Here is a 54,808-nt window from a genome sequence, read left to right as displayed (position 1 = left end):
ATCAACGCGGTCGAAGAACCCGCCGTGTCCGGGAATGAGACTGCCCGAATCCTTTACGCCTGCCCGCCGCTTGAGCCAGCTTTCGAAGAAGTCCCCGCCCTGCGCGCAGATCGCGAAGAGAATGCCGGTCATCAGGCACGTGGCAAAAAGCGGAACCACGCGGGCGCCGAGATACCAGCACGGCTGCATGCCGAAGCAGGATACTTCCTCGACCGCCCGGCCCGCCTGGGTCAGCGAGATCGCGCCAGAACGCCAGAGCATCGCCGCGCCGAACAGCACCAGCGTTGCAGCGGCAATCGCGCCGAACAGCCCGGCCCAGGTCTTCGAGGGGCTGATCGCCGGGGCGATCTTGGGCCCGCCGAACGTCCGCCCGGCGAAATAGGCGCCGACGTCCACTGCGATCACTCCGCAGACCACGGTCAGCAATGGCGCGAGCGTGAAGGCCGGATTGCGCAGGAACAGCAGCATGGCCGCGCAGGTGCCGACATAGAACATGCCTGCGAAATTCCAGAAGCCACGCTCAGCCGGGTTCTGCGTGCCCGCGCGGGTCAGCTTGACCCACTCCCACAGCACGCCGACGGCGATTGCGCAGACGAAAGCGGTCCAGACCGCACCGCCCAGAATGATCGCCAGACCTGTAACGGCGATCATCACGGCTGCGGAAATCGTCCGCACCTGCAGATCGGATTTCTTTGGAGCATCGCTCACGTCAGCTTCCCCTGCCCTGCAACGTCATGCAGGAACCTTTATTGTGTATCGTGCCGACGACCCCGGCTTGCCGCAGGCCAATCCGCTCAGCGGCCGCCATAGCGACGCTCACGGGTGGTGAAAGCCTCGAGGGCGTCGCGCAAGTGCTCGGCCGTGAAGTCCGGCCACAGCACGTCGGTGAACATCATTTCGGCATAGGCCGCCTGCCAGAGCAGGAAGTTCGAGAGCCGCACTTCCCCGGAGGTCCGGATCAGCAGGTCAAGCGGAGGCAGGTCTGCCGTGTCCAGTTCGGCAGCGATGGTCTCGGGCGTGATCGGTCCCTTGGCTGCGGCCTTGGTCGCGGCCCGGGCGATCTCGTCCTGCGAACCGTAGTTGAGCGCAACTGCCAGCGTCGTACCGGAATTGCCGGCGGTACGGGCGATCGCCTTCTCCACCAGTTCGACAACATCTGGCTTGAAGGCCTTGTAATCGCCGATGATTTTCAGCCGCACGCCTGCTTCGGCGAATTCGTCGAGATCGGAAAGGATGAAGCGCTTCATCAGGCTCATCAGATCCGAGACCTCTTCCTCGGGCCGGCGCCAGTTCTCGGTCGAAAAGGCATAGAGCGTGAGCGCTTCAAGCCCCATCTCGCGCGCGCCGCGCACGACCTTGCGGACCGCCTCCACGCCGCGCTGGTGCCCGAGAGCGCGCGGCATCAGGCGCTTCTTCGCCCAGCGCCCGTTGCCGTCCATGATGATGGCAACATGGCGCGCCCTTGCTGGCTCGGCCTTGCTCATCCCATACGCCCCGATCCGGACCGAACGCGCATCCTCACTTGTTGAGGATTTCCTTCTCCTTGTGCGCCAGAACGTCGTCGACGGCCTTGATCTGCTCGTCGGTCAGCTTCTGGACATCAGCCTCGGCGCGCTTCTTCTCGTCCTCGGAGATTTCCTTCTTGTTCTCGTCGGCCTTGAGCGATTCCATGCCATCGCGGCGCACGTTGCGGATCGCGACGCGGGCCTTCTCCGCGTACTGTCCGGCAAGCTTGGCAAGCTCCTTGCGGCGCTCCTCGGTCAGATCCGGGATCGGCAGCCGCAGCGTGTTGCCATCGTTGATCGGATTGAGGCCCAGACCGGCCGAACGGATCGCCTTCTCTACCGGGCCGATGTTTGACTTGTCCCAGACCTGCACCGAAAGCAGGCGCGGTTCGGGGGCCGAGATCGTCGCAACCTGGACGATCGGCATCATGGCTCCGTAAACCTCGACGGTGATCGGCTCCAGCAGCGCGGTATTGGCACGGCCGGTGCGCAGACCGGAGAGGTCGTGCTTGAACGATTCCACGGCGCCGTGCATGCGGCGTTCGAGATCGGCCTTGTCGTACTTGGCCATGGCTATCAGGCTCCTTTCTGGACGATCGTCTGCGTGCCCTCACCCGCGAGAACCCGGGCAAGGTTGCCCTTCTCTCGGATCGAGAACACGACGATCGGAATCGAATTGTCGCGACACAGGGCAACGGCACTGGCGTCCATCACCTTGAGATTATCGGCGAGGACAGTGTCGTAATCCACTGCCTGGTAACGCTTTGCGTCAGGATTGGTCTTGGGATCGCTGTCATAGACACCATCGACACTGGTGCCCTTGAGCAGCGCGTCGCAGCCCATCTCCGCGGCACGCAGGGCGGCGCCGGAATCGGTTGTGAAGTACGGCGCGCCAACACCGGCGGCGAAGATCACCACCCGGCCCTTTTCAAGATGGCGTTCGGCACGGCGGCGGATCACCGGTTCGCAGACCTGGTCCATCTGCACTGCGGACTGCACCCGCGTCTCGACGCCAAGCTGCTCGAGCGCGTTCTGCATCGCCAGCGCGTTCATGACAGTCGCCAGCATGCCCATGTAGTCGGCCTGGGCACGGTCCATGCCCTTGGCCGCGCCGGCCATGCCGCGGAAAATGTTGCCCCCGCCGATCACCAGGCAGATTTCCAGCCCGGTTTCCTTGGCCGCCTTCACTTCCTTGGCCAGTTCGGCCACGAATTCCGAGTCGATGCCGAACTGCTGCTCCCCCATAAGTACTTCGCCCGACAGCTTCAGCAGGACGCGTTTATAGGAGGGATTGCTCATTGGCCGAATTTCTCACGCAGGGGGATGAACGGCCATCGCATTAGGGGGCGGCGCGCGGATTGCCAAGGGGCGAGCTTGCGCAAATGCACCTCGCAGCGACGCGCGTCTCCGTCGTTTCGGCTGATCGCCTCGATCCCGACGCAAGACGGGGCGCAGCACCCAGGCGCCACGCCCCACTCTTCCTTGCCGGATCAGGCCGCCACGCTCTCCAGCGGACCGCCCACCGAGCACGCGGTATCGACACCCAGCACGTGGGCCACACGACCGAGCGCCATCCACGCCGCCGTGCTGTATGTGAGATCGACAATCTCTTCATCACTGAGCGCGCCCTTGAGCTTGGCCCAGAATTCCTCATCGCCGGAAAGACCGCGTGGATCGGTGCCCATACGCTGCGAGTACTGCACGGCAAGCCGCTCACGCTCGCTGAGCGACGACAGATCGCCATTGAGGACGGCCTGGTACATCGCCTCGTCGGGTGCATCGTCCTGGTCGATCACGCCATGTTCGACGCCAAGCAGGCCCAAGTCGCGCTGCGAGCGCCAGTTCATGCACACGATGCAACCGTTGATCACGGCCGTCGCGATACGGCAGGCTTCGAACATGCGCAGCGGCAACTTCGAATGGCGGTAAGGCGCCATCGAGAATGCGCCGCCGGCCTTGGTGATTTCGGGACAATACTGCGCTGAAAGATCCGGGATCGCATTGCCCGGCTGGGGTGCCAGTTCGACTCGCATAGGACGCTCTCTCCTCTCGGCCGACCCTCGCCCGGGTCGGTTCTCCGACCGAAAGCCCTGATGGCTCCGGCTCGGCGACAAGGCTACGCGGTCAGAACAAAAAGTCAAACATGCCTGTTTTAGGGGGCTGCACGGTCAACGCGGCAAAAGAGAACGGGCCGGGAAGTCTGCACTTCCCGGCCCGTCCTGATAATTCCCGAAGGAAGCTGGCTGAAATCAGCCGGCAACCGCCGCGGCGACTTCGGCTGCGAAGTCCGACACTTCCTTCTCGATGCCTTCGCCGAGCTGGAAGCGCACGAAGTCCTTGAGGACGATCTTCGTGCCGGCTTCCTTGCCAGCCTGGTCGACGACCTGCTGAACCGGGGTCTTGTTGTCCATGACGAAGACCTGGCTGAGCAGCGCGTTTTCCTTGGCGTACTTGGCGATCGCGCCTTCGACCATCTTTTCCTGGACGTTCTCGGGCTTGCCCGATTCGGCGGCCTTTTCCTTGGCGATCTTGCGCTCGCGCTCGATCAGATCGGCATCGAGATCGTCGGCATTGAGAGCCAGCGGGAAGGCCGCGGCGATGTGCATCGCGATCTGCTTGCCCAGACCTTCGAGGACGTCGGCCGAAGCGTCCGACTCGAGAGCGACGAGAACGCCGATCTTGCCGAGGTTCGGAGCGGCAGCGTTGTGCATGTAGGGAACGATGAGGCCCTGCGAGACTTCGACCGTCTTCATGCGGCGAACCTGCTGGTTTTCACCGATGGTGGCAACGTTGTTGGTCAGCGCTTCGCCGACGGTACCACCGGTCGGGTAAGCAGCGGCCTTGAGCGCTTCGATGTCGTCGCCGGCAACGCCCAGCGCGACTTCGGTGGTCTTGCGCACGAAGTCCTGGAACTGGTCGTTCTTGGCAACGAAGTCGGTTTCCGAGTTGACCTCTACGGCAACGCCCTTGGTGCCGGTAACGGCAACGCCGACCAGACCTTCAGCCGCGGTGCGGCTCGACTTCTTGGCAGCGGCAGCGAGACCCTTGGCGCGCAGCGCGTCGACAGCGGCTTCGATGTCGCCGTTCGTTTCGTCGAGAGCCTTCTTGCAGTCCATCATGCCGGCGCCGGTGCGCTCGCGCAGATTCTTCACGTCAGCGGCGGTGTAGGCCATCGCTTTTATCCTTCTTCAGTAATTGACAGGCGCGCCGGGCCCGATGGACCCGGCGCGCGACATTTCAATGACGAAAATGCCGAATTGCGTCGGGCCGATCAGGCCCCTGCGGTTTCCGCAGCAGCTTCGGCGACCGGCTCATCCATGGCGCCGATGTCGGCACCCGAGTCGACAACCGCGTTCTGACCACCCTTGGTGGCAGCCTGGGCGATCGCATCGCAGTAGAGGCGAACGGCGCGGCTGGCGTCGTCGTTACCCGGGATCGGGAACGCAATGCCTTCGGGGCTGACGTTGGTGTCGAGCACGGCGACGACCGGAATACCAAGGGTATTGGCTTCCTTGATGGCCAGGTCTTCCTTGTTGGCGTCGATCACGAACATCACGTCCGGGATGCCGCCCATGTCGCGAATACCGCCGAGCGAAAGCTCGAGCTTGTCGCGCTCGCGGGTGAGCTGGAGCACTTCCTTCTTGGTGAGACCGGTGGTGTCGCCCGAAAGCTGCTCTTCAAGAGCCTTGAAGCGCTTGATCGAACCCGAGATGGTCTTCCAGTTGGTGAGCATGCCGCCCAGCCAGCGGTGGTTGACGAAGTGCTGACCGCAGGCGCGCGCGGCCTGAGCGATCGGCTCCTGTGCCTGGCGCTTGGTGCCGACGAAGAGCACCTTGCCGCCGGCCTGAACGGTAGCCGAAACGAAGTCGAGAGCGCGAGCCATGAGCGGCACGGTCTGCGACAGGTCGATGATGTGGATTCCGTTGCGGGCGCCGAAGATGTACGGCTTCATCCGCGGATTCCAGCGGTGGGTCTGATGGCCGAAGTGAGCGCCGGCCTCGATAAGCTGCTGCATGGTGACGACAGGAGCCGCCATAGATAATTCCTTTCCGGTTGCACCTCTGGAAGGCTGGAACCGTGCGGCCGGGCAAGAAACCCCTCGATCCGCTGCGGCACCGGTATGTGCGCCTTCCATGTGGATTTGCCCTCCGCGATCTGCCGGGAATCGACAGGCACCGCTCAGGCGGGGCCGCCCATAGCCCTGTCCCCGGCAGAAATCCAGCGCCAAATTGCGCCGTGCCCGCCCTGTCCTCGACCGATCGCCTCGGAAACGGAGCCGATCCCCGGGGACGATCCCCAGTCGCTACCCTAGGACACATCCTTAAGGGAGTCCCGAAATGCGCAGCCATTCCAACGCCCTGACATGCCGATCGCAAAATCCGCTTGACTTGATGAGAACAAAATCAGAACAAAGACCGCAAGGAACATTGGTAGAACAGATTCGTTATTTCCACAAGCTGTCCACAGCCCAGTCCTCCGCCGGACCGGGCCCTGGCTCGAAAGGAAAATGGTAATGACTGCATTTGCCGCTTCGCTTTTCGCCCTTGGCGCGATGGTGTCGCTCTGGGTCATCTTCGCGAGCTGGATGCGCCACGGCCGCAAGGCATTCTCCCTGCGCGCAGAGCTTCAGGCTTGCCCTGCCACGCTCACGGTCACGTGGAAGATGATCGAGCGGGTGCCGGTACCGACCCTTGCCGCACTCAGGACGGATCGGAAGGTGCGCTCGCCCCGTCGCCAGTCGCAGCGGCCGGCGCTGGTATGGCCTGGTCTCGAGCACGCAGCCTGACCTTTGCATAGGAAGCGATTCCCAGCGGGATCAGGGCAATGTAGCCCAGCGTGATGACCGCCAGCGTGTACCAGGGCTCGGTCAGCAGCGCGGCCACCGTAAGCCCGACGACCGCAATCAAGCCGATGCGCAAGTCACGCGGAGGCTGCAGCTTCGACCAACTCAGGGTCGGCACGCTAGAGATCATCAGGAAAGCGATCAGGACCATCCAGATGCTGACGGCAACGTCGTTGGCAAATTCAGGGATGCCGGTCGCGATCCACAGGTACATCGGCAGGAACGCAAGCCCTGCTCCCAGCGGGGCAGGAACGCCGGTCAGGAAACCGGCCTGCTTGTGCGGCTGATCGAGCATGTCGAGGCGGGCATTGAAGCGCGCCAGACGCAGCACGCAGCAGATCGCAAACGCCAGCGAGGCAATCCATCCCAGGCTGGGCAACTGGTGCAACGTCCACAGGTAAACGATCAACGCAGGCGCCACGCCGAAGGAAATCGAATCGGCGAGACTGTCGAGCTCGGCCCCGAAGCGGGTCTGCGCACGCAGCAGCCTGGCTGCGCGGCCATCGATACCATCGAGCAATCCGGCCAGAATCACTGCCTGCACCGATTTCTCGAAATCTCCCGCAATCGCAAAGCGAATCCCGGTCAGGCCGGAACACAGCGCCGCTGCGGTGATGGCATTGGGCACGATCGCCCGCATCGAGAGCCCACGCGCAAGCCGACGACGCGGCGAAAGCCGATCGTCGACAAGCGGATCGGACTCGTCGATCACTGGGCGACGCCCTCGATGACGCGGGCTTCGGATACTTCGGCAAGGACCGTTTCACCGGCAACGATGCGCTGGCCCATGAGAACCTTCGGTTCGGTGCCGGCCGGAAGGTAGACGTCGACGCGGCTACCGAAGCGAATCAGGCCAACGCGCTGGCCGGCGGCAAGAATGTCGCCCGGCTTGACGAACGGAACGATTCGACGCGCAACCAGCCCTGCAATCTGCGTGAAGCAGATGCGCAGGCCATCGCCGCGCTCGATCAGGATGTGCTGACGTTCGTTTTCCTCGCTCGCCTTGTCGAGATCGGCGTTCACGAATTTTCCGGGGATATAGATCACCCGGCGAACGGTGCCGCCGATCGGTGCGCGATTGATGTGGACGTCGAACACGCTCATGAAAATGGAAATGCGCGTAACCGGCTCAGGATCCATCGGCCTGGCGCCGCTGCCGTCCTCCATGGTCAGTTCACGCGGAGGCGCGACCTTCTGGATCAACGTGACAAGGCCATCGGCCGGCGCAACGATCGCGCGCTCGTCCTGCGGCGTCACGCGAACAGGATCGCGGAAGAAGGCCAGTACGCACAAGGTGAGCACAGCAAGCGGCCAACCGACCCACGGGCCCAGCAGCAACCAGCCTGCAACCGCGATCACACCGGCGATGCCGCCGAACTTGCGACCTTCGGGATGGATGGAGGGCCAGCGCCACGAAGCTTCGCCGCGACCTTGGTTATCGAGAATATCTCCGGGCATGGCTCTCTTCTAGAAGTGCTCGTCGGATACCGCAATGCCAAGGAATACCGTAGCTTCCCCGGAGGGGTGTCTCCGATGTCGGTGATGGGGAAGCTGGTGGTGGACAGGGCTGGATTCGAACCAACGTACGCTTGCGCGGGCAGATTTACAGTCTGCTGCCTTTAACCACTCGGCCACCTGTCCACACCAGTTCTGGCTTGCGGGAAAACCCGCTTTGGTGAGGCTCCAGGAAGGAGCCCGTTGCCGAGGAGCCGCGCCTTTGCCGAAGCGAGCCTTGCCTGTCAATGGGGTGACTGGCAGGAGCGAAAATAGTTTTTTGTTGAAAGGACATTTCATGAATAAGCGCGGCGAACATCAGGGGGGTGGAAAACCCGCCCGGGCCCTACGCGGAAGGGCCGGCCGCATGAAGAACGGGCGCGGTAGCGGTCGCGCCTCCTCGGGCATGGTTCGCCTGTGGGGAAGACATGCCGTGGAAGCCGCCCTCAAGAATCCGGACCGCAGTCACCGCAAATTGTGGGCGACTCGCGAAGGCGTTGATTCGCTCGACGGGGAACTCCCGAGCGATTTTTCGGTCGAATGGGCACAACCGGCCGATCTTGCCCGACTCGTTGCCCGCGACGCGCCGCACCAGGGCCTCGTGCTCGAATGCGAACCGCTCGATGACGTATTCCTTGCCGATGTGCTCGACGGCGACCCGGCACGCCCGGTGCTCGTGCTCGACCAGGTCACCGATCCCCACAACGTCGGCGCGATCATGCGTTCGGCCCTCGCCTTCAATGCCTGTGCGATCGTCACGCAGGACCGTCACGCGCCGCCCGAATCGGGTACGCTGGCGAAATCGGCTTCCGGCGCGCTCGAAGTGCTGCCGTGGGTGCGCGTCGTGAACCTCGCCCGCGCGCTCGAAGAGATCGCCGAGGCGGGATACTGGCGAATCGGCCTGGACGGCGAAGCGGAAGCGACGCTGGCCGAAGCCCTGCCCGCCGGTCCAGTCGCGCTCGTTCTCGGGGCCGAAGGCGACGGCATGCGCCACAACATCGTCCAGCATTGCGATGCGATCGCCAAACTGCCGATCAGCAGCGAGATGGAAAGCCTCAATGTCAGCAATGCCGCGGCCATCGCGCTTTACGCCATCGCGACGCGCTGACTTCGGAAATCCGCCACAGCTCTGAAACCAGGGGGAACAGAGATGCGACACTTCACAATGCCCGGAATGCCCGGCCGCAGGGCGTTGACCGTCCTGTCGGCCACGGCCCTCACCCTGCTGCTGGCCGCGTGTATCTTCGCGCCCGGCAAGTTCACCTCGCAACTGGACCTGCGCAAGGACCGCAGCTTTGCGTTTCGCTACACCGGTGAAATCCTGATGGTGCCGCTGATGGAAGCGTCCAAGAAGCAGGCCTTCGAACCGGAAACCTGCTACGCCGAAGACAGCTTCGAAGAGCGCAAGTGCACCAATGAGGAGATCGCGCAGCAGAAGCAGGAATGGGAAAAGTCGCGCGAGGAAAGCAAGCAGAAGGACGCGCAAGCCGCGCAGATGCTGCTTGGCGGGATCGACCCGAGCAATCCTGAATCGGGCAAGGCAATTGCCGAGAAGCTGCGGCGCCAGGCCGGTTGGAACAAGGTCGAGTATATCGGCAAGGGCAAGTTCGATGTCGACTTCGCCATTGAAGCCCGTCTCGACCACGATTTCACCTTCCCGACCTTCGAAGGCATGCCGATGACCAACGCCTTCGTGCAGCTCTCGCTGCGCCAGGACGGCACGGTCCGGATCGATGCGCCCGGCTTCGGCCCAGCCAACAGCCCGGGCGCCATGGCAGGTATGATGTCGGGCATGGCCAAAGGCGCATCGGGCGGGGATGACGACGCGGCCACGCAGGCAGATGGCACCTTCGCCATCCGGACCGACGCGCAGATCCTTGCCAACAACACCGATGAAGGCCCCAAGGTGGCCGCGGGCGGTACCCAGACGCTGACCTGGCAGGTCAACCCGCGCACGCCCGCAGCGCCCACGGCCCTGCTCAAGCTGGCGCCCTGAACGCGACAGGGCCCGGGAGCGTCATGCGCTCCCGGGCCCTGCTATCGACGCTCGGCTATCGCTGAGCCCAAGCCCCAATAAGAAACGCCGCGCCGACCCTGAGGTCGACGCGGCGTGATCTTTTCAACCTGTGAGGCGAACAGGCTGGCCGTCCAGATTAGTTGACGGCGTCCTTGAGGCCCTTGCCAGCCTTGAACTTCGGCTGAGCCGAAGCCTTGATTTCCATCGGCTCGCCGGTGCGCGGGTTGCGGCCGGTCGAAGCCTTGCGCTTGGCAACCGAGAAAGTGCCGAAACCAACCAGGCGAACCTCGTCACCCTTCTTCAGCGCGCCGGTGATTGCGTCGAAGACGCCTTCAACGGCCTTGGTCGCATCGCTGCGGGTCAGACCGCTGGTGTCGGCAACTGCGCTGATGAGATCATTCTTGTTCATTATGGGTACCCCCTAACCTTTCAGTGGAACCGGATGTGATGGGATAGTTGAATCGCCTCTTGAATGGCCCGGGAATTGAGCGGGTTTTCTCTGCCGTGTCAAAGGCAAAACAGGCCAAAAACCCGCACTTAATCGCGTTTTTCCGCCATTCTTGTGACGAATTGCGATTGTGCAGCGCAATATCGAATGGCCAGCGCCAATTCGACTCGCTGCGCCAGCGCGATCCCGGCAGGGCAAATTCCGACGACGCGCAACCGCGTCATTCGGCGTAACCCCGATTCGGGTGTTAAATTCCTGTAATCTTTAGGGCTCGGCAGCCGCCATGCGATTGCAGGAGAGCGCAAAAAAGGCGGTCCGAACCGAACCGCCTCTCAAGCTGCCCGCCCGAAGGCAGGCAATGTGCCGATGCTTACGCGTCGGAACCGGTGCGAACATCGCGGCGCTCGGCGATGCGGGCGCGCTTACCGGTACGACCGCGCAGGTAGTACAGCTTGGCACGACGCACGACGCCGCGGCGAACCACGGTGATCGAATCGATGTTCGGCGAGTACAGCGGGAAAACGCGTTCCACGCCTTCACCGAAGCTGATCTTGCGGACGGTGAAGTTCGAACCCATGCCACGGTTCGAACGCGCGATGCACACGCCTTCGAAGTTCTGGACGCGGGTACGGGTACCTTCGACGACCTTCACGCCGACGCGGACGGTGTCGCCCGGACGGAACTCAGGGATATCCTTGCCGGCCTTGGCAATTTCCTCGGCCTCGATCTGCTGAATCAGGTTCATGAACCCAAATCCTCATCTTTGTGCCGCGCGCCAGAGGCAGACTGGTCCCGAGCGCCCCTATGACGCTCCCAAAGGTCCGGTCTGCGTAACCGTGTGTCATCTTCCGCCTTTTGTTTCCGCCAGGCAGCGATCTTCGCATGATCCCCCGATCGCAGCACTTCAGGGATCGTGCGCCCTTCCCAATCGGTGGGTCGGGTATAGTGCGGATACTCGAGAAGACCGTCCTCGAACGATTCCTCGGTACCGCTGGAAGCCGCGCCCATTACGCCGGGAAGCAAGCGAATGCAAGCGTCCAGCAGCATCAGGGCCGCAGGTTCTCCGCCGGACAGGACGATATCGCCGACCGACACCTGCTCTACGTTGCGCCCCTCGAAGATCCGCTCGTCGAAGCCCTCGAACCGGCCGCATAGAATGGTCACGCCCGGACCGGCTGCGAGTTCACGCACCCGGGCCTGCGAAACCGGACGGCCGCGCGGCGTCATCGCGATCACCGGGGCTTCGGGACTGAGGCTGCGGGCATGGTCGATGGCCGCGGCCAGAACGTCGGCCTTGAGCACCATGCCCGCGCCGCCGCCTGCCGGCGTGTCATCCACCGTGCGGTGCTTGTCCCTGGCAAAGTCGCGGATCTGCACGGTCTCGATCGACCACTTGCCCTCGGCAAGGCCACGCCCGGCGAGCGAAATGCCGAGCGGTCCGGGAAACATGTCGGGATAGAGCGTGAGAACGGTGGCCGCGAAAGTCATCCCGGCGGCAAAGCCCAAATCGGTGGCGCGGGCAAGAGCCCCTCACGCGAAAATGTCAAAGTGGCGTGAAGACTTCGGCCGGCATGACGTCGCGATAGCCTTCGAGTTCCTCCAGCAGCCATTCGCGCAAACGCTCTATCTTGCGCACACCCACGCGATGGGCAGGATGGACCAGCCAATGCGCAGTGCCCGGCATATATAGAGTATCGAAGGGCTGGATAAGGCGACCGCTTTCCAGTTCCGTGCGCCAGAACAGCGGCGACATCAGAGCCACGCCATAGCTCTCCTGGACGATGCTCGCTTCCTGCGACTGGTTGTCCATGACGATACCCCGGCGCGGCGCGAGCTTGGCCTCGACCCCGGCAGCGGAGAACCAGCCGGACCAAACGGCATCGTTCGGGGCAAGCCGCTCGACGCGCAGGAGATCCTCGGGCTTGCTGATCGCATTCGCCTCAAGGAATTCGCGCGTACAGATCGGCGAGAAATGCTGGCGGAACAGAAAGGTGCTGCGCAGCCCCTCCCAGACGCCGGAACCGGCGCGTATCGCCACGTCGAACGAAGAATTGGCAAGGTCGATCGCCTCGTTCGCAAGCGACAGGCGCACGGCCAGATCGGGAAAGCGCATCTGGAAACGGCCGATGCGCCCGCTCAACCAGACGCTTCCCAGCGAGATAGCGGCATTGATCGCCAGGACTTCGTGATCTTCCTCACGCAGCGCCGCAAAGGCGTCGGCCATGCCGGCGAAGGCTGCCGTTACGGCGGGGAGCAGCCGATGCCCCGCCTCGGACAGGCGCACCCTGCCCTTCTCGCGCACGAAGAGAGAGCGCCCGAGCCGGTCCTCCAACTGGCGCACCTGATAGCTGACCGCCGCCTGCGTCATTCCGAGCTCTTCCGCCGCGCGCGAGAAATTCTCGAGGCGTCCGGCCGCTTCGAAGGCGCGCACTGCGGTGAGCGGAGGGAGCGGGTCCATCCTGCAATCATAAGTCAGCCTTATACCCTCCGCCAGTGCTTTTGTTGGCCTAGCGGCACCTGCAGGCGCATCAGGATGGGGACAGGACAGTCCTCCAAAGAAGGAGCAGGACCATGCAGGACGAACACTTCATCAGGGATTGGAACGCCGGCCATGCCAGATTTACCGGCGATCTGGAGCGGGTATTGTCGCGACTGGCGCGGCGCCTTCGTCCCCGGTCGGGAAACGAAGATGCAATAGGCAAGGCTTATGAGCCCTGCGAAGAGACGGCACTTTCCCGCAAGGCCCGCTTGACCGGCATCGCGGTTATCGGGGGCATGTCGGCCGGAACCAGCCTCGCCGTGCTGCTGCTTGGTCTGGCCGCGATCACCTACCCGGTGCCCGGCCATGCCGTCAGCGCAACGCAGGCGATTTGCGCGAGCGCCATCGCCTGAAACGTCGAACAGATAGACGCCACGGCGCGCCCAAGCGTTCATCAGGTCGGGAAACGAAGAAGGCCGCGCACGAGGCGCGGCCTTCTCCTGTTCATTCTTCCGCGAATGCGGCGGCGATCACCAGCTTCTCGTGATCCCATCGGGGCACGGCAGCCTCGATCATCGGGACCATGAAGCGGCGGCGCTTGCCGTCTTCGCCCGGTGGTCGCTCGATCTCGACGACGTCGCCGGCTCCGAAGTTCTCCACCGCGACACAAGTACCGAGCGCTTCGCCGTTATCGGAGAAGGCAGCAAGGCCGATAAGGTCCGCGAAGTAGTACTCGCCATCCTCCAGCGCGGGCATGGCCGAGCGAGGCACGGTGAGCGCGGTGCCGCGCAGCTTCTCGGCGGCGTTGCGGTCAGCCACTTCCTCGAAGCGGGCGATCGCGCCACCCTTCCCGTCGTCGCGCAGCTTCTTGAGCGTGAGCGCCGAATCGTTGAAGGCGCGGTAGCGCTTGAGCGCCACCACGCCTTCACCGAACAGCTTGAGGCGGACTTCGCCCGTCACGCCATGGGCGCCGGAGACGGCAGCCAGCGTGACCGGGCGGTCGTTATCAGCCACAGGTCGGTCCTATGCGGACTCAGCCTTCGGTCTGTTCCTCGGTCGCTTCGGCAGCGGGAGCTTCCTCCGCAGCCGGTGCTTCCTCGGCCGGAGCTTCTGCAGCAGCCTTGGCAGCCTCTTCGGCCTCACGCAGCTTCTCAGCCTTCTCTTCGGCGCGTTCCTTGGCCTTGTCGCCCGGCTCACCCTTCTTGGGGTTGTTGGTTGCGGCGCGTTCCATGATGCCGGCCTTGTCGAGCATACGGGCAACGCGATCGGTCGGCTGGGCGCCAACGCCGAGCCAGTAGCGCACGCGGTCTTCGTTCAGGCGAACGCGGTTCTCGTCGTCCTTGGCGAGCAGCGGGTTGTAGGTGCCAACCTGCTCGAGGTACTTGCCGTCGCGCGGAGCGCGCGAGTTGGACACGACGACCTTGTAGTACGGGCGCTTCTTGGCACCACCGCGCGAAAGACGGATAGCTACGGACATTGTTCTACCTTTCTGTCAAATTCTGTAAAAATTACTTCTTCAAAAACTTGCTGAGATCGGGCTGACCGGCTCCGCCGAGCCCGGGCAACCCGCCCGCGCCGGGACCGAGGCCCTTGCCGCCAAGACCCGGCATGGCGCCGTCGAGGCCGCCCTTGCCGAACATCGCGGCAAGCCCCTTGAGGCCGCCCATCTTCTTGATCTGCTTCATGGCCTTGGACATCTCCATGTGCATTTTCAGCAGCTTGTTGACGTCCTGGACCTGGGTACCCGAACCGTTGGCGACGCGGATCTTGCGCTTGGCGTTGAGCAGCGCGGGGTTCGCTCGCTCCTTGGGCGTCATCGAACCGATGATCGCGTCCATGCGCAGCAGGACCTTGTCGTCCATGCCCGACTGCTGCATCGCCGCCTTGGCCTTCTTCATGCCGGGCATCATCCCCGCAAGCATGCCAAGACCGCCCATGTTCTGCATCTGGCGCAGCTGGGTGCGCAGGTCGTTCATGTCGAACTTGCCCTGCTCCATGCGCTTGGCCAGCGCCTCGGCTTCCTCGACCTTGACCGATTCGGCTGCCTTCTCGACGAGGCTGACGACGTCGCCCATGCCAAGGATGCGGTTGGCGACGCGGCTCGGGTGGAACACCTCGATCGCATCGGCCTTTTCACCGGTACCGGCGAACTTGATCGGCTTGCCGGTGACCGCGCGCATCGACAGCGCCGCACCGCCGCGGGCATCGCCGTCCATGCGGGTCAGCACGACGCCGGTCAGGTCGACTTCGCCCGCGAAGCTCTGCGCCACGTTGACCGCGTCCTGGCCCGTCAATGAGTCGACAACGAGCAGGGTCTCACGCGGATTCGAGATGGCGGCAACGGCCTTCATCTCGTCCATCAACTGCTGGTCGACGTGGAGACGGCCGGCCGTGTCGAGCAGGAGGACGTCGATCGCCTGCAACTTTGCCGACTGCATCGCGCGGGTGGCGATTTCGGTGGGCTGCTGCCCGGCGATGATCGGCAGGGTGGCAACGCCGACCTGCTCGCCCAGAACCTTGAGCTGTTCCTGCGCCGCCGGACGGTTGACGTCGAGCGAGGCCATCATCGCCTTCTTGCCGTGCTTCTCCTTGAGCAGCTTGGCGATCTTGGCGGTGCTGGTGGTCTTACCCGAGCCTTGCAGACCGACCATCATGATGACGACCGGCGGAGTGGCGTTGAGATCGAGCTCCGGCGTCGTATCGCCGCCGAGCATCTCGACCAGGGCATCGTTGACGATCTTGACGACCTGCTGGCCCGGTGTGACCGAGCGCAGGACCGACTGGCCTACGGCCTTTTCGGTGACCTGATCGACGAAACGGCGAACGACCGGGAGGGCCACGTCGGCCTCGAGGAGCGCGATGCGCACTTCGCGCATGGCATCGCGGACGTCCTGCTCCTTGAGCGCGCCGCGACCACGCAGCTTGTCGAACACGCCGCCGAGACGATCGGAAAGGCTGTCGAACATGGCCAAACTCCACTTTTGGCAAGCCATCGGCCCGCCAGAACGCCGAAAACGCCGGTAGGCGAAACCTCGCTGACCGGCGTGCCGTGACATTTACGCGAAAAACGCCGGCGGACGAAACCTCGTCGGCCAGCGTATCGCTATCACGCGAAACTCATATGGTGAAATGGTGGAGCCGAGGGGGATCGAACCCCTGACCTCTACAATGCCATTGTAGCGCTCTCCCAGCTGAGCTACGGCCCCGTCCATTTCAGCAGATCGAGCCTGGGAGGTTCGATCCGTTTCCCTTGCGTCGGCGTCGCCTCCGCTTGGGAGGCCGCCCTCTAGTGGGGGGCTTCCCGGTTGGCAAGAGAGAAATTTGCGAGCGTGGAATTTTTTCGCCACGCCCGCGAATTTCTTCAAGCCGCGCGCTTAGTCGTCGCGATCGTCGTCGTCGCCGCCTGCGCCGATGCCGAGATCGTCGTCGCCGCCCAGGTCGACGTCGTTGTCGGGCGAATCGCCGTCGTCATCGATGTCCAGATCGTCATCGGCCAGATCCGAGTCTTCCTGCTCGGGTCCTTCCTTCTTCTGAACTTCCTCATAGGGAATCGGCTGCTTCGACTTCAGCACCGGTTCCGGATGCCACTCGTTGCCGCACTCAATGCAGGTAACCGGGTCATCCTTGCCCAGGTCATAAAAGCGCGTGCCGCATTTCGGGCAGCCGTGCTTGGCGCCCCACTCAGGCTTTGCCATGAAACGTCCTCATCTTTCCGGCCCGAAGGAGCCGGGCGTAAATTCCGTGTCTTGATGGTGGGACAGGCGCGCAAAATCAAGCATGCCGGCCGCATCAGGGCGCGCGCCTTGCCATAGGCGGCCCGCGCTGTCAAAAGCCGCGCGTTTTTGCAGCCCCTGTTAGCCCGAAAGAAGTTCCATCGTGAGCCACGCCGACGCCGCCGCCATGCGCCCCCGCCGCTTCATGCCTAACGGCCCGCTGAAGGGCCGGATTCGCGTCCCCGGGGACAAGTCGATCAGCCACCGCTCGATCATGCTGGGCGCGTTGGCCGTGGGCGAAACGCGCGTGACCGGGCTGCTGGAAGGCGAGGACGTGCTGGCGACGGCTGCGGCGATGCGGGCAATGGGCGCTTCGGTCGAACGCGTGGGCGACAGTGCCTCCGGCGGAGAATGGGTGGTCAACGGCGTGGGCGTAGGCGCCCTGCTCCAGCCCCGGGAGCCGCTCGACATGGGCAACTCGGGCACTTCGACCCGCCTGTTGATGGGCCTGATCGCCAGCCACCCCATCACCGCAACCTTCATCGGCGACGCCAGCCTGTCGAAGCGCCCGATGGGCCGCGTCATCACCCCCCTCTCGCAAATGGGCGCCAGCTTCGAAGCGAGCGAGGGCGGACGCCTGCCGCTGATCCTCAAGGGCACATCGCCCGCGGTGCCGATCACCTACCGCCTGCCCGTCGCCTCCGCGCAAGTGAAGAGCGCAGTTCTGCTCGCGGGGCTGAACACGCCGGGCAAGACCACGGTCATCGAGCCCGTACCCACGCGCGACCACTCGGAACGCATGCTGCGGGGATTCGGCACCCAGCTCGATGTCGAAGTTGAGCCCGACGGCACGCGCATCATTACCGTGACCGGCGAAGCGGAACTGCGCCCGCAGGTCATCGACGTTCCGGGAGATCCTTCGTCTGCCGCCTTCTTCATCGTGGCCGCCCTCCTCGTTCCGGGCAGCGAAGTGCTGATCGAGAACGTCGGCCTCAATCCCACGCGCGCGGGCCTCGTCTCCGTCCTGCGCCAGATGGGCGGCGACATCACCGAGGTAAACCCGCGCGAAGTGGGCGGCGAGCCGGTTGCCGACCTGCTGGTCAGGCACTCGGTCCTCAAGGGGATCGAGGTCGATCCGCAGGTCGCACCCTCGATGATCGACGAGTTCCCCGTCCTGTTCGTCGCGGCCTCATTGGCCGAGGGCACGACGACGACGAGCGGCCTAGACGAGCTGCGCGTCAAGGAATCGGACCGCCTCGCGGTCATGGCTACCGCCCTCAAGGCAGCGGGCGCGCGGATCGAGGAGCGCGAGGACGGCCTCGTGATCGAAGGCACCGGCGGCGAAGCGCTTGCCGGCACGGACGCGGCCATCGCCACGCACCTCGACCACCGCATCGCGATGTCCATGGCGGTGGCGGGGCTCGTGAGCCGCAGCGGTGTGGAAGTCGACGACACCCGTCCGATCGCCACCAGCTTCCCGGTCTTCGAATCGATGCTGGCCGGGCTGGTCGCGTGATCCTGCCGATCTCCTCGCAACTGGCCAACACCCTCGGCTTCGCGGGGATGGCCTGCATCATCTTCGCCTACGCCTACATCACCGGCCGGGAACGGCCGAATCCCTTCGTCCAGCACGGCGTGAACCTGCTGGGGGCGTGCCTGCTGACGGTTTCCCTGCTGGTAAACCTCAATCCGGCATCGCTCGTGCTCGAGGGATTCTGGGCAGCGATTGCGATTTGGGGTCTCATCAAGGCCGTGCGCAATCGCGGCCCCGGAAGCGGTGCGAGGCAGAACTAAGCAATTCGGTAACCCACCTCGCGTAGGGTCCCTGGCGAAACAGGGGACTTGCGATGCGACTGGCGCGACCCGGCGACGGGGACATTGTCACAATGGCCGCCCAAGCGGTCTGGCGCATGCGGCGCGCGATAGCGCAGGCTCCGCTGCTTGTGCTGGTCCCGGCAACGCTCCTGATCGCCGCATTCACCGCGCCGCTCGGCGTACTCCTCCCGCTGCTCGTCTGGCTTGTCCGGCACTCGTGGAACTACGAAGCCGAACTCGCCGAACTCTACGGACGCGACAGCCCGGAACTGGACGATTTCGATCGCTGACCTTGCCTAGCCTTTCGCGAAAGGCCAAAGGCAGCGTCATGATTATCGCCGTCGACGGACCAACCGCCTCGGGCAAGGGCACTATCGCCAGGGCCCTCGCCGCTCACTTCGGACTGCCGCATCTCGACACCGGGCTGCTCTACCGCGCCGTGGGCCGCCAGGTCATGTTGAACGGCGGCAACCCCGACGATCCGCAAGCCGCCCTTGCCGCCTGCGCCTTTCCAGACAGCCTGCTCGACGATCCCGAACTGCGCTCCGAAGCGACCGGGGGCCTGGCAAGCCGCGTATCCATCCACCCCCCGGTGCGCAGCGCCCTCTACGAACGCCAGCGTGCCTTCGCCCTCCAGCAAGGCGGCGCCGTGCTCGACGGACGCGACATCGGCACCGTCATCGCACCTGAGGCGAACGCGAAGCTCTTCATCGACGCCTCGGTCGAAGCCCGGGCCCAGCGCCGCTTCCACGAAATGCTGGAACAGGGGCGCGAGGTCTCGCTGGAGGCCATTACTGCGGACCTTGCCGCACGCGACGAACGCGATCGCAATCGCGCGGATTCGCCGCTCGTCGCCGCGCACGATGCCGTGCTGATCGACACCTCCAGCCTGCGCCGCGAAGAGGCCATCGCCGCAGCGATCGCAGCCGTCGATGCAGCCATGGATCGCGCCGACGCCTGACGGCCGTGCAAGGCCCCATTTCCCTTGCATTTTGCCCCCCCGGGGCGTAGTGGCCGCCGGTCCGACAGGTCCTTGCGGCCTTGAGGACGCCGTGACCGGCATTCGGCCGCCGCGGCAGTTCGGCCCTTTGGCCCGGTCATCGCATGGGGCGGTGAGCGGAGAAAAGACCGGCGGATTCAACCGCCTGGCCGGAAAAATCGTTGAACAGGAAAGACCTGATAATGGCTACTTCTGCCAATCCGACTCGCGACGATTTCGCGAAAATGCTTGACGATCAGCTCGGCGGCGTCGCCGATGACGGCTTCGAAGGCCGTGTCGTCAAGGGCACCATCACCGCCATCGAAAACGACAAGGCCGTCATCGACGTCGGTCTCAAGAGCGAAGGCCGCGTGCCGCTGCGCGAATTCGCGCGCGGTGAAGCCGAGCACGGCCTGAAGGTCGGCGACGAAGTCGAAGTCTACGTCGACCGCGTCGAGAACGCCGACGGCGAAGCGATGCTGTCGCGCGACCGCGCCCGCCGCGAAGCCGCATGGGACAAGCTCGAAAACGAATTCGGCGAAGGCAAGCGCGTCGAAGGCGTGATCTTCGGCCGCGTCAAGGGCGGCTTCACCGTCGACCTCGACGGCGCCGTTGCGTTCCTTCCCGGCTCGCAGGTCGACATCCGCCCCGTGCGCGACGTCACCCCGCTGATGGACGTGCCGCAGCCCTTCCAGATCCTCAAGATGGACCGTCGCCGTGGCAACATCGTCGTGTCGCGCCGCGCCGTCCTCGAAGAGACCCGCGCCGAACAGCGCAGCGAACTCATCGACAAGCTGAGCGAAGGCCAGGTCATCGACGGCGTCGTCAAGAACATCACCGACTACGGTGCGTTCGTTGACCTCGGCGGCATCGACGGCCTGCTCCATGTCACCGACATGAGCTACAAGCGCGTCAACCACCCGAGCGAAGTGATCAACATCGGCGACACCGTCACTGTCCAGATCATCCGCATCAACACCGACACGCAGCGCATCTCGCTGGGCATGAAGCAGCTCGAGAGCGATCCGTGGGAAGGCGCCGCCGCCAAGTACCCGGTCGGCGTGAAGCTGAGCGGCACCGTCACCAACATCACCGAATACGGCGCCTTCGTGGAACTGGAGCCGGGCATCGAGGGCCTCGTCCACGTGTCCGAAATGTCCTGGACCAAGAAGAACGTCCACCCGGGCAAGATCGTTTCGACCTCGCAGGAAGTCGAAGTCATGGTGCTCGAGGTCGACTCCGACAAGCGCCGCATCTCGCTCGGCCTCAAGCAGGCTCAGCAGAACCCCTGGGAAGCCTTCGCCGAGAAGCACCCGGTCGGCTCGCAGGTCGAGGGCGAAGTCAAGAACGCTACCGAATTCGGCCTGTTCATCGGCCTGGACGGCGACGTCGACGGCATGGTCCACATGTCGGACATCGCGTGGGGCATCTCGGGCGAGGACGCCCTGGCCCTGCACCGCAAGGGCGAGCAGGTTTCGGCCGTGGTTCTCGACGTCGACGTCGAGAAGGAACGCATCAGCCTCGGCATGAAGCAGCTTGAGCGTGGCGCTCCGGCCGCTGGCATCGCCGCTGCTGGCAGCACCCTGCGCCGCGGTGAAACCGTCACCGTCACCGTTCTCGAAGTCCGCGACGGCGGCCTGGAAGTCCAGGCCGGCGAAGATGGCGCCACCGGCTTCATCAAGCGTTCGGACCTCGGCCGCGACCGCGACGAACAGCGTCCGGACCGTTTCCAGGTCGGCCAGAAGGTCGATGCCATGGTCACCGGTTTCGACCGCTCGAAGAAGCCGAACTTCTCGATCAAGGCCCGTCAGCTGGCCGAAGAGAAGGAAGCGGTCGAGCAGTACGGTTCGTCGGACTCGGGTGCGTCGCTCGGCGACATCCTCGGCGAAGCGCTCAAGAATCGTTGATTCTCGGGCGTCCCGTCAGGGACACCGTAACCACATCACCAAGAGCCCGTCCGGAGCGATCCGGGCGGGCTTTTGCTTTGCCGAACACTTCCGATTACGGACATCATCGCTACATTGATCGACAGGAGAGATCGCGATGCTCGAAGTTCACCAGTTCCCCTGTCTGTCCGACAACTATGGCTTCCTTCTGCACGACCACGACAGCGCGGAAACCGTCTGCATCGACACCCCGGATGCAGACGAATACCTGCGGCAGGCAGGCAAGAAGGGCTGGCAGATTACGCAGATCTGGAACACCCACTGGCACCCTGACCATGCCGGCGGCAATGAGACGATCAAGCGCATCACCAACTGCAGGATCACAGCGCCCGCTGGCGAGACTGGCAAGATCGCCGGGGTGGACCGTACGGTAGGCCAGGGCGACGTCGTCACGATCGGCGACCGCAAGGCCTGTGTCATCGATGTCGGCGGACACACCCTGGGCCATGTCGCCTACCACCTTCCCGGCGCACGCATCGCCTTCGTCGGCGATACCGTCTTTGCCTTGGGTTGCGGCCGCATGTTCGAAGGCACGCCGGCCCAATTCTGGGCGAGCCTGAAGCGGGTGAAGGCCCTTCCCCCCGAAACAATCCTCTATTGCGCGCATGAGTATACTGCGGCCAATGCCAAGTTCGCGGTCCACGCCGATCCCGACAATGCCGAACTGGCCAGCTATGTCGAAGAGATCATGAAGCACCGCGCGCACAATCAGCCGACGGTGCCAATGAAGCTGGAACGCGAATTGGCGACCAATCCCTTCCTGCGCGCAGACGATCCCAAACTGCAGGCGCGTTGGGGCGGCGGCGATGCCGTAGCAACGTTTGCAGCGCTCAGGAACGCCAAGGACAACTTCAGGGGCTGAGAAACCCTGGCGTGGTCCCGTCGCGCGGACTGCGGTACGCAGACGACATTAACGCTTGGCGCGGCGCAAATACCAATTTGAGACTACGCCATCTTGTCGCTTTCCTTGATCCCGCTTGTTTGATCCAATCCACAAGCAGGAAACAGGGAGGCGTAAATGGCACGATCTTTACGCGTTTTGACCGATGGAGGAGAACGGCTTCCAAAGCCGGCAACGTCACTCGACATAGCCGCCGAACTGGGCAAGCTGCTGGTAATGCTTCGCGAAGTCTGTCCGCCCAATGCCGATGTCAGCTTCGACTTTGACGGGCAGCTCCACGTGCGAATCGATGTACGACAGGTCGAGGAAGTCCGACTGATCCAGTCGCTGCTACCCAGCGTGGGCGCGGGCCTGTTCGACAACATCAGCCATGGCCGCACGCCGCACCGGCCATTCTATCACCGCATCAGTGCGGTGGTGATCCACTAGCACGGCTACAACGAGTCCAGCCGGCATCCCGGACCTACGCCAAGGGTCCACTTTTTAGCGAAGCAAAGAGAGACATGAGCCATTCCGGATCATGTCCGAGATGCCGTAAGTTACCCAGTCTTGACGCGCTGATACGCCCCGGATCCCAACGACAAAAAAGCCCCTGCAAAGCAGGGGCCCATTTGTTTGAAGGACGGCTCAAATTTTGAAGCGCAAAATCTAGTTGACGGTAAAGTCGAAGATACGTGCCGTCATGGCTCCCCCAGCCCCGCCACCTGAAAGCGAATAAATGAAGCCATACTCGCCAGGTTCAAGCGCCTTCGAGACCTCCATCACATAAACCCCGGGACGTACCATCTTATGGGTGAACTCGAGGCGGTCCTTGTCCATCACCCCGGTCTTGGCTCCACCAATATTCATACTACCCACTCGAGCTTCCCGGCGTCCCTTCTTCTTCATGAGTTGGACGAGCGTCAATTCTGCTGGCGAGTTTACGACCGTGTTTGCTCCGCTCGCCCATGCCGAACTGTCATTTCCATTCGACTCGGCGGAAAAAAAGTAGAACTTAGGGGTCTGGTTCACAGGAACTTTCGACGTTTCATTCTGGATCGCTGCTTTGACACTCATCGATGCCAAGCCGCCTGTTAGCGCATAACCGAAGATACCACCGGTTTTCGCTTGGTTGGTGACAGTCGGCTCCATCTTCTTCATGCGCGCATTTTCGCCGCCTTCGTAGAAGGCATACAACCCTGCAGGATGCGGCACCGTTGGGTCGGGCGAGACAAGCGACGGCGCTACCGTCTTGACGTAGCGATTGCCGATGATTGCAGCGATGATTTCCGAGGATACGCCCTGGTCCTTGAGCGCAATCATCTCATCGGTCGAAAGATCAAAATCAACTTTGTCGGCTTCAATTTTCGCGACGATGGCCGCATCACCTATACCGACACGACTTAACTGCAGCACCGATTGCTTCGACAACGGCTCAGCACTTCCAGAAATCGGGCATACCAAAAGGCCGAGTCCAGCCAGCCAAGCAGTCAGATTTTTCATTTTACCCCCTACATTCGACCATCGAACCCCGATCAATGGCTAATAAGTATGGCTATATTGCAGGGCATGAAAAACTGAAGCGCTTGTGACGGTTAAATTTTTCTCACAACAAAAAAGCCCCCGCAAACGCAGGGGCTTTCTCTGTTTGTGCTACCGGCAACCGGGCTCAGATAGAGCCGATGGCCCGATCCACGAAAGCCTTGTCGGCTTCGGCCGAATGATTGGCCTTGATCAGAACCCGGGCCGAAGCAGCAGCGGCAGCCGCGGCTCGGTTCTGCAGATCGGTGACGGCCGCACGTTCGGCAGCGCCGATCTTGTCCTGCGCCATCTTCTCGCGGCGCACGATCACATCGGCGGTGTCCTTCTCCGCCTTGGCGACAATCGCCTCGGCTTCGTGACGGGCATGCTCGATCATCGCCGCCGCATCCTTTTCGGCGTTGGCGATCTTGTCGGCGTATTCCTTGCGCAGGGCTTCTGCCTCGGCGCGAAGGACCTTGGCCTCCTCGAGCTGTGCCTTGATATCGGCGATCTTGGAGTCGAGCCCACCGGCGATCATCTTCGGCAGGCCCTTCCACAGGGCGATCAGGAGCAGCACGAGCATAGACGCACTGACAACCGCGACCGGCGGGGCAATGCCCAGCAGCAGAGGTTCGGCGTGATGCTCCACGGTGGCGTGGGCATCCACAGCGCCGGTCACTTCAGCGGCTTCGTGGGCGAGGCCCTGTTCGACCGAAGGTGAGACGTTCTCAGCCATGGACCAGGTTCTCCTTCACGGTCGAACGGACCGCTGCATCGTCGAGAGACAGGCCAGCGATGCGGCTGACGATGTCGCGGGTCGCATCGGCGGCCACGTCCTCGATCTCGGCGGCCGCCGAATTGCGGGCCTCCGCGATACGGTCTTCGGCTTCGGCCAGCTTCGTGTCGATCACGGACTGGGCGGCGGCAAGACGCTGCTCGGTAGCGGCAGCAGCCTTGGTGCGGGCCTCGGCGATCAGGGCCTGAGCCTCGGCGCGATTGGTGTTTTCACGCACGCGCCATGCTTCCTCTTCCTCATTGGCCTGCTTGCGCGCACGCTCTGCAGCGATGAGGTCGTCGGAAATCTGTTTGTCGCGCTGCGCAACCGTATCCATCACCTTCGGCACCATGCCCCGTCCAACGACGAAGAAGGTGAAACCGAAGAAGACCAGGAGCCAGAAGATCTGGCTGGAATAGGTCGCGGCTAGCTGTTCGATCTGAGGCATTGGTCAGCCCTGTCTCGAGGTGGCCGGTAAAAAACTTGCCCCCGCTGGCCGGCCGCTTCACCAAAGGGCGTTGGCGGCCGGTGCGGGGTTTGCGCGCGATCAGGCGAAGATCAGCAGCGCGGCAACAACGAACGAAAGCAGACCGAGAAGCTCGGCACCGGCGAAGCCGATGAAGAGACGGCCCTGCTGCGCGTCGGCAGCACCGGGGTTGCGCAGCGCGCCTTCGAGGAACTTAGCGAAAACGCTACCCACGCCGATCGAGGCGAGACCGCAACCGATAGCGGCGAGACCAGCACCAAGCAGCTTTGCAGCTTCTGCGTCCATTTCAAAAACTCCCTTTGGTAAACTTGAAGGATAAAATCAGTGAAGGTTCTCTGCGTCGTTCAGATAGACGCAGGTGAGAAGAGCGAAGACGTAAGCCTGAATCCCGGCCACGAGCAGTTCCAGCGCGCAGATGCCGACCATCAGCACGAAGCTGGGCAGACCGGCGATGGCGAACAGGGCGATGTTTGCGTTGCCCGAGCTGATCACGAAGCTGGAGAGCACTTCGAGCAGGACGTGGCCGGCCATCATCGCAACGAAGAGTCGCAGACCGAGGCTGAACGGACGCACCAGGAACGAGATGAGTTCGACGAAGAAGATCGGAACAACCATCACCGCGGGCGTACCGTGCGGCACGAAGAGCGAGAAGAAGTGCAGCTTGTGCTTCACGAAGCCGACGATGAGCACGATCGAGAACGACAGGATCGAGAGCACGCCGGTGGCCGAGAAGTGGCTCGTGAACGTGAAGGGATGCAGGCCGATCACGCCGAGCGGCAGCAGGCCCAGGAAGTTCGCGAAGAGAATGAACATGAACAGCGAGAAGATGTACGGAACGTACTTCTTGCCGTTGGGGCCGACGTTGGCGGCCAGCATGCCATCGACGAAACCGGTGAAGGTTTCGACCGCCATCTGCCAGCGACCCGGCACGAGCTGGCGCTTGGCACCACCCGCAACGAATATCAGCAGGGCGACGGTGGCAATGGCCATCCACAACGCACTGTTCGTAAAGGCGATGTTGTAACCCGCGATATTCCAGCCATCCGAGCCGAACAACGGCTGGATGCTGAACTGATGCATCGGATCGACCTTCGCTTCGGCTGCCACGCGAATTTCCCTGTCGCCAATGAACGACAGCGCCCTGTTCACCCCCCGTTGGGTCAATTCGGGCGCTGGTTCGAATTCCGTATAATATTTCTGAAGGCGACGAAGATTCCGAAGAACAACATCACCAACAGTCCCCAGGGCGAGGTCCCGGCAAAGTGATCAATCACCCAGCCAAGGAACAAGCCACCGGCGACACCTCCCAGCAAGTCGGCCAGGACGCGGTTTCCGGCGCGATAGCTCGCATCCGATTCCACGCCTCCGACCGGCTTGTGACGCTGCTCTTCCCGCTCGCGAAGGGCTTTCAGCCTTTCGTCCAGCGAATCGATGCGGGCGTCTTCACCGACAGGGTCCCGTGCGTTCGGCTCGTCGCTCATGCCTTCCCCTTCGTGTTTGCACTCAGTCGTGCTCTCACCCGGTTTGATCGACACAATCAACGGCTGCCCGCCGAGGGCGCCGCCCCCTTAGGGTGGGGGATTTGCCGAGTCAACCGTACCGCGCGTGGCACTCTGCAGTTGCAGACACAGTATCGACGCACATCTGCGGAATGCGCGCAAGAAGCCTAGTACCAATTGCCGATGTCGTAGCAATAGGGCTGCGGCAATCCACAGGGCATCGCGCAATTGAAAAGGGGCTGCAGGGCGCGTTTGCCTTGCAACCCCTTTTCCAATTCGAATCACAAATTCGCGGTCGGCTCGATCGCCCGGGAAAGAATTACGGGCAGCGCGGATCGCGAGCCGGCGCTCCGCCATCGCGGGTCTTCCAAGAGCCATCGGGCGCCTGATACTTTTCACCGGGCTTGGTTTCGAGAATCAGGCGGCAAGCGGTCGCGAAGGCATATTCCTCGATCGTGCTCTTGCCCGCGGCCTTCTCGGTATAGACGGCACGCCGCTTGTTGTTGAGGTCCTTGACCATGGCGCGAACGTCGGCCGGCGCATTGCCTATCACACCGAGGTAGCCATCGGTCTGTTCGCCCACCTGCCCCGCGGCGCGCGCAGCGGCGTAGGCCGGATCGCGATTCTGGGCGAAAGCCGCGCTGCCGGCACCCAGCGCCAACACGGCACCGGCGATGCCGATTGCGGCGACAGACTTGCGGATCGGACTTGCCATCAGAAAATCTCCGGGTTCTCGTCGATCGTGTTGGCCGCGTCCGCAGCCAACTTGTAGATCACTTCCTGCCTTATGTTGATGTTCAGCTCGATCACGATCGGCTTGTCGGGTGCGGAAACGTTGATGCACCCCCCAAGCGTCGGGACCGTTCCCAACACCACCATCGCGGCGCATACGGCGCGCCAACCGGACCGGGGCTTCCCCTGCTGCATCGTCAACTCCCCTCGGCCGAACATGGCAGGGTATGTTGCAGCCGGAACGCTTCCGGTCAATTCGCAGGATTTCATGGATTATTCTCGCTGACTGGAGGCTGAATGGCGATGGATGGAGGCCGCGGCCTCACTTTCCCGTCCCGGTCGATCAGACCGAGTGTTCGCGGATCGGTGAGATAAGTCGGATCGTAAAGCGAGCGCATCGAGCCGAACAGGCTGAAGAACGGCGCCTTGATGTTGAGAATGAAGCGAATCGGCAACTTGGCGACCTGCCTGGTCAGGAAATTGCTTTTCGCCCCCGAACCCTGGCTCAGTCCGTCGAAACTGATGCGGGTCACTATCTCGCCCGAAAGCGAACCGCCGAGCCCGATTTCCATACTCTTGTAGTCGACCGACCTGAGGGCGTTGAAAGCGAAGTTACCCATCGCCGAAAGGTCCTTGTAGGTCAGCGCGCCGATATAGGAGACATTTCCACCCGGCTCGCGCGACTTGAGGTAACCGTTTTCGATCCTTCCACCGTCCTCGTCGAAGACCAGCGGCAGTTCGCCGTCGAACACGCCTGTCGCATTGATGTTGGAAAGCTCCAGGTGCTGGACGAAGGTCGCCGCATCGAGCCCGGAGACCTTGAGGGTATAATTGCGCGTCTCGGCAACGCCGATGCGCATGCGTGCCGGTTCCAGCGTCAGCGTGCCGTCCATGAAAGGCCAGCGCGCACCGTTCACCACCAGCAGGTAGTCGGGCTTCATCTCGAAGGAGAGAACGCCGTCGTTCACTTCGATGCCCGGATTGATGGAGGCGATCTTGAGCTTCTGGTCCGGCGCAGTGACGAGACCGAGCAGGTCTGTGAAACGCACTTCGCCGGAGAGCCCCTTCACAGGACCGAAAGCAGCCGCAAAGTCCACGCCGTCGGTGGCGAAGCGGCCATGACTGGTGACGCCCTTCTCGTTCCAGTCGATGCGACCTGTGCCATGGACCGATCCTTCGAGGTTGGAGACCACGCCCAGCGCGAGATGGGAAAGCGTGTCTGCCTGCAGTGTCTTGTCGAAAGTGATGCCATCGACCTTCAGGTCCGCGTGGCCGCTGGCATCCATGAGATTGTGGACGATATCGGCACGCACGACCTCGCGATCCGAACGCGGCTCGCGCATCACCGCCTCGGCCGTGATCACGCTGTCGGCAAGGCGCAGGGTTGCATCGCGGGCGACGACAGGCTCGAAGCGTGCGACCTTCTCACGGTCGACCAGCGTGAAGCGCGCCTTGTCGATGGTCAGGACGCCATCGGTATAACGCCAGTCGCCGGCGGTCTGATGCAGGTCGAGCGGCACCGCATAGAGCGCAATGTCGGCCTCATCGAACGTGCCGCCGATGTCCTTGCCGACCAGTGCATCGAGGTGCGTGATCCTGAATTTCGAGGCACTGTCCGCAGGCCCGAGTTCGACGTCGAGGGCCTTGGCCGAAACCGCGCCGGGATTCGATCCTTTCCGGGCATAGCCGATGGGGCCGCTGGCGAGACGGATCGGCGTTTCTCCCAGGTGCCCGGCAAGGTCGAGCGCAGGAACGCCCGCGGCCACCTCGAAGCGACCGGAGCGACTGCGCACGATAGGACCGCCTGCTGCAGGGCAGACCTGCAGATTGCGCTTGTCGATTGTCAGGTTGGCAAAGGCGAGCCGGTCGAAGCCGATCGTCGTGCAGCGTGGCCAGACGGTCAGGTCACCGTTTGCGGCCCAGTCGCCGTCGATCGGCAGGATCAGGTTGTCCGCCCTGCCCCCCGGCAAGGCACCCGTCAGCCGGGCACTGCCCGAAAAGCCGAACGAACCATTGCTGGACTGGACGAGATCCAGCGCGGGCACGGCAAGGCGTGTGTCGCCCGCGCGATACTCGGGCATCTCGACATGCATCGAAAGCCCTCCGTTCGCACCGGATTCCATGCGCCCCGCGATGCTCGGCAGGCCCTGACCGCCAGTCGCGAAATTGCCGGTCAGGCGCGGCGCACCTTCGGAGAACATCGCCTGCACGCGCGAAAGCGTCAGCAGGGCCTTGCCGCTACCGCCGCGTACGGAACCGCGCGGGACGACGAGGCTCATACCCTCGGGCGAATGGCGCAGGATCAGGCTGGCCTCGACCGTGCTCCCCCGCGTCTCGCGCTGGAGCGCCCCGCGAACCTGGCGCGCAATCGGACCGAGAAACGTGCCTTCGCCCGAACGCGCCGCATCGGCGAGCGACCGGTCGAGCTGAACGCCGAGCGCCAGCCCCTTGCCCGAAAGTTCGCTTTCGACATCGAGCCGCTCGATGCCTGCATTCGAACGCACCCGACCGTCTATCGCCAGGCTCGCCATCCGCGCCTGCGGCGTTGCAAGGCCACGCACAGCAAGGTCGTAGCGGGAGTTGAGGGTCTCCTTGCGGTAGCTGACCTGCGCCTTGCCCGATGCCCCGTCGAAGCGATTGCTGGCATAGTGGCCCTGCCCGGCGGTCAGACCGATGCTGCCTTTCCCGCCGTCGAGCGCCTTGTCGAAAGTGAAGTCGATCTTCGCTGCGGCGTTGGCGAGCGCCAGATCCTGTTCCGCGCAAGCAAGGCGCGCGAACCGCAAAGGCCCTGCAAAGCGCGGCCTTTCCGAGGCAATCGAGATCTTTCCGTAAAGGCTGGCCTTGCCGGTCTTGCAACCCGCCATTGTCAGGCTGGGCGCTACTGCCGCCAGTTCTCCCGCGAAACCATCGCGCAAGGGCCCCTGCCCCTCTATCCGCACCCCGATCCGGCCCCGGTCGCTATCGATGAGCCCACGCCCGTCAACGATCTTGAGATCGTAGTCGGGCATCGCGAAAGGCTCCTTGCTTCCCGTGAACAGCACCTTGTCGAGCGTGCCGAAGCTGGGGCGATTGCCATGCAGCGTGCCATAGAGACGCGGCCTGACCAGCGTGATCCGCCCGATCCCGGGAATGCCCCAGTTCAGGCGCGTGCGGACGCGGATTTCCTCGATGGTGAGATCCGGTTTGGCCGGATCGCCGATCGAGAGGTTGCGGATAACCTGTTCGGAGGGACCGATGCTCACGACTTCGTACCGCGCAGGCAAGCCCAGCGAATCGAGCTGGCCGGCAATCACGTTGTCGGCAATATCCTCGCGCAGGATCCAGATGCCTCCGCCCGCTGCCGCAGCAAGCGCCAGGACGCCCGCCAGGGGCGCGCGCCAGCGTCGCCGCCGCCGGGCTTCTCCCGGTAACGGTTCAGGTGTCTCGATCCCTTCGACATGCTGGTCTTCGTCTTGCGCCATCCGCTCCATCACTTGCGCTGGCCGTGCCAGAAAGGCAATTGTTTGTACAAGATATGCCAGACCAAGCCCCACTCTTCGATGAACGCGGCGCCCATTCCGGCGAAGGAACGGTGCAAGGCGAAGCCGCGCGAGAAAACGGCACGACACTCGGCAACGATCCTGCAGGGCATCGCGCACGGCTTCGCAAGCGGCTGATCGAGGGTGGAGACGAGGCTCTGGCAGATCATGAGGTGATTGAACTCCTGCTGATGCAGGCCGTTCCCCGCCGTGACATGAAGCCACTGGCCCGCAGCCTGCTCCAGCGCTTCGGATCTCTGGCTGGGGTTCTGCAGGCCCCGCCGCGGACGCTCGCCGCGCATCCCGGCATGGGCGAGGCCAGCGCCGTCGCGCTGCGCATCGCCACGGTCGCCGCCACGCGCCTGGCCCGGCAGAAAGTGCGCGAGGCGCCGGTGATCGGATCGTGGCAGGCCCTGATCGACTACCTGACCATCGACATGGCCCATCTCACCCTGGAACGCGTGCGCGTTCTCTACCTCAATGCAAAGAACATGCTGATCCTCGACGATCTCGTCGGCGAAGGTTCGATCGACGAGGCGGCGATCCACCCGCGCGAGGTGATCCGACGGGCCCTCGACCTGGGAGCGACGGCGCTGATCATCGTCCACAACCACCCCTCCGGCTCACCCGAGCCCAGCCGCGCCGACATCGACGTCACCAACCGCATCGCCGAGGCCGGAAGGCTGCTTGGCGTCACCGTCCACGATCATGTCGTGATCGGCCGCGAAGGGCACGTCAGCCTGCGCGCCAAGGGCCTGATCTGAGATGTGCGTCGCCGCTCTCGCCTGGAACGCGCACCCCGACTGGCTGCTCGTCGCCGTGGGCAACCGCGACGAATTCCACGCTCGCCCGACCGCACCGCTGGCGCACTGGAACGATGGCAGCGGGATCATTGCCGGCAAGGACCTGCTGGGCGGCGGCACCTGGCTCGGCCTCAACGAGGCGGGACGTTTCGCATTACTGACCAACTATCGCGTGCCGGAAGGCTCCCGACCAGACAGGCCGAGCCGGGGAAAGCTCGTCACTGACCTTCTCGAGGGCCTCGAACCGGAAGGCGTGACGCAGATGAACGCTTTCAATCTCGTCGAAGCGAACCACGGCGAGGCTCGGTTCCGAACCAACTATCCGCGCCTCGAAATCCGGCGCCTGACGCGTGGCATCCACGGCCTGTCGAACGGCGGCTTCGACGTACCCTGGCCCAAGACCGCCCAGTTGCAGCAGGCCTTGGCGGCATGGCTGGAGCAATCCGACGCGGACATCGCGCCGCTGCTTGCCAGCCTGCGATCGGATACGCCGCCGGATGGAACTCTGCCGATCGGGGACGGACCCGAGCCGCAATTTGCGCCGATTTTCATCCGGAATGAAACCTATGGCACGCGGTGCAGCACCGTTCTGACGATTGCGCGAGACGGCCGTGGCCTGATCCACGAACGCAGCTTTTCCGCCGCGGGCGAGGTTACCGGGGACCTGACCATCGCCTTTCGCTGGCCGCTTGCGTAACCGCGCGAAGCGTCCGGAACCACAATTGCGTATCGACCCGGAAAACTTTTCTTTTCTTGCGCATCCACGGTTTGCCGGTAACTCCTCGCCTTAGGGAATGCACTCCCGGGTGCGGCGTGTAGAACGGGGATAACGATGATCTTCGGAATCGATGCGGGCTCGCCGGCCATCATGGCCGTGCTCCTGCTCCTGCTGTTCCTGGCCTTCGCGTTCGAAGTGGCCGCGCCTGAAGTCGTTGCGCTCGTGCTCGTGTCCGTCCTGCTCGTACTGGGCGTGCTCTCGACCGATGACCTGCTCGATTCGATGGGCAATCCCGCACCGCTGACCATCGCCTGCATGTTCATCGTCTCGTCCGCGATGGTGCGCACCGGCGCGCTCGATCTCATGGCCAGCAAGATCACCGGGCTGGGCAAGCGGCGGCCGACACTGGCCATTGCGGTTTTCCTTGCGACGATTGCGACGCTTTCGGCGTTTACCAACAACACCCCGCTGGTGATGATGATGATCCCGGTCGGCATGGCGCTGGCCAAGGAACTGCGCATCGCGCCGTCGAAGATCCTGATGCCGATTTCCTTCGCGGCCGTCCTTGGCGGCACCGTGACGCTGCTGGGTACCTCGACCAACATTCTCGTCGACGGCGTTGCCCGCAAGGCCGGCCTGGCGCCCTTTTCGATCTTCGAGATTGCTCCGGTCGGCGCGGTTGTCGCCATTGCCGGCGTTATCTGGCTGGCCATCAGCCACCGCCTCCTGCCCGACCGCCAGACCGTCGCCGGGCTGACCACGCAAGGCGAGAACAAGCGCTTCATCGTCTCGATCTTCGTCGAGGCCGGATCGCCCTACATCGGACAGAACCCGCGCGAGATCGACCTGCTTTCGCGGTCCGAGCGACGGCTGGTCGACGTCCTGCGCGACGATGTCTCACTGCGTCGCGACTTCGATCGCTGCCAACTGGAAGAAGGCGACATCCTTGTCGTGCGCACGTCCGCCGCAGACCTCATGACGATCAAGGAACGCGGCGACCACGCGCTCACCGATTCGTCGGCCGATCCGCACGTTGTCCAGTTGTCCTCGCGCAACTCGGTCATGGTCGAGACGCTGCTGGCCCCCGGCGCCGGGATCATCGGCCACACCCTTGCCGACCTGCGCCTGCGCCGCCGCTACGGCGTCTATCCCATCGCCCTGCACCGCAAGGGCACCAACCTGCAGAAGCGCTATGAGGACGTACCGCTGCAGGTGGGCGACACCCTGCTCCTCGAAGGCGCGCAGGAGGACCTGCGCAGGCTCGTCGAGGACCAGCAGCTGGTCAACATTGCCGAGCCGACGATTCGCGGCTTCCGGCGCAACAAGGCCTGGATCGCGGTTGCCACCATGCTCGGCATCGTCGTGGCCGCATCATTCAATGTCATGCCGTTGGCAGGCCTTGCGGTGCTGGGCGTCGCGATAGTGCTGGGCTGCCGGTGCGTTGAGCCGGACGAAGCCTTCAAGTCGGTCGACTGGCGCATCATCGCCCTGATCATTGCCATGCTTTCGATCGGCACCGCACTGGAAAAGACCGGATTGGTCGAAACGGTCGTGCAGCTCGCCACCCCGTGGCTCGGCACGATGGGACCGATAGTCGCGCTGGCCGCGATCTACCTGCTCAGCCTGGTCCTGACCGAACTTGTCACCAACAACGCAGTGGCCATCGTGGTGACGCCGATCGGCATCCACCTCGCCCAGGCGCTGGGCGTCGATCCGCGACCCTTCGCCGTTGCCGTGATGTTCGCCGCCTCCGCAAGCTTCCTCACGCCGATCGGGTACCAGACCAACACTCTGGTCTATGGCGCGGGCGGTTACCGCTTCTCCGACTTCTACAAGTACGGCTTCCCGCTCACCGCGCTCGTCGCGATCACCACGCTGATCATGATACCGCTGATCTGGCCGCTTTGACGCCAAGGCCCGTTAGGTCAGGTTGAGCCGGAATGCCGCGAGCCGCGCAACCGCTTCGTCGAGAACCGCGTCCGGCTTGGTAAAGCAGAAGCGCACGATGTGCTCGGGCCTCCCCTCGCCTGCATAGAGCGCAGAGACCGGGATCGTCGCCACGCCAGCCTCGCGGATCGCGCGTTCGGCGAATTCGCGATCACCCGTGTGCAGTCCGGAAGCGGTCAGGTCGACACAGAGGAACCAGGTCGCCCGATTGGGCAGGACGATAAATCCGGCCCGGTCCAACCCTGCCATGAGCCTGGCGCGCGAAGCGGCCCAGGCCGCGCGCTGTTCGTCCAGCATCGCAACAGGCAAGGTCAGCCCCTCGGCCACCGCCCACTGCAGCGGCGGGGCGCTGGCATAAGTCAGGAACTGGTGCGCATGGACCAGACCGTGGCCGACTTCGCCCCTGCCGACCATCCACCCGATCTTCCATCCGGTCACGCCGAAGATCTTGCCAGCGGAGCCGATCTTCACGCAGCGCTCGGCCATGCCCTCGAAGCTCATGAGCGAACGGTGAGGCTGGCCGTCGAAGCGGACCTCCTCCCAGACCTCGTCACAGATTGCCACGAGATCGCGGTCGACGCAGATCCGGGCGATCGCCGCCAATTCTTCCTCGCCCGCCACTGTACCGGCCGGATTGAGCGGATCGTTGAGGATCAGTAGCCGTGTCCTCTCCGTCAGCGCCTCCTCGATCGCCGAAGTCTCATAGCGGAAACGGGGCGGCTTCAGGGGCACCGAAACCGGCACGCCGCCTGCCCTCAGGACCATCGGGGCATAGGCATCGTAGGCAGGCTGGAACAGCACGACCTCGTCGCCGGGCTTCACGAGGGCCAGCAACGATGCTGCAATTGCCTCGGTAGCTCCGGAGGTTACGGTCACATCCTGCGGAGAAACCTCAAGTGCCTGTCGCCGCGCATAGTAAGTGCAAACCGCCTCACGAAGTTCGGGAAGTCCGGCGCCGGGAGGATACTGGTTCGATTTCTCGCGCAAGGCGCGCACCGCGGCCTCGATGACCGGTGCAGGGCCGGGACCGTCGGGGAAACCCTGCCCGAGGTTGATTGCCCCGGTTTCACGCGCAAGCGCCGACATCCGGTCGAAGACGGTCCGTTCCATCTGCGCATAGACGGGATGGATCCGGCCGGGTGACGTCATGGCGGTACTGCTCCTTCGCGCAAGAAAAGATCCGTCAAAGCCCTTGCTTTCAGGCTGCTTTTCGGACGGTGCGCCATAGCCTTCGTCCCGTCGCAATGCACGCGCGGAAGAAATGCCATTGCTGCGAACTTCACCAGGACCTTCAGATTAAATGTCTGAAATATCCGGGCAAGAACAAGCCCGCATTGATCCTGTCGCGCCCCAATCGAAGCTTCGTATGGGAACCTGACCGATCCTCGAACGTCTTTGGGCATGACGCAAGATGAAGCATGGCGATGGAATTCCAGGCGAATCGTCCTCGCCGAGACCGCCAGAGCAATGTGCGGTCAGAATCGGCAGGGCTCTTCCGTGCCAACGCGATAGGGAATGACTTGAGCAAGATCAGCCGCTTCACCGAACGCCTGCCGCTGCTGAACGGCATGCCAATGGTGCAATATGGCGTAACGCTTGCGCTCTGCATGTTCGCCTTGCTTCTGCGCTGGGAACTCGATGGCGCCTTCCCGCCAGGCTACCCTTACCTTACGTTCTTTCCGGCCGTCATCATCTCCTCGTTTCTCTTCGGCCCCCGCCCCGGCATCGTGGGAGCCTTGGTCTGCGGCCTGTTCGCCTGGTATTTCTTCATTCCGCCGCGTCAGTCATTCGGCGGCGACGGCGGAACCGTGACCGCCCTGCTGTTCTACGCCGGTGTCGTCGCGGTAGACATCAGCCTCGTCCACCTGATGCAGGCGGCAAACGGCAGGCTTCTCGCCGCACGGGAAAACGTGCGCGAACTCGCCGAAGAACGCGGGCGCCTTGCCGAACGCAGCGACCTGCTGTTTCAGGAGATGCAGCACCGTGTGGGCAACAACCTGCAGATGATCGCCGCGGTGCTGTCCCTGCAACTGCGCGGCCTCCATGAGCCAACCGCCAGAAGCGCACTTTCGGACGCGGTCTCGCGTCTGCAGGTGATCGGCCGTATCCAACGCCAGCTCTATCGCCCCGATGGCGAACTGATGCCGCTCGACCGTTTCATCAGCGAAGTCGTGGGCCAGCTCATGCTCTCCAACGGCAGGCCCGGCATTGCCTGCAAGATCGAGGCCGAGTCCGGTATCGTTCTCAAGCCCAATAGCGCCGTCCCCCTTGCCCTGATTCTCTCCGAGGCCGTCGCCAATGCCCTCGAACACGGGCTGCGAGATCGGGAGAGCGGAACGATTCTCGTCAAGGCGCACCGGTACGACGAGGCCATTCACCTGTCGGTGGAGGATAACGGGCACGGCCTGCCGGAGGGCTTCGATCTCGACGGGGCGGACAGCGTCGGGCTTCGCATCTCGCGTCTGCTCAGCCAGCAGCTCGATGGCCAAATGGCACTGGAAAACAGGAATTCTTCTCCAGAATCCGCCGGTGCGCGGATGACCGTGATCCTGCCGGCGTCCCAGATGCGCGCCACCCAAAACGCCTAGCGATGACCCGAGGCGCAGCCATCGCCCCCAACGACCTGTCGATTCGATCAGTCGATACGGCTTCGCTAACTTGCGATTCAGCCATCCGCGCTTACATTGGCGGTCGAAAGGACGGTTTATCCGACAATGAACGACGACCAGCCCAACGGTAATCCCTGGGTCAAGAGCCTCCTCGTCTGGGGTGGCATCTTCCTTGCCCTGCTCATGGTTGTTTCCATGTTCAGCTCGCGCAGCGATGCAGGACCGATGATTCCCTACTCCGATTTCCGTGCCAAGGTTGCCGAAGGCAGCGTCATGGCGGTCGAGATCGGCGAAGAGCGCATCGACGGCCAGATGAAGAACGGCGACACGTTCTCCACCGTGCCCGTGCCCGGCGATACCACGCTGACACAGCTGCTCCAGGCCAACGACGTCAAGTATGCCGGCAAGGCGCCCGAGGAAGGCAACCTGCTGGTCTACATCCTGGCGCAGACCCTGCCCTTCCTGCTGATTGTCGGCATAGCCTTCTTCGCGCTGCGCCAGGTTCAGAAGGGCGGCGGCTCAGGTGCGATGGGCTTCGGCAAATCGAAGGCCAAGCTGCTTACCGAACGGTCGGGCCGCGTCACCTTCGCGGACGTCGCCGGCATCGACGAAGCGCGTGAGGAGCTGGAGGAAATCGTCGAGTTCCTGCGCGATCCTTCGCGCTTTTCCAAGCTCGGTGGCCAGATACCAAAGGGCGCGCTGCTGGTCGGCTCGCCCGGCACCGGCAAGACCCTGCTTGCCCGCGCCATCGCGGGTGAAGCGGGCGTACCCTTCTTCACCATCTCCGGTTCGGACTTCGTCGAAATGTTCGTGGGCGTCGGCGCCAGCCGTGTGCGCGACATGTTCGAGCAGGCCAAGAAGAACGCTCCGTGCATCGTCTTCATCGACGAAATCGACGCGGTGGGCCGTCACCGCGGCCATGGCCTCGGCAATTCGAACGACGAGCGCGAGCAGACGCTGAACCAGCTGCTGGTCGAGATGGACGGCTTCGAAGCCAACGAAGGCATCATCATCATCGCGGCGACCAACCGTCCGGACGTGCTCGACCCGGCGCTGCTGCGCCCGGGCCGTTTCGACCGCCAGGTCGTGGTACCGGTTCCCGACATCGAGGGCCGCGAGAAGATTCTCGAAGTCCACATGAAGAAGGTGCCGCTCGCCCCCGACGTCAATCCGCGCGTCATCGCCCGCGGCACGCCGGGTTTCTCGGGCGCGGACCTGGCCAACCTCGTCAATGAGGCCGCCCTGCTCGCCGCGCGTCGCAACAAGCGACTCGTTGCCATGCAGGAGTTCGAGGACGCCAAGGACAAGGTCATGATGGGGGCTGAACGCCGCTCCATGGTGATGACCGACGACGAGAAGAAGATGACTGCCTATCACGAGGCCGGCCACGCGATCGTCTCGCTCAACGAGGAAGCCTCGGACCCGATCCACAAGGCCACGATCATCCCGCGCGGCCGCGCGCTGGGTATGGTCATGCGCCTTCCGGAACGCGATTCCTACTCGTATCACCGTGACAAGATGCTTGCGAATCTCTCGGTCGCGATGGGCGGCCGCGTCGCCGAGGAACTCATCTTCGGACATGACAAGGTCTCCAGCGGCGCCTCGTCGGACATCCAGTACGCCACGAGCCTGGCCCGCAACATGGTCACCAAGTGGGGCATGTCGGACAAGCTCGGCCCGCTGCAGTACGAGGAACAGCAGGAAGGCTACCTTGGCATGGGCGGTTCGCATCGCCTGATGGCCTCGGACGAAACCAACAAGCTGATCGACAGCGAGATCCGCCTGCTGGTCGATACGGCCCATGCGCGCGCCACGCAGATCCTCAACGACAAGAACGAGGAACTGCACCTGCTCGCCAATGCCATGCTCGAGTACGAGACGCTGTCGGGCGACGAGATCAAGCAACTCATGGATACCGGCAAGATCGACCGGCCCAGCGAGCCCAGCGGCAAGGGCAAGCCCACACGCGCCACCGGATCCTCGATCCCCAAGGCAGGCAAGCGCTACTCCGGAGGCGCGGCACCGCAAGGGGCCTGATCCGACGGATCGATATCGCGGTTTTCCCTCGGGAAAATGCAGGAGGGGGCGGCGCGCAGAGATGCTCACCGCCCCTTTTGCTTGGCCTGCGTGCCTTGGAGACCTGCCGCCTATTTGCGGCGTTCGGCCAGCTTGCGCTCGATCGCATTCCACAGCAGCGCAAACTGCCTGGCGGCGGGACTCTGGGGGGCGAAAGCGCCCAGCGGCTGCCGGCGAACCGCGCCCTGCTCGACCACACTGGCATAGGGAATGGCCGGCCAGTTGGGATGCTCCTCCAGCACCTGCCGATGAAGGTTGCGCCGAAGATCGAGCATCGAGAGTACCGGCAGGATCGGTGGATGCCTGCGGGTGTTGCCCGCGATCTCCTGGACCACGAGATCGAAGGCCCGCGAGGACAACGGTGAAGGCGGCAGCGGCACGATGACAAGATCTGCGGCCCGCACCACTTGCGCGCTCACCTCGTTCATCACCGGAGGGCAATCGAGGAAGATCCGATCGTAGTCAGCCGCAAGCTGCGCCGTCAGCTTGGCGAGGCGCTTGCGCTTGCCGATCTGGATCAGCTTGGTATCGAGCGCGCGCAGGCTTTCGTCCGCCGGCAGGATATCGATACCGTCGATGGCGGTATGCTGGATCAGCCGCTCGGGCGATTCTTCCTTGGAGAATACGTCTTCGGCGTGGCGCGATCCCTTGGGCTCAAGATCGAAGAGGAAGGCCGAGCCCCCTGCTGCATCGAGATCCCACAGCAACGTGCGATGCCCGGACAGGGTTGCCGCGCACCACGCAAGATTGGCGGCGAAGGTGGTCTTACCTACGCCGCCCTTGACACTGTAAATTGCGATAGTCGCACCGGAAGGCTCCGCCTTCCCGGATGATCTGGCACTGGTGCTGCCGGCGATGCGGGGCAGTGTACGTTTTTTTCCACTCACCCCGCAGAGACTTGCCGGTCAACCGTTGCCAGTCAACCTTTGTCGATCAACCGTCGTAATCGCCGCCGATCGAGGTGTTGCGGGTCGGCGCCGAAGCGGTGATCCGCAGGGCCTCGGCCGACTGGCTGAGCGAGCCGACTTCATCCATCTCGTCATCGTCTTCGGGCAGGACGCGCTGCATCGAGGTGATGAGCGTTTCCTTGAGCTCGGCAGGACGAACCGTCTGCTCTGCGATTTCGCGCAGGGCGACGACCGGATTCTTGTCACGGTCGCGGTCGACGGTCAGCTCCGCACCACCCGAGATCTCACGCGCACGCTGTGCGGCAAGCAGGACGAGATCGAAGCGGTTGGGAATCTTGTCGACGCAATCTTCGACAGTAACGCGCGCCATGGGCACTCCGTAAGAATCTACTGGATCGGAAAGGGCGGCGAATAGGCAGATGGCCCGCGAAAGTCAAGAAAACCCGAAGTAAGGCGCAATTGCGCCCCTCCCCCGTCAGCCCAGTTCCCCGCGGGTCGCCTGCCGCGCCAGTCGCGCCAGTTCGGGAAATGCCTCTGCCCGGTCCTTCGCCTGCGCGTTGGACGCGGTCCCGCGGATCACCCGTCCCTTGATGCCGTGGAAGATCGCGGCGAGACGGAAGAAGTTGAAGGCCATGCAGTAGCGATACCCCGGCATGTCCTTGCGCCCGGTGCGCCGGCAATAGGCCGCGACGTAGTCTTTCTCGCCGGGAATGCCCAGGGCGGCGATGTCGGCACCGGCAAGCCCGGCCACGATATGCGGCGGCATGTGGTACATCATCGCATGATAGGCGAAGTCGGCCAGCGGATGGCCCAGTGTCGACAGTTCCCAGTCCAGCACGGCCAGAACCCGTGGCTCGGTTGGATGGAAGATCATGTTGTCGATGCGAAAGTCGCCGTGGATCACGCTCGATGCGCCGTCGTCCTCGGGCATGTTCGCCTCGAGCCAGTCGATCACCGCGTCCATGTTCTCGTCGCGGCCGGCGGCCTCGTCCTCGCGGTACTGCTTCGACCAGCGACCGACCTGGCGGGCGAAGTAGTTGCCCGGCTTGCCATAATCGCCAAGGCCGATTGCCTCAGGGTCGAAGGAATGCAGTTGCGCGATGGTTGCGTTCATCGCATCGTAGAGCGCCGCGCGCTCCTCGTTGGAGACGCCCGGCACGGTCGCATCCCAGAAGATCCGCCCTTCGACCATCTCCATGACGTAGAACCATGTCCCGATGACATCGTCATCGGTGCACAGGCCATAGACCCTGGCGACCGGGAAGCCCGCGCCGTGCAGCGCCGACAGCACCTTGGCCTCGCGCTCCACCGCATGGGCGCCCTTGAGCAGCTTGCCCGGCGGCTTGCGCCGCAGGACGTAACTGCGCGACGGCGTCACCAGCTTGTAGGTCGGGTTCGACTGCCCGCCCTTGAACTGTTCGACCGTCAGAGGACCTTCGAAGCCCTCCACATTGGCCTCCAGCCACTTGGTCAGCGAGGCTTCGTCGAAGGCATAGCCTTCGCGAACCGCGGTCGTTCCGGTGTTGGCTTCGACGACGTCGGTCATGCGCCTGCCGCTTCCTTCGCTGCCTCCTGGGCCTTGCGCCAATCGCGCTTGATCTTCTTCGCCAGCGACCACTTGTGGACCTCGGTTGGGCCATCATAAATGCGGAAAGCGCGCACCTCGCGGAAGACCTGCTCGACGATGGTGCGTTCGGTCACGCCGGTTCCGCCCATCACCTGAATGCAATTGTCGGCGATCTTCATCAGGGCCTCGGACACGGAGACCTTGGCCATCGAGCTTTCCACCGTCCCCAGCGAGCCGGTGTCCAACACGCTGGCGCACCAGTCGATCATCAGTTCGCACTGCTGGATGAGGATCTTGTTCTCGGCCAGCATGAAGCCCACGCCTTCGTGGTCGATCAGCGTCTTGCTGAACGCCTCGCGGCGGCAGGCATAGTCGGTCGCGATTTCATGCGCCCGGATGCAGCAGCCAAGCCAGCGCATGCAGTGCGACAGGCGGGCCGGCGACAGGCGGATCTGGGCATACTTGAAGCCTTCGCCCGGCAGGCCGAGCATCTGGTCGGCCGGGATGCGCATGTCCTTGATCGTCAGCGTCGCGTGGCCGCCTGGCATCGAGGTGTCGATCGTGTTGGGTACTTCGTCGATCACGATCGCCGGATCGGGAAGATCGACGAGGAACATGCAGGCGCCGCCCTTGGTATCCTCTTCCGCCGAGGCGGCCATGACGATGCCGACCTTCGCGCCCTGCGCACCGGTGATGAAGGTCTTGCGGCCATTGACGATCCAGTGATTGCCATCCTTGCGGCAGGTCGTCTTCATCATCGAGGGATCGGAGCCCGCACCGCCCCATTCAGCCGGTTCGGTCATGAAGAAGGCCGATCTGCCCGATCCGTCGACGAGAGGCTTGAGGAAGCGTTCCTTCAGCTCGGGCGAACCGACGTGGCCGATCAGGTACATGTTGCCCTCGTCCGGGGCCATCGTGTTGCACGCCAGCGGGCCGAGCGGCGAAAGGCCGGACTTGATCAGAACGACGGCCGTCTCGCGCTGGGTCAGGTGCGAGCCGTCTGCCTTGATGTGGGGCGTCAGCACCCCGGCCGCCCGCGCCTTCTCGCGCATTTCCATCACGAGTTCGTCGGTCGGAGCGCCATGGTGGTCGCGGCGCGCGTCCTTCTCGTAAGGAACGATGACATCGCGCACGAAGGCTTCCACCTTGGCAGCCATGTCGAGGGCATATCGGGAAATTTCGGTCATTACTGCAGCACCCTGATCGGATCGGAGCCGTCCCAGTCCCGGGCGGCATCCTTCATCATCTGGAACAGGCCTTCCGTACCCGAAAGGGGCTGAAGGTATTCGATAATATAGCCCGGCCCCTTTCCGGGGTCGACGTAGATCACTTCACCGTCCTCGCCGACCTTGCCTTCGACGATGACCTGTGCCCCCGCCTCGGCGCAGGCCCTGCGCGCCTCCTGGATATCGTCGACGAAGACGCAGACGTGGTGAAGGCGATCGCGAACGGCGTACTCCCCCGCGTAGAGCGAAGGCGCATCGCTGTCCGTCTTGATCAGTTCGATCTGGATATCGCCCCAGTATCCGATCGCCATCGTGAAAACGGCATCGGTAGGTTCACCCTTGTACTTCATCTCGCCCAGACGGACATCGTTGAGCACGAAAAACGGCCCGACACCGACGGTCTCGATCCAGTATTTCATCGCCTCGTCCCAATCGGTCGGGAAATAGGCAAGCTGGATAACGTCACCCAGCTTCTTGAGCGGCCCCGGCGTAACCGAACTGGTCATGGTCTTTCCTTTCAGGCGACGATGCCTTCCGGCTCTTCGATGAGGCTCTTGAGCGTCTGCAGGAACTGCGCCCCCGCCGCGCCGTCGATGGCCCGATGGTCGACCGAGAGCGTGAAGGAAATGCGGGTCTCGAATGCGACGCCACCCGTCTCGGTCTCGACCGGTTGGCGCGAAGCGGCGCCGACGGCCAGGATCGCACCCTGCGGCGGATTTATGATGGCATCGAAATTCTCGATCCCGAACATGCCCAGATTGGAGACGGAGAAAGTGCCCCCTTCCATGTCCTCCATGCCCAGCCGACCCGCCTGCGCCTTGTCGATCAGACGGCGGGTTTCAGCCGCGAGCTGGTCGATGCGCATGAGGTTCGCCTGACGCACGACCGGAGTGACGAGGCCCTTGGGGCTCGCCACTGCCATCGAGACGTCGGCATGCGGGAAGCGATAGATCTCGGTGCCGTGGACCTGGACGTTGACGTCCGGATGCCGGGCCAGCGCCATGGCCGAAGCCTTGACGATCCAGTCGTTGACCGAAGCCTTGCACCCCAGCAGGAGGTTGGCCGTCTTGCGCATCTCGATGAGCCTGTCTGCACGGGCCGACATGCGCAGGTAGAAATGCGGGATCTCCTGCTTGGCGGCGGTGAGCCGCTGGGCGACCACCTTGCGGATGCGATCGAAGGGCACGACTTCGGGGCGGTTCTCACCGGCCACGAACTCGGGCGTTCCCACCGCCGCACCGGTGGAGGGCTTGGGCACCAGCGCCAGCACGTCGGCCTTGGAGATGCGTCCGCGGGCACCCGAGCCGGTCACGCCCGAAAGCGAGATGCCGTTGAGCGCAGCGATCCGGCGCGCAAGCGGCGAGGCGAAGACCTTGAGGTCGTCCTCCTGAACCGCCACCGGCCCCTTGAGCATGGGCGTAGCCGTCCCGCGCAGCGCCTTGACGACGTCCTGATGGGTGATGCGTCCGCCCCGGCCCGAACCTTCGATCACGGCAATGTCGACGCCTTCTTCCTCCGCAAGGCGCAAAGCCTCGGGGCTGATAGGGCGATTGGTGTCGATCTTGATCCGCTTCTTTTCCGGTTCTGCCGCCACAGGCGCGACTTTCGCCGGTTCGCTTGCAGCGGACTTGGCCTTCGACGCTCCTTCGGCGATGCCGCCCTCGGCCGGCTTGAAGCCGGCGATGAAGGCTTCGATGTCGGCATCGGAATTGCTGCCGTCGTCGAAGACGGCCAGCAGCGCACCGACAGGCTCCGCCTCGCCGCCGCCCTGAACGATGATGCGGCGCACGGTGGCGTCATATTCGGCATCGACCTCGTTGGTGATCTTGGCGGTTTCGATCAGGCACAGCGTCTGGCCGCGCTTGAAGCTGTCGCCTTCCTTCACCATCCACTCGGCGATGGTTCCTTCGGTCATTTCGATGCCCCACTTGGGCATCGTGAAGGCGCGAATTCTACTCATGGGTGCGCCCTCCTCAGCGATATTCCAGGGTCTTACGCACAGCGGCCGCGACCTTTGCAGGGCTCGGCAGGTAAGCGCTCTCCAGTTCGCGAGCGAACGGAACGGGCGTGTGCGGCGGGGTAACCATTTCGATCGGAGCCTTCAGGCTGGCGAACGCCTTCTGCGCAACAAGCGCGGAAATGTCGGTCGCCAGCGAGCATCGCGGCGGCGCTTCGTCGACGATGACGAGACGGCCGGTCACTTCGACGGAATCGAGGATCGCTTCCTCGTCGAGCGGCGAGGTCGTGCGCAGGTCGACGACATCGCAGCCGATGCCGTCCTGGGCCAGATCGTCGGCCGCCGTCTCGGCATAGCCCACCATCATGCCCGAAGCGACAATCGTCACGTCCTCACCGGCACGGGCAAGGCGCGCGTGGCCGAAGGGCACGACGTAGTCCGGATCGTCCGGCACTTCGCCGGACAGGCCGTACAGGAACTTGTGCTCGAGGAAGACGACCGGGTCGTCATCGCGGATCGCCTGGCGCAGCAGGCCGCAGGCATCGGCCGGGGTGGCCGGCATGACCACCTTGATGCCCGGCATGTTGGTAACGAACTGGCTGATCATCTGGCTGTGCTGGGCCGCAGCGTTGTAGCCCGCGCCGCACGGCATGCGGATCACCGCCGGGCAAACCGACTTGCCGCCGAACATGTAGCGGAACTTGGCGATCTGGTTCCAGAGCTGGTCCATGCAAACGCCGATGAAGTCGGCGAACATGATTTCCGCCACCGGGCGCTTGCCGGCAAGCGCAAGACCGCCCGCAGCGCCCATGATCGCGCTTTCCGAAATCGGTGTGTCGATCACACGGTCAGGGCCAAAGGCGTCGTAAAGACCGGTCGAGGTCGACCAGATGCCGCCGATGGCCTCGGGCCCCCCGGCCGTTCCCATGCCGCCCACGACGTCTTCGCCAAGGACGACGACGCGCTCGTCACGCTGCATTTCCTGGAAGATCGTGTTGCGAATGGCGTCGCGATACATCATTTTTGCCATGGTTTCGCTCCCGCCGTTCAGTAGCTGATGTAGACGTTGTCGAGGACGTTTTCGGGCTTGGGCCGCGCCGCATTGCGCGAGGCCTGGACCGCGTTCTCGATGGCTTCGAGCGCCTCGGCATCGAGTTTGTCGATGTCCTCGTCGGTGAGCAGCTTGGCGCCGGTCACGCTGGCGCGGAACTTCTTGAGGCAGTCGCGCGTCTCGCGCAGGCGATCGAGTTCGCCCTCACCGCGATAACGCTGCGGATCGCCTTCGAAGTGGCCGAAGAAGCGCTCGGTATCGAACTCGACCGCGGCCGGGCCGTTGCCGGGCGTACGCACGTAGTCGAGAACTTCACGCATGGTGTCGTGGACCGAGAAGAAATCGGTGCCGTCACCGCGCCAGACCTTCATGCCGAAGGCTTCGGCGCGACTGGCGATGTCGTTGTTCGTGCCCACCGCATAGTCGACACCGGTGTGCTCGGAATAGTGGTTGTTCTCGAAGACGAAGATCGCCGGAGCCTTGGTGACGACAGCCAGGTTCATCGCCTCGAACGTGGTGCCCTGGTTGCAGGCGCCGTCACCCGAGAAGGTGATGGCGACGGCCAGCTTGCCGTCCTCGTCCGGCCCGTCGATCTTGTTGGAAAGCGCCGCGCCCACCGCGATCGGCGCACCGCCGCCGACGATGCCGTTTGCGCCGAGCATACCCTTGTCTATGTCGGCAATGTGCATCGAACCGCCCTTGCCGTTGCAAAGGCCTTCCTGGCTGCCCCAGATTTCCTTCATCATCCCGTCGACGTCGCAACCCTTGGCAAGGCAGTGGCCATGGCCGCGGTGGGTCGAAACGATCTTGTCAGCGGCAGTCAGATGCTCGCAAACGCCCACGGCAACGGCTTCCTGACCGCAATAGAGGTGCGTGAAACCGGCGATCTCACCGGTCTGGATCTCCTCATGGAGACGTTCCTCGAATTCGCGGATCAGCTTCATTTGCCGATAGGCGTGGGTCAACGCCTCGCGGTTCAGCTGCATGTGGGCTTCCTCTCTTGGTTCGAATCGCGGTGTTCGGCCCCGTGATCTTTCACAGGCCCAGCACCGATTTGGCGATGATGGTGCTTTGAACTTCGTTGGTGCCGCCGAAGATCGTCCAGGCGCGGCTGTTGAGATAGCGCGGCGAGGCGAGCTGGGCTTCCTTCGAGTGAAGCGCGATCGGGGCCTCGTTGCCGTAGAGCGGCCGCGCCATGTCGAGCTGCAGACCCGCCGGGCCGTAGAGGTCGACCGCCAGCAGGTCGATTTCCTGCCGCAGGTTCGAGGCAAGCATCTTGGTCAGCGAAGTCTGCGGACCGGGCTTCTTGCCCTTGGCGATTTCCGAGATGATCTTCAGCTCGATCATCTCCAGCGCCTCGACGCCGAGGCGCGCCTGGGCAAGGCGGCGGCGCCAGTCGACCTGGTCAAACAGCTTGCCGCCGCGACCGTCGCTTTCCTCGCGCGAAGCCCGTTCGATCTGGTCGAGATCGTAACCGAGCTTGGGCGCATGGCACGATCCGCCGCGCTCGTTCTCGAGCAGGAATTTGGCGATCGTCCAGCCCTGCCCTTCCTCGCCGACAAGGTTCCTTGCCGGGACGACAACATCCTCGAGGAAGACCTGGTTGACTTCATGATCCCCGGCAACCGTAAGGATGGGGCGCACGGAGACGCCGGGCGTATCGAGATCGATGAGCAGGAAGGAGATGCCCGCCTGCTTCTTCACTTCGGTATTCGTGCGCACCAGCGTGAACATGCGGTTCGCGTGGTGGGCATGGGTCGTCCAGATCTTCGATCCGTTGACGATGTAGCTGTCGCCGTCGCGCACCGCGCGGGTCTTGAGGCTGGCCAGGTCGGACCCCGAACCGGGCTCGGAGAAGCCCTGGCACCAGTAATCCTCGCCCGAAAGGACGCGCGGAAGGTAATAGGCCTTCTGTTCCTCGTTACCGAAAGTCCAGACCACCGGAGCCAGCAGCTTGAGGCCGAGCACGGTGAGATTGGGCGCACCTGCGAGAGCGCATTCCTTCTCGAAGAGATAGCGCTGCAGCGGCGTCCAACCAGTGCCGCCATGTTCCTTGGGCCACTGGTAGCCCAGCCAACCCTGCTTGTGCAGGATCGCGTTCCAGGCCTGCCCGATCTCCGGTTCCACGAAGACCGATGGCGTTCCCGCCGCCCCGTCCTTTACAACGTCAGGCAGGTTATCGCGCAGAAATGCGCGGACCTCGTCGCGGAATGCAGCATCTTCGGGCGAAAGTTCGATATCCATTTAACGTTCCAGAATTGTCACGGCCGAAACACCGGGCGCACCGTAGACGTGGCTGTAGGCCGTCTTGGGATTGCCCGGGACCTGCCGCCCTCCGCCGTCGCCACGCAGTTGGACGACGTTCTCATAAACCTGACGAAGCCCCGAGGCGCCGATCGGCTCACCGCAGGCAAGGCAGCCGCCATCGGTATTGACCGGCAGCCTGCCGCCGATCTCGGTAAGGCCTTCGGCGAGCCACTTTTCCTGCTCGCCGTCGGCGCAAAAGCCGTTCTCGGCCATGTGCATGATCTCGGCGCCAGCCTCGGTATCCTGGAGCTGCGCCACGGAAATGTCCTGCGGGCCGATCCCGGCCAGCCTGAAGGCATCCGCCGATGCGATTCGCGAAGCGGTGCCGCGCGGCACGCTGTCGTTCCCGACCACGTCGAGCGAAGGTGCGAAGACCTCGAACGAGTGTGCCGGACGCGTGCGCATGGTCGCTGCCTTGAGGCGAACCAACGGCTTGCCCAGTTCGCGCGCTTTCTTCTCGCTCGCGAGCAGCAGCGCCACGCCCCCTTCGGCGGGCGAGCAGAACATGTACTTGGTGTAGGGATCGCTCACGAGCGGCGCTTCGAGGATTTCTGCGAGCGACACCGGCTGGCGACGCCATGCATGCGGTGCGTTGACGGCATTGCGAAACGCCTTCTCGGCCACCCGGCCCAGCGTTTCCTGCGAAATGCCGAACATGTGCATATAGCGCATGATCTTCGCCGCAAAGAACTGCGTGGTAACCATCTGCCCGACTTCGCCGTACCAGTCCGGCAGGTTGTACTCGCTGGGCAAGGCGTTGAAGGCGCCGCGCGGGTGCTTGTCGAAACCGACGGCAAGGCCAAGGTCGAACTCACCCGACTTGATCGCCATCTGCGCCGAGAACAGCGCCGAACCACCGGCCGCGCAACCGTTGCGCACATTGATGAACTGGACCCCGGTCAGGCCGAGGCGATCGACCATGGTGTCGGGATTGCCGGCGGCATCCGAGCTACCGTAAGCGAACTGGACCTGCGGCCAGTCGACACCGGCATCGGCCAATGCCTGCCGAACGGCGTAGACGCCCTGGTCGACGCCCGAAACGCCGTCGGTACGGCCGAACTTGTGAATGCCGATGCCGACGATGCAAACGTCGCTCATGCTGCCCCTCCTGCTGGTGCAAAGGCCGGGATCATGACCGGTTCGGCCGCACCGGGATCGAGCGGCGTCGGCGCCAGCCGCAGCGGCATGCCGATCGTCACGTCGTCGAAATCGACATCGACCAGCCGCGCCTCGACGATCGTCTCACCCGGCAGCTCGACATAGGCGACGATCCAGGGGCTGAACGCCTCGGGACCGGCATAGGGCGGCGTCTTGGGACGAAAGCGCTGCACCGTATAGGACCACAGGGTTCCGTCCCGGCTCAGGGGCACAGGCTCGTAGCCCTCGCTTTCGGGGCACGGAAAGACGATGCGTCCCGTCGCAAGGTCGCGTCCCCCCACCAGCCGTGGAGAAGTCTCGTCCGTGAAAAGGCCTTCGGCAATAGCGCGCATCGTACTCCCACCCCGGTATATGAGTCCGGTCATGATGTTGGTTTAAGCCTTCGCGACGCGGCTTTCCGACTCACCAAAACGCTAGGGTAGTCATTACGCTAGTTCGTGCATCCCTAGATGCAGGGAGACGGACATGACCGAAACTTGGGACTACATCATCGTCGGCGCAGGCTCTGCGGGTTGCGTCATGGCCGAGCGCCTGAGTGCCGACGGGCGTTCGCGCGTGCTCGTGCTGGAAGCCGGCGGCGAGAACGACAGCTTCTGGGTTACCCTGCCCAAGGGCGTCGCAAAGCTGGTGCAGAAAAGCGAGCACATGTGGGCCTACCCCGTGGCCCAGCCGCGCGAGGAAGGCGGACCCGGCGGCGAAGTCTGGATTCGCGGCAAGGGCCTTGGCGGTTCATCCTCGATCAACGGAATGATCTGGAGCCGCGGCGAGCCGGCCGACTACGACGCCTGGGAAAGCGAAGCCGGAGCGACCGGGTGGAACGGCCGGTCGATGACCGAAGCGTTCCTCGAACTCGAAGACCATGCTGCCGGGCCATCGGCCACGCGCGGCTCGGGCGGCCTCGTCCATGTCGATCCCGCCTGTTATTCCTACCCGCTCGCCGACCGCATGATCGAGGCGGGCGAGGCAATGGGCCTCAGGCACGTCGACGATCTCAATGGCACTACCGGTCCACGCGTGGGGCTGTTCAGCCACAACATCCGCAAGGGCAAGCGCGAGTCCGCTGCACGCACTTACCTTGCCGTCGCAAGGAAGCGCCCGAACGTCACGGTGATGACCGGCGCCGTGGCCGACCGGATCGTCTTCGATGGCACCCGAGCCGTCGCCGTGGAGGCAACGGTCAAGGGACAGCCGCGCCGGTTCGAATGCGCCGGTGAGATCGTCGTCTCCTGCGGCGCGATGGAAAGCCCGCTCCTGCTGCAGCGCTCCGGCGTCGGCGATGCCGACCGGCTGGCGGCCGCCGGCATCCCGGTCGTCGCCCATTCGCCCGATGTCGGCGAACGAATGATCGAGCACCTCTCGATCTCGATTCCCCATCGCCTCGAAAAAGGACGCGGCACCAACAAGAGCTTCTTCGGCATCGGCGCAGCGCTGGCGATGCTGCGCTATCTCGTCCGGCACGACGGCATCCTCGCCACCGGGCCCTTCGAAGTGGGGGCGTTCCTCAATGTCGCGCATCCCGATGGACGGACCGATGCCCAGTTCTATCTGGGCGGCTACACGTTCAAGATCGGCGATGACAACGATCCGGTCCCGCTCGACAAGATCGACCCCAAGCCGGGCGTCACGATCTACGGCCAGCTCCTGCGCCTCACCAGCGAAAGCTCGGTGCGCGCCACCGGTCCGTCTCCCTCGGACGCGCCGGAGATCCTGCACAATTTCCTTTCCACCGAGCATGACCGCAAGTCCGCCATAGCGCTGGTGAGAGCCATGCGCCGGTTCATCGCCTCGCCGCCGTTGGGTGACATGGTGGGGCCCGAGCTGATCCCGGGCCCTCAGGTGGAAAGCGACGAGGACCTGCTGACCGCTTTCCGGCGACTGTCCACCTGCGGGCTGCACGCGATCCGCTCATGCCGCATGGGCGGGGATCCGCAGGCGGTCGTCGATCCGCGCCTGCGCGTGAACGGCGTTCAGGGGCTGCGCGTCGCGGATTGCTCCGTGATCCCCTGGCATGTCACCGGCAATACCAATGCCCCTGCGATGGCCCTGGGCCTGCGCGGGGCAAAGCTCATGCTGGAGGACAGGGGCTGATGCCCCTGTCCCCATGGCTGCACGGTCAGGTCTGAAGCGAGATGTAGCCGAGCTGGGCCGCCTTGAAGACAGTCTGGCTGCGGTTCACGGCGTTGAGCTTGGTCGCGGCATTGTGGATGTGAAAGCGCACGGTGGCGCGGCTGCGCGACATGATCATGCTGATCTCGAGGTCGGTCTTGCCGATCGCGGCCCAGCGCAGGCATTCGACTTCGCGCTTGGAAAGCCGCGATTCCGGCGGCAGCGCCTGGACCGAACCCATGATCTGGACGTAAGTGGAGATGAACGTGCGCGCGTAGAGCCCCAATGCATCCGAGTAGAGCCTGAACTCTTCGGACAGGTCGATCTTGCTCTTGTCCAGCGGGTTGAAGCTGACAGCACCGATCTGGCCGAAAGGCAGATGCACGGGAACGCAGATCGCGGACTCGGTCAGGGCGCGCTGCTCGAAGTTGGCGATGTTGATCGAATCCAGATAGGCATTTGGCTCGAAGGTCCGGAAACCCTCGGCATTCGCCCAGAACGGCTGACTTTCGAACCGGCACGCGGACGTCAGCGGAGAATCCAGCGCAATGCGGGAATTGCGCCACCAGACCCTTTCGTCGTCGCTCCAGCCGAAAACTTCCGTCGCGAGAATATTGCCTTCCGCATCCACCGGGGTCCGCTTGTCCGCGATATCGTGCGCGGGAGCAGCTCGAAACCCGCACTCCATGGCAATGCGATGCAATGCCTCGGCTGCGGGTCTGATGCTTTCCGGAGCCGTGACCCGGACGGCATCGATATTTTCCTGTGACAACAAATTCATGAATTCCTCTCTCGCGAGCCCGTCATACCCCGCCGTTCCCGCCGGCACAATCGCCCGAAGGCCGAATTTCCGCGCCCAAGGCCTAACCTTTTGCGCAGCGGAGGACCACCCGTCGATGGTGGTAAAGCCGAATTACAGACGGGAGTGGAAAGTGAATTTCGAACTGAACGAAGACGAAGAAATGCTGAAGGCGCTGACCGAGCGTTTCGTCGTCGACCATTACGACCATGACAGCCGCCGCGCCTTTCTGGGCGAACCCAATGGTTTCTCGCGCAAAAACTGGGAACTTCTGGGCGAACTCGGCCTGATCGCCGCACCTTTTCCCGAAGAACTGGGCGGCCTCGGCCTCGACGGCACAGGCATTGCCACAGTCTTCGAAGCGCTGGGTCGCGGCCTCGTTGTCGAGCCCCTGGCGGAGAACGTGGTGCTGGCCGGACGCCTATTCGCGCTCACCGCGCCAGAGGATCTCAAGGCCGAATGGATCGAGGATCTTCTGACCGGCGCGCGCCGCCTCGCCCTCGCCCATGCCGAAGCGGGCACGCGTGATGGCCTGACCTGGGTCGAGACCAGCGCCAGGGCCGATGGCGACAACTACCGCCTCACCGGATCGAAGCCCTATTGCATCGCCGGTGGCGGCGCGGACGGCTTTATCGTCTCCGCACGCGTAGCAGGCGCTCCCGGAGACATAGACGGCGCCGAACTGTTCTTCGTTCCTGCCGACGCAGCAGGTCTCAAGAAACGGGACTGGCCGCTTGCCGACGGCAGCGTGGCGGCCGACATCACGCTCGATGACGCGGCTGCAACCAGGCTTGAAGGCGGGCTCGATGCCCTGGCCGAAGCCGAGCAGGTGGCCGCGCTCGCCCGCAGCGCCGAAGCGCTCGGCATCATGGCGCGCATTTTCGAGGAAACGATCGAATACCTGCGCACCCGCGACCAGTTCGGCGTACCGCTCGGCTCATTCCAGGCCATCCAGCACCGCATGGTCGCGCAATATGCCGCGATCGAGCGCAGCCGGGCCCTGCTCAACCTGGCTCTCGTATCGTGGGGCACCGAAGATTTCGCGCGGAACGTTCAGGGCGCCCGCGCCTTCATCGCCGATGCCTCGGTGACGCTGGGACACGAAATGATCCAGTTCCACGGCGGCATGGGTGTAACCGACGAACTCGCGGTAGGCGGCGGGCACAAACGCCTGCTGGTTCTCTCGCGCTGGCCGGAGCCGGCCCAGTCCGCGCTCGACCGCTTCGCGGGACTGGTGCACTGATCCCATCTATTCCTGCCAACTCAAAAAGGGGCGGACCGGTCTTCCCGATCCGCCCCTTTCCTTTTGCGGGAAGGCCCGTGGAGGATGTCAGGCCTTCTCGCGATCCTTGATCCAGGCAATGCCGCGGCGCAGCAGGTCGTAGAACACCGGCAGTTCCCAGGCGCAGCGATCCACCGTCGGCCACCAGTCGAGCATCGGCTGCAGGTCGTAATGCCCGCGGCAGTGGCCCAGGGTATTGTAGAGAACCGCGCCCTTGCCATGGCGCTTGATATACATGACCGGATGGACGCCCGGCGCATCGGCCGCCTCGACGAAGCCGGTACCCTCCTCGGAGCATTCGGTTTCCAGCAGCACGTGCAGTTCGCCGTGCTTTTCGAGGTGGTAAAGCTCGTCCGTCGTCTCGAACGGTTCGATGCCTTCGACCAGCGGGTGCGAAGGATCGGCAACCGTTACCTTGTAGGGGGCGATCGGCGGATGGGAGACGAACTGGCTACCCAGCATGTCCATCATCAGAGGTGCCCAGCGCGGCGCATCCCACAGTCCGTTTTCCAGCAGGCGCAGCACCGAATTGGTACCGTGCAGCGCGTACCAGCGACCGCCGGCGGCCAGCCAGTCGCGCAGGACTTCCTGCGCTGCCAGCGAAGGCGTGACGTCGCAGGTGTACGTGATGATGATGTCGGCCTTGCGGATCGCATCGAGGTTTTCATAATCCTCGAACACGCGGGTACGCACGCTCTGGTCCTCGGCCAGCAGCTTGAGCAGTTCGAGCCGGGCGAAGTCCATGTCGTGCCAGACGCCGCCGCAGATGAAGACGCAGTCTATCCGGGGCGGATGCTGGTCGACATGCGCGCCTTGCCCGCCATACGCGCCTTCGCCGCTCATGCCGCATTCTCCTTGCTGCCACCCAGTTCGCCGCTGATGTACTTCATCATCGTGTCCTGGAACTGGCGAATGCGGATTTCCTGGTAATTGCCCAGCTGGACTTCGCCGTTCTTGGTGGCGTGAAGGCCGTCCTGAACGAAGGGCAGGTTGTCCATATCCTGCTCGAACACGTCGCCAAGGATGCCCAGCTCCGGCGCTTCGGTCCATTTCTGGTCGAGCGTTAGGAACTTCAGCGGCGCGCCATGCGGCATCGGCTGGCCCTTGGGAATGCGCGAGAGGATGCGCACTTCCATGATGCAGGTGTCGGGCGTCTTGCCGGGTCGCCAATTGTAGACGATATTCGGCATGTAACCGCCCCAGGGCGCGAAGTTCGGGAAGACGTTGTAGACCAGCGCATCGAGTAGCTCGGCGTCGGTCGCATCGTTATGGTCGTAGCCGGTCTGCTCGGTATAGGCCTTGCGCATCGCCGCACCCAGCGCCGCGCGCGCCGTCATCCCTTCCGGCACCGTGATCGCCATCGGGTTTTCGGCGGCGCCTTCCTCGTAGTTGTCGGCCGAGCGTCCGTTGTACTTGATGAACTGGTCGACGATCCACTGCTCGCCCTTACCTTCCTTGATGTGCGGGCTCATCACGCCGAAGGGGGTAAGGTTGACATTCACATTGTCGCCCCAGGTCCAGTAGGCGGCATTGGAATCGCCGGTGAAGGGCAGCAGCTGCGGGTGGGTGACGATGGTGTGCCAGGCCTCCATGAAGGCTTCCATCACGACCTTCCAGTTTGCCGGCACTTCCTTGGCCACGCG

General features: G+C 63.7%; 58 protein-coding genes and 2 tRNA genes (1 of these 60 cut by a window edge). 17 read left to right on the top strand and 43 right to left on the bottom strand.

From position 1 onward, the window contains the following. The 10 genes from B5483_RS18810 to B5483_RS18765 all read right to left on the bottom strand — a co-directional run. Positions 1-708 carry the 5' portion of a phosphatidate cytidylyltransferase gene (locus tag B5483_RS18810; protein WP_054948529.1) on the bottom strand. It extends 60 nt beyond the left edge of the window, so 708 of the gene's 768 nt are visible here — the first part of the coding sequence; it begins with the start codon at positions 706-708; its stop codon lies off the left edge, out of view. Positions 709-794: 86 nt separating this feature from the next. Beyond that, positions 795-1,484, bottom strand: a complete 690-nt coding sequence (uppS, locus tag B5483_RS18805) for a polyprenyl diphosphate synthase (protein WP_054948530.1) — start codon at positions 1,482-1,484, stop codon at positions 795-797. Positions 1,485-1,518: 34 nt separating this feature from the next. After that, positions 1,519-2,076 (bottom strand): ribosome recycling factor, encoded by a 558-nt coding sequence (gene frr, locus B5483_RS18800; protein WP_054948531.1) that lies wholly within the window; start codon positions 2,074-2,076, stop codon positions 1,519-1,521. Positions 2,077-2,081: 5 nt separating this feature from the next. Further along, complete coding sequence (pyrH, locus tag B5483_RS18795) at positions 2,082-2,804, bottom strand: UMP kinase (protein ID WP_054948532.1); 723 nt, start codon at positions 2,802-2,804, stop codon at positions 2,082-2,084. 191 nt (positions 2,805-2,995) lie between these two features. Continuing rightward, the gene (locus tag B5483_RS18790) at positions 2,996-3,538 is read right to left on the bottom strand and encodes a carboxymuconolactone decarboxylase family protein (protein WP_054948533.1); all 543 of its coding nucleotides are present in this window, start codon (positions 3,536-3,538) and stop codon (positions 2,996-2,998) included. Positions 3,539-3,754: 216 nt separating this feature from the next. After that, positions 3,755-4,678, bottom strand: a complete 924-nt coding sequence (gene tsf / locus B5483_RS18785) for a translation elongation factor Ts (RefSeq protein WP_054948513.1) — start codon at positions 4,676-4,678, stop codon at positions 3,755-3,757. Between the two features lie 98 nt (positions 4,679-4,776). Further along, positions 4,777-5,541 (bottom strand): 30S ribosomal protein S2, encoded by a 765-nt coding sequence (gene rpsB / locus B5483_RS18780; RefSeq protein WP_054948514.1) that lies wholly within the window; start codon positions 5,539-5,541, stop codon positions 4,777-4,779. A gap of 664 nt (positions 5,542-6,205) precedes the next feature. Beyond that, the gene (pssA, locus tag B5483_RS18775; protein ID WP_079731522.1) at positions 6,206-7,060 is read right to left on the bottom strand and encodes a CDP-diacylglycerol--serine O-phosphatidyltransferase; all 855 of its coding nucleotides are present in this window, start codon (positions 7,058-7,060) and stop codon (positions 6,206-6,208) included. Then, positions 7,057-7,806 carry a phosphatidylserine decarboxylase gene (locus tag B5483_RS18770; RefSeq protein WP_054948516.1) on the bottom strand — a complete coding sequence of 250 codons (750 nt, stop codon included), beginning with the start codon at positions 7,804-7,806 and terminating at the stop codon, positions 7,057-7,059. Before B5483_RS18770 ends, pssA begins: the two co-directional genes overlap by 4 nt. A 97-nt stretch (positions 7,807-7,903) precedes the next feature. After that, a tRNA-Tyr gene (locus tag B5483_RS18765) sits at positions 7,904-7,989 on the bottom strand. A gap of 220 nt (positions 7,990-8,209) precedes the next feature. Here B5483_RS18765 and B5483_RS18760 point away from each other — a divergent pair. Both B5483_RS18760 and B5483_RS18755 read left to right on the top strand, forming a co-directional pair. Beyond that, positions 8,210-8,950: a TrmH family RNA methyltransferase gene (locus tag B5483_RS18760; protein ID WP_176168110.1), complete on the top strand. Its 741-nt coding sequence runs from the start codon at positions 8,210-8,212 to the stop codon at positions 8,948-8,950. A gap of 42 nt (positions 8,951-8,992) precedes the next feature. Next, positions 8,993-9,838, top strand: a complete 846-nt coding sequence (locus B5483_RS18755) for a hypothetical protein (RefSeq protein ID WP_245829387.1) — start codon at positions 8,993-8,995, stop codon at positions 9,836-9,838. Positions 9,839-9,995: 157 nt separating this feature from the next. On the opposite strand, the gene B5483_RS18750 is transcribed toward B5483_RS18755, so the two are convergent. From B5483_RS18750 to B5483_RS18735, 4 genes are all read right to left on the bottom strand, one after another. Continuing rightward, entirely contained in the window at positions 9,996-10,268 is a 273-nt protein-coding gene (locus tag B5483_RS18750; protein ID WP_007013794.1) for an HU family DNA-binding protein, read from the bottom strand. Between the two features lie 409 nt (positions 10,269-10,677). Further along, positions 10,678-11,052: a 50S ribosomal protein L19 gene (gene rplS, locus B5483_RS18745; RefSeq protein ID WP_054947439.1), complete on the bottom strand. Its 375-nt coding sequence runs from the start codon at positions 11,050-11,052 to the stop codon at positions 10,678-10,680. Beyond that, on the bottom strand, positions 11,049-11,795 hold the full coding sequence (gene trmD, locus B5483_RS18740; protein WP_079731519.1) for a tRNA (guanosine(37)-N1)-methyltransferase TrmD: 747 nt from the start codon (positions 11,793-11,795) through the stop codon (positions 11,049-11,051). Before trmD ends, rplS begins: the two co-directional genes overlap by 4 nt. Positions 11,796-11,850: 55 nt before the next feature. Then, positions 11,851-12,765, bottom strand: coding sequence for a LysR substrate-binding domain-containing protein (locus B5483_RS18735; RefSeq protein WP_079731518.1), 915 nt, complete (start codon positions 12,763-12,765; stop codon positions 11,851-11,853). A gap of 113 nt (positions 12,766-12,878) precedes the next feature. Here B5483_RS18735 and B5483_RS18730 point away from each other — a divergent pair, with 113 nt between their 5' ends. After that, entirely contained in the window at positions 12,879-13,199 is a 321-nt protein-coding gene (locus B5483_RS18730) for a hypothetical protein (RefSeq protein WP_054948320.1), read from the top strand. A 91-nt stretch (positions 13,200-13,290) separates the two neighbouring features. Here B5483_RS18730 and rimM read toward each other — a convergent pair whose 3' ends face one another. The 5 genes from rimM to B5483_RS18705 all read right to left on the bottom strand — a co-directional run bounded on the left by rimM (position 13,291) and on the right by B5483_RS18705 (position 16,481). Then, complete coding sequence (gene rimM, locus B5483_RS18725; protein ID WP_079731517.1) at positions 13,291-13,800, bottom strand: ribosome maturation factor RimM; 510 nt, start codon at positions 13,798-13,800, stop codon at positions 13,291-13,293. Positions 13,801-13,819: 19 nt separating this feature from the next. After that, positions 13,820-14,263 carry a 30S ribosomal protein S16 gene (rpsP, locus tag B5483_RS18720; protein ID WP_079731516.1) on the bottom strand — a complete coding sequence of 148 codons (444 nt, stop codon included), beginning with the start codon at positions 14,261-14,263 and terminating at the stop codon, positions 13,820-13,822. Between the two features lie 31 nt (positions 14,264-14,294). Continuing rightward, the gene (gene ffh, locus B5483_RS18715; RefSeq protein WP_054948323.1) at positions 14,295-15,752 is read right to left on the bottom strand and encodes a signal recognition particle protein; all 1,458 of its coding nucleotides are present in this window, start codon (positions 15,750-15,752) and stop codon (positions 14,295-14,297) included. Between the two features lie 164 nt (positions 15,753-15,916). Continuing rightward, a tRNA-Ala gene (locus B5483_RS18710) sits at positions 15,917-15,992 on the bottom strand. Between the two features lie 168 nt (positions 15,993-16,160). Then, positions 16,161-16,481 (bottom strand): TIGR02300 family protein, encoded by a 321-nt coding sequence (locus tag B5483_RS18705; RefSeq protein WP_054948324.1) that lies wholly within the window; start codon positions 16,479-16,481, stop codon positions 16,161-16,163. Positions 16,482-16,686: 205 nt separating this feature from the next. Between B5483_RS18705 and aroA the strand changes: the two genes are divergently transcribed. The 7 genes from aroA to B5483_RS18670 all read left to right on the top strand — a co-directional run bounded on the left by aroA (position 16,687) and on the right by B5483_RS18670 (position 22,569). Further along, positions 16,687-18,015: a 3-phosphoshikimate 1-carboxyvinyltransferase gene (gene aroA, locus B5483_RS18700; protein WP_079731575.1), complete on the top strand. Its 1,329-nt coding sequence runs from the start codon at positions 16,687-16,689 to the stop codon at positions 18,013-18,015. Next, positions 18,012-18,293, top strand: coding sequence for a CBU_0592 family membrane protein (locus B5483_RS18695; RefSeq protein ID WP_054948325.1), 282 nt, complete (start codon positions 18,012-18,014; stop codon positions 18,291-18,293). The genes aroA and B5483_RS18695 overlap by 4 nt, the downstream gene beginning before the upstream one ends. Before the next feature lie 92 nt (positions 18,294-18,385). Beyond that, positions 18,386-18,604 (top strand): hypothetical protein, encoded by a 219-nt coding sequence (locus B5483_RS18690; protein ID WP_139384067.1) that lies wholly within the window; start codon positions 18,386-18,388, stop codon positions 18,602-18,604. Between the two features lie 38 nt (positions 18,605-18,642). After that, positions 18,643-19,275 (top strand): (d)CMP kinase, encoded by a 633-nt coding sequence (locus B5483_RS18685; protein ID WP_054948327.1) that lies wholly within the window; start codon positions 18,643-18,645, stop codon positions 19,273-19,275. 221 nt (positions 19,276-19,496) lie between these two features. Next, the gene (rpsA, locus tag B5483_RS18680; RefSeq protein WP_054948328.1) at positions 19,497-21,200 is read left to right on the top strand and encodes a 30S ribosomal protein S1; all 1,704 of its coding nucleotides are present in this window, start codon (positions 19,497-19,499) and stop codon (positions 21,198-21,200) included. Positions 21,201-21,336: 136 nt separating this feature from the next. Further along, on the top strand, positions 21,337-22,101 hold the full coding sequence (gene gloB, locus B5483_RS18675) for a hydroxyacylglutathione hydrolase (RefSeq protein WP_054948329.1): 765 nt from the start codon (positions 21,337-21,339) through the stop codon (positions 22,099-22,101). Positions 22,102-22,257: 156 nt separating this feature from the next. Further along, a complete protein-coding gene (locus tag B5483_RS18670; protein WP_231634829.1) occupies positions 22,258-22,569 on the top strand; it encodes a hypothetical protein in 312 nt (103 codons plus the stop codon). Between the two features lie 219 nt (positions 22,570-22,788). Here the strand turns inward: B5483_RS18670 and B5483_RS18665 are convergent, their stop codons facing one another. The 9 genes from B5483_RS18665 to B5483_RS18625 all read right to left on the bottom strand — a co-directional run bounded on the left by B5483_RS18665 (position 22,789) and on the right by B5483_RS18625 (position 30,594). Beyond that, positions 22,789-23,622 (bottom strand): hypothetical protein, encoded by an 834-nt coding sequence (locus B5483_RS18665; protein WP_245829385.1) that lies wholly within the window; start codon positions 23,620-23,622, stop codon positions 22,789-22,791. Positions 23,623-23,788: 166 nt separating this feature from the next. Continuing rightward, positions 23,789-24,376 carry a F0F1 ATP synthase subunit B gene (locus B5483_RS18660; protein WP_079731515.1) on the bottom strand — a complete coding sequence of 196 codons (588 nt, stop codon included), beginning with the start codon at positions 24,374-24,376 and terminating at the stop codon, positions 23,789-23,791. Then, a complete protein-coding gene (locus B5483_RS18655; RefSeq protein ID WP_054947775.1) occupies positions 24,369-24,863 on the bottom strand; it encodes a F0F1 ATP synthase subunit B family protein in 495 nt (164 codons plus the stop codon). Before B5483_RS18655 ends, B5483_RS18660 begins: the two co-directional genes overlap by 8 nt. Before the next feature lie 99 nt (positions 24,864-24,962). Beyond that, positions 24,963-25,187, bottom strand: a complete 225-nt coding sequence (locus B5483_RS18650) for a F0F1 ATP synthase subunit C (protein WP_007013775.1) — start codon at positions 25,185-25,187, stop codon at positions 24,963-24,965. A gap of 36 nt (positions 25,188-25,223) precedes the next feature. Next, complete coding sequence (locus tag B5483_RS18645; RefSeq protein WP_054947781.1) at positions 25,224-26,009, bottom strand: F0F1 ATP synthase subunit A; 786 nt, start codon at positions 26,007-26,009, stop codon at positions 25,224-25,226. A 53-nt stretch (positions 26,010-26,062) separates the two neighbouring features. Next, entirely contained in the window at positions 26,063-26,383 is a 321-nt protein-coding gene (locus tag B5483_RS18640; protein WP_054947774.1) for an AtpZ/AtpI family protein, read from the bottom strand. A 337-nt stretch (positions 26,384-26,720) separates the two neighbouring features. Next, complete coding sequence (locus B5483_RS18635; RefSeq protein WP_054947773.1) at positions 26,721-27,116, bottom strand: YdbL family probable chaperone protein; 396 nt, start codon at positions 27,114-27,116, stop codon at positions 26,721-26,723. Beyond that, positions 27,116-27,328 (bottom strand): YnbE family lipoprotein, encoded by a 213-nt coding sequence (locus B5483_RS18630; RefSeq protein WP_079731573.1) that lies wholly within the window; start codon positions 27,326-27,328, stop codon positions 27,116-27,118. The genes B5483_RS18635 and B5483_RS18630 overlap by 1 nt, the downstream gene beginning before the upstream one ends. A gap of 71 nt (positions 27,329-27,399) precedes the next feature. Then, positions 27,400-30,594, bottom strand: coding sequence for an intermembrane phospholipid transport YdbH family protein (locus B5483_RS18625; RefSeq protein ID WP_079731572.1), 3,195 nt, complete (start codon positions 30,592-30,594; stop codon positions 27,400-27,402). Between the two features lie 53 nt (positions 30,595-30,647). Between B5483_RS18625 and radC the strand changes: the two genes are divergently transcribed. From radC to B5483_RS18610, 3 genes are all read left to right on the top strand, one after another. Beyond that, a complete protein-coding gene (gene radC / locus B5483_RS18620; protein ID WP_079731514.1) occupies positions 30,648-31,415 on the top strand; it encodes a RadC family protein in 768 nt (255 codons plus the stop codon). Position 31,416: 1 nt separating this feature from the next. Further along, entirely contained in the window at positions 31,417-32,151 is a 735-nt protein-coding gene (locus B5483_RS18615; RefSeq protein WP_079731513.1) for an NRDE family protein, read from the top strand. Positions 32,152-32,286: 135 nt separating this feature from the next. Beyond that, positions 32,287-34,080, top strand: coding sequence for an SLC13 family permease (locus B5483_RS18610; RefSeq protein ID WP_079731512.1), 1,794 nt, complete (start codon positions 32,287-32,289; stop codon positions 34,078-34,080). Between the two features lie 12 nt (positions 34,081-34,092). Here the strand turns inward: B5483_RS18610 and B5483_RS18605 are convergent, their stop codons facing one another. After that, positions 34,093-35,268, bottom strand: a complete 1,176-nt coding sequence (locus tag B5483_RS18605) for an aminotransferase (protein ID WP_079731511.1) — start codon at positions 35,266-35,268, stop codon at positions 34,093-34,095. 371 nt (positions 35,269-35,639) lie between these two features. Between B5483_RS18605 and B5483_RS18600 the strand changes: the two genes are divergently transcribed. Together B5483_RS18600 and ftsH are read left to right on the top strand one after the other, a co-directional pair. Continuing rightward, the gene (locus B5483_RS18600; RefSeq protein WP_245829383.1) at positions 35,640-36,707 is read left to right on the top strand and encodes a sensor histidine kinase; all 1,068 of its coding nucleotides are present in this window, start codon (positions 35,640-35,642) and stop codon (positions 36,705-36,707) included. A gap of 126 nt (positions 36,708-36,833) precedes the next feature. Beyond that, a complete protein-coding gene (gene ftsH / locus B5483_RS18595) occupies positions 36,834-38,765 on the top strand; it encodes an ATP-dependent zinc metalloprotease FtsH (RefSeq protein WP_054947777.1) in 1,932 nt (643 codons plus the stop codon). Positions 38,766-38,875: 110 nt separating this feature from the next. On the opposite strand, the gene B5483_RS18590 is transcribed toward ftsH, so the two are convergent. The 11 genes from B5483_RS18590 to B5483_RS18540 form a co-directional block, all read right to left on the bottom strand. Next, positions 38,876-39,691 (bottom strand): ParA family protein, encoded by an 816-nt coding sequence (locus B5483_RS18590; protein WP_231634776.1) that lies wholly within the window; start codon positions 39,689-39,691, stop codon positions 38,876-38,878. A 46-nt stretch (positions 39,692-39,737) separates the two neighbouring features. Beyond that, positions 39,738-40,082: a DNA-directed RNA polymerase subunit omega gene (gene rpoZ, locus B5483_RS18585; protein WP_079731510.1), complete on the bottom strand. Its 345-nt coding sequence runs from the start codon at positions 40,080-40,082 to the stop codon at positions 39,738-39,740. Between the two features lie 105 nt (positions 40,083-40,187). Further along, complete coding sequence (locus tag B5483_RS18580; RefSeq protein WP_054947767.1) at positions 40,188-41,258, bottom strand: phosphotransferase; 1,071 nt, start codon at positions 41,256-41,258, stop codon at positions 40,188-40,190. Continuing rightward, positions 41,255-42,466, bottom strand: a complete 1,212-nt coding sequence (locus B5483_RS18575) for an acyl-CoA dehydrogenase family protein (RefSeq protein WP_054947766.1) — start codon at positions 42,464-42,466, stop codon at positions 41,255-41,257. Before B5483_RS18575 ends, B5483_RS18580 begins: the two co-directional genes overlap by 4 nt. Then, complete coding sequence (locus tag B5483_RS18570; protein ID WP_054947765.1) at positions 42,466-43,011, bottom strand: VOC family protein; 546 nt, start codon at positions 43,009-43,011, stop codon at positions 42,466-42,468. Before B5483_RS18570 ends, B5483_RS18575 begins: the two co-directional genes overlap by 1 nt. An 11-nt stretch (positions 43,012-43,022) precedes the next feature. Then, positions 43,023-44,465: a 2-oxo acid dehydrogenase subunit E2 gene (locus tag B5483_RS18565; protein ID WP_079731509.1), complete on the bottom strand. Its 1,443-nt coding sequence runs from the start codon at positions 44,463-44,465 to the stop codon at positions 43,023-43,025. 13 nt (positions 44,466-44,478) lie between these two features. Beyond that, on the bottom strand, positions 44,479-45,492 hold the full coding sequence (locus B5483_RS18560; RefSeq protein WP_013832652.1) for an alpha-ketoacid dehydrogenase subunit beta: 1,014 nt from the start codon (positions 45,490-45,492) through the stop codon (positions 44,479-44,481). Between the two features lie 17 nt (positions 45,493-45,509). After that, positions 45,510-46,499 carry a thiamine pyrophosphate-dependent dehydrogenase E1 component subunit alpha gene (locus B5483_RS18555; RefSeq protein WP_013832651.1) on the bottom strand — a complete coding sequence of 330 codons (990 nt, stop codon included), beginning with the start codon at positions 46,497-46,499 and terminating at the stop codon, positions 45,510-45,512. Between the two features lie 49 nt (positions 46,500-46,548). Continuing rightward, positions 46,549-47,757: an acyl-CoA dehydrogenase family protein gene (locus B5483_RS18550; protein WP_054947763.1), complete on the bottom strand. Its 1,209-nt coding sequence runs from the start codon at positions 47,755-47,757 to the stop codon at positions 46,549-46,551. Further along, positions 47,758-48,918 (bottom strand): thiolase family protein, encoded by a 1,161-nt coding sequence (locus tag B5483_RS18545; protein ID WP_079731508.1) that lies wholly within the window; start codon positions 48,916-48,918, stop codon positions 47,758-47,760. Further along, a complete protein-coding gene (locus tag B5483_RS18540; protein ID WP_054947761.1) occupies positions 48,915-49,310 on the bottom strand; it encodes a Zn-ribbon domain-containing OB-fold protein in 396 nt (131 codons plus the stop codon). Before B5483_RS18540 ends, B5483_RS18545 begins: the two co-directional genes overlap by 4 nt. 133 nt (positions 49,311-49,443) lie before the next feature. Here B5483_RS18540 and B5483_RS18535 point away from each other — a divergent pair, with 133 nt between their 5' ends. Next, entirely contained in the window at positions 49,444-51,066 is a 1,623-nt protein-coding gene (locus B5483_RS18535; protein WP_079731507.1) for a GMC family oxidoreductase, read from the top strand. Positions 51,067-51,091: 25 nt separating this feature from the next. Here the strand turns inward: B5483_RS18535 and B5483_RS18530 are convergent, their stop codons facing one another. Further along, positions 51,092-51,865 (bottom strand): helix-turn-helix transcriptional regulator, encoded by a 774-nt coding sequence (locus tag B5483_RS18530; protein WP_054947759.1) that lies wholly within the window; start codon positions 51,863-51,865, stop codon positions 51,092-51,094. A 151-nt stretch (positions 51,866-52,016) separates the two neighbouring features. Between B5483_RS18530 and B5483_RS18525 the strand changes: the two genes are divergently transcribed. Continuing rightward, positions 52,017-53,126 (top strand): acyl-CoA dehydrogenase family protein, encoded by a 1,110-nt coding sequence (locus B5483_RS18525; protein ID WP_176168109.1) that lies wholly within the window; start codon positions 52,017-52,019, stop codon positions 53,124-53,126. 87 nt (positions 53,127-53,213) lie between these two features. Here B5483_RS18525 and B5483_RS18520 read toward each other — a convergent pair whose 3' ends face one another. After that, on the bottom strand, positions 53,214-54,008 hold the full coding sequence (locus B5483_RS18520; RefSeq protein ID WP_054947757.1) for a ThuA domain-containing protein: 795 nt from the start codon (positions 54,006-54,008) through the stop codon (positions 53,214-53,216). Beyond that, on the bottom strand, positions 54,005-54,808 hold an 804-nt coding region (locus tag B5483_RS18515), incomplete at its 5' end, for an RHO alpha subunit C-terminal catalytic domain-containing protein (protein WP_281251254.1). The genes B5483_RS18515 and B5483_RS18520, both read right to left, overlap by 4 nt.

It is taken from the genome of Novosphingobium mathurense, from assembly GCF_900168325.1.
GTDB classification, from domain to species: Bacteria; Pseudomonadota; Alphaproteobacteria; order Sphingomonadales; family Sphingomonadaceae; genus Novosphingobium; species Novosphingobium mathurense.
The sequence above is the reverse complement of the archived record's forward strand: the minus strand, read 5'-3'. Positions and strand labels throughout refer to the sequence as shown.

What these genes read in the sequence shown, in the direction of transcription:
- ftsH (WP_054947777.1), top strand. Translation starts at nt 36,834, where the DNA reads ATGAACGACGACCAGCCCAACGGTAATCCCTGGGTCAAGAGCCTCCTC.
- B5483_RS18730 (WP_054948320.1), top strand. Translation starts at nt 12,879, where the DNA reads ATGCAGGACGAACACTTCATCAGGGATTGGAACGCCGGCCATGCCAGA.
- B5483_RS18640 (WP_054947774.1), bottom strand. Translation starts at nt 26,383, where the DNA reads ATGAGCGACGAGCCGAACGCACGGGACCCTGTCGGTGAAGACGCCCGC.
- B5483_RS18655 (WP_054947775.1), bottom strand. Translation starts at nt 24,863, where the DNA reads ATGCCTCAGATCGAACAGCTAGCCGCGACCTATTCCAGCCAGATCTTC.
- B5483_RS18650 (WP_007013775.1), bottom strand. Translation starts at nt 25,187, where the DNA reads ATGGACGCAGAAGCTGCAAAGCTGCTTGGTGCTGGTCTCGCCGCTATC.
- B5483_RS18555 (WP_013832651.1), bottom strand. Translation starts at nt 46,499, where the DNA reads ATGCAGCTGAACCGCGAGGCGTTGACCCACGCCTATCGGCAAATGAAG.
- B5483_RS18665 (WP_245829385.1), bottom strand. Translation starts at nt 23,622, where the DNA reads ATGAAAAATCTGACTGCTTGGCTGGCTGGACTCGGCCTTTTGGTATGC.
- B5483_RS18540 (WP_054947761.1), bottom strand. Translation starts at nt 49,310, where the DNA reads ATGCGCGCTATTGCCGAAGGCCTTTTCACGGACGAGACTTCTCCACGG.
- B5483_RS18755 (WP_245829387.1), top strand. Translation starts at nt 8,993, where the DNA reads ATGCGACACTTCACAATGCCCGGAATGCCCGGCCGCAGGGCGTTGACC.
- B5483_RS18685 (WP_054948327.1), top strand. Translation starts at nt 18,643, where the DNA reads ATGATTATCGCCGTCGACGGACCAACCGCCTCGGGCAAGGGCACTATC.
- B5483_RS18760 (WP_176168110.1), top strand. Translation starts at nt 8,210, where the DNA reads ATGAAGAACGGGCGCGGTAGCGGTCGCGCCTCCTCGGGCATGGTTCGC.
- radC (WP_079731514.1), top strand. Translation starts at nt 30,648, where the DNA reads ATGCCAGACCAAGCCCCACTCTTCGATGAACGCGGCGCCCATTCCGGC.
- B5483_RS18625 (WP_079731572.1), bottom strand. Translation starts at nt 30,594, where the DNA reads ATGGCGCAAGACGAAGACCAGCATGTCGAAGGGATCGAGACACCTGAA.
- B5483_RS18575 (WP_054947766.1), bottom strand. Translation starts at nt 42,466, where the DNA reads ATGACCGAAATTTCCCGATATGCCCTCGACATGGCTGCCAAGGTGGAA.
- B5483_RS18605 (WP_079731511.1), bottom strand. Translation starts at nt 35,268, where the DNA reads ATGACGTCACCCGGCCGGATCCATCCCGTCTATGCGCAGATGGAACGG.
- B5483_RS18560 (WP_013832652.1), bottom strand. Translation starts at nt 45,492, where the DNA reads ATGGCAAAAATGATGTATCGCGACGCCATTCGCAACACGATCTTCCAG.
- rpsA (WP_054948328.1), top strand. Translation starts at nt 19,497, where the DNA reads ATGGCTACTTCTGCCAATCCGACTCGCGACGATTTCGCGAAAATGCTT.
- B5483_RS18770 (WP_054948516.1), bottom strand. Translation starts at nt 7,806, where the DNA reads ATGCCCGGAGATATTCTCGATAACCAAGGTCGCGGCGAAGCTTCGTGG.
- B5483_RS18750 (WP_007013794.1), bottom strand. Translation starts at nt 10,268, where the DNA reads ATGAACAAGAATGATCTCATCAGCGCAGTTGCCGACACCAGCGGTCTG.
- B5483_RS18570 (WP_054947765.1), bottom strand. Translation starts at nt 43,011, where the DNA reads ATGACCAGTTCGGTTACGCCGGGGCCGCTCAAGAAGCTGGGTGACGTT.
- frr (WP_054948531.1), bottom strand. Translation starts at nt 2,076, where the DNA reads ATGGCCAAGTACGACAAGGCCGATCTCGAACGCCGCATGCACGGCGCC.
- pyrH (WP_054948532.1), bottom strand. Translation starts at nt 2,804, where the DNA reads ATGAGCAATCCCTCCTATAAACGCGTCCTGCTGAAGCTGTCGGGCGAA.
- B5483_RS18550 (WP_054947763.1), bottom strand. Translation starts at nt 47,757, where the DNA reads ATGGATATCGAACTTTCGCCCGAAGATGCTGCATTCCGCGACGAGGTC.
- rpsB (WP_054948514.1), bottom strand. Translation starts at nt 5,541, where the DNA reads ATGGCGGCTCCTGTCGTCACCATGCAGCAGCTTATCGAGGCCGGCGCT.
- gloB (WP_054948329.1), top strand. Translation starts at nt 21,337, where the DNA reads ATGCTCGAAGTTCACCAGTTCCCCTGTCTGTCCGACAACTATGGCTTC.
- rplS (WP_054947439.1), bottom strand. Translation starts at nt 11,052, where the DNA reads ATGAACCTGATTCAGCAGATCGAGGCCGAGGAAATTGCCAAGGCCGGC.
- B5483_RS18705 (WP_054948324.1), bottom strand. Translation starts at nt 16,481, where the DNA reads ATGGCAAAGCCTGAGTGGGGCGCCAAGCACGGCTGCCCGAAATGCGGC.
- rpsP (WP_079731516.1), bottom strand. Translation starts at nt 14,263, where the DNA reads ATGTCCGTAGCTATCCGTCTTTCGCGCGGTGGTGCCAAGAAGCGCCCG.
- B5483_RS18615 (WP_079731513.1), top strand. Translation starts at nt 31,417, where the DNA reads ATGTGCGTCGCCGCTCTCGCCTGGAACGCGCACCCCGACTGGCTGCTC.
- rpoZ (WP_079731510.1), bottom strand. Translation starts at nt 40,082, where the DNA reads ATGGCGCGCGTTACTGTCGAAGATTGCGTCGACAAGATTCCCAACCGC.
- trmD (WP_079731519.1), bottom strand. Translation starts at nt 11,795, where the DNA reads ATGACTTTCGCGGCCACCGTTCTCACGCTCTATCCCGACATGTTTCCC.
- B5483_RS18690 (WP_139384067.1), top strand. Translation starts at nt 18,386, where the DNA reads ATGGCCGCCCAAGCGGTCTGGCGCATGCGGCGCGCGATAGCGCAGGCT.
- uppS (WP_054948530.1), bottom strand. Translation starts at nt 1,484, where the DNA reads ATGAGCAAGGCCGAGCCAGCAAGGGCGCGCCATGTTGCCATCATCATG.
- B5483_RS18610 (WP_079731512.1), top strand. Translation starts at nt 32,287, where the DNA reads ATGATCTTCGGAATCGATGCGGGCTCGCCGGCCATCATGGCCGTGCTC.
- B5483_RS18790 (WP_054948533.1), bottom strand. Translation starts at nt 3,538, where the DNA reads ATGCGAGTCGAACTGGCACCCCAGCCGGGCAATGCGATCCCGGATCTT.
- B5483_RS18660 (WP_079731515.1), bottom strand. Translation starts at nt 24,376, where the DNA reads ATGGCTGAGAACGTCTCACCTTCGGTCGAACAGGGCCTCGCCCACGAA.
- B5483_RS18735 (WP_079731518.1), bottom strand. Translation starts at nt 12,765, where the DNA reads ATGGACCCGCTCCCTCCGCTCACCGCAGTGCGCGCCTTCGAAGCGGCC.
- tsf (WP_054948513.1), bottom strand. Translation starts at nt 4,678, where the DNA reads ATGGCCTACACCGCCGCTGACGTGAAGAATCTGCGCGAGCGCACCGGC.
- B5483_RS18630 (WP_079731573.1), bottom strand. Translation starts at nt 27,328, where the DNA reads ATGCAGCAGGGGAAGCCCCGGTCCGGTTGGCGCGCCGTATGCGCCGCG.
- B5483_RS18580 (WP_054947767.1), bottom strand. Translation starts at nt 41,258, where the DNA reads ATGACCGACGTCGTCGAAGCCAACACCGGAACGACCGCGGTTCGCGAA.
- B5483_RS18545 (WP_079731508.1), bottom strand. Translation starts at nt 48,918, where the DNA reads ATGAGCGACGTTTGCATCGTCGGCATCGGCATTCACAAGTTCGGCCGT.
- B5483_RS18535 (WP_079731507.1), top strand. Translation starts at nt 49,444, where the DNA reads ATGACCGAAACTTGGGACTACATCATCGTCGGCGCAGGCTCTGCGGGT.
- B5483_RS18635 (WP_054947773.1), bottom strand. Translation starts at nt 27,116, where the DNA reads ATGGCAAGTCCGATCCGCAAGTCTGTCGCCGCAATCGGCATCGCCGGT.
- ffh (WP_054948323.1), bottom strand. Translation starts at nt 15,752, where the DNA reads ATGTTCGACAGCCTTTCCGATCGTCTCGGCGGCGTGTTCGACAAGCTG.
- B5483_RS18565 (WP_079731509.1), bottom strand. Translation starts at nt 44,465, where the DNA reads ATGAGTAGAATTCGCGCCTTCACGATGCCCAAGTGGGGCATCGAAATG.
- B5483_RS18530 (WP_054947759.1), bottom strand. Translation starts at nt 51,865, where the DNA reads ATGAATTTGTTGTCACAGGAAAATATCGATGCCGTCCGGGTCACGGCT.
- aroA (WP_079731575.1), top strand. Translation starts at nt 16,687, where the DNA reads ATGCGCCCCCGCCGCTTCATGCCTAACGGCCCGCTGAAGGGCCGGATT.
- B5483_RS18520 (WP_054947757.1), bottom strand. Translation starts at nt 54,008, where the DNA reads ATGAGCGGCGAAGGCGCGTATGGCGGGCAAGGCGCGCATGTCGACCAG.
- B5483_RS18670 (WP_231634829.1), top strand. Translation starts at nt 22,258, where the DNA reads ATGGCACGATCTTTACGCGTTTTGACCGATGGAGGAGAACGGCTTCCA.